Genomic DNA, 55759 nt, shown 5'->3' with positions numbered 1-55759 from the left:
CGAGGAACTGGAGATAACAGAATGGTCATACCTGAACTGACCGATATCTGGCAGAATGGCAATGTGAGGCAATGCTCCACATTGCTGTGTCCGCGCCTTTTGGAAATACATATCCAATGGCACCAACTTTTATAATTGGGGCTTGCAAGGCAAGCCGTTCTTCCTCTTATATACTCATCTTTGACTGTCAAGTCTCCTTTTGTATATATGGTATTTCATATTTCGCAATGGCGACCGGGCTGCTATGTTCAACGAGCACCGGACTTCTTGCCATTGTTTTCTTTGCTTTGATTTCTCCCGTTCTGTCGGTAAGGTAGAACGCGGCTATTCTGATGCTGTTTTCCGCGATCGTCGTGTGCCATTCTGTTCTTCGGATATCCCTTCCATAGCAAAATACTTTTGGCTGTGCAGCGTCATAACTGATTCTGTATTACGGCATCCACATTGAGAGGACATACTTGACCCCTCGCTTCATCCCTCTGCTTCTTTTGGATTTACAGCCGAAGCGTACCTGAAACTTTGTGTCTGCGGACGGATGCTGTCCTTTGTCTGCGAACCTCGCTCACTTGTTTATTCACCAATCCATATCGTTACTGCTTTTGGTCGTGTTATTCCTCATTTTTCCGTTGCAAAGTTAGTATGCAGCCGGGTACGGCTGAAAGCCTTGGTCAATGGTGTAGCTTCACAAATCTTCCTTTATCGGGCCGGAGGTTTTGACGGCTTACGCTGACAAAAATAAAGAGTATTTGATTGCTAACCTTGTCGCAACCCTGTAACTGCACTCACTTATATTGGCAGCGTAAAAATAATTTAATTAACAACTTAAAGCATTGTAACATGAAACAGATTGAGAACAATTTCGCAGTATCAGGATTCGTAGGTAAGGACGCAGAAATCCGTCAGTTCGCAAACGCAAGCGTGGCACGCTTCTCATTGGCAGTAAGCCGTCAGGAGAAGAGTGGCGAGGAAACAAAACGTGTGTCCGCTTTCATCAACGTGGAAGCCTGGCGCAACAACGCAAACACCGATTCGCTTGCCCAAATCACCAAGGGTACCCTGCTCACAGTGGAGGGCTACTTCAAACCCGAAGAATGGATTAACAAGGACGGCGTGAAACACAACCGCATCGTCATGGTCGCTAACAAGTTCTACCAGACTCCCGACAAGGAGGAAACTCCTGCGGAGCCGGAAAAGAAAACGAAAAAAGGCAAGAAATAACTCCTGCCTCGTTCCGACAAACAAAGCGGCTTCGGTCGCTTTTGTTTTTGCTCGTATGTTTACCTGTTATACATCTATGGGTTGCCCATTATAAGTTTTCACCCATCCCGTAAACGGCTTCTTCTATTTTTCTTCGAGAGACTTGCTCGGCTGCGCAATGTTGCACGTTGCTCCTCTTTCGCAAGACACTCTGCCGAAATCGCCCGATACAAAAAGATTTGCCAACCGCTCCAAGACTTCGTTTTATCCCGGCAGTCAAAACATTTTGTTATTTATCGGGCTTGCAGAAGAAACTCGTTTACTGCCCGCCCTTTGCTTGGGTTGATATTTTCGACAAGAGGGAGAATTAAATACTGATTTTTAAGTCCCTCGCTATGCCAGACATGAATGACTGTCATAGGCTGCATTCTGTTGGTTGAATCTTACCTGTCCCGCTGGTAGTCGCTTTTGCTCCAGCCTCCGAATATCACTTTCACGATTTTGATGAACACCCACAATCCCAATACTGTAATGATTACGTCTCCCATATCACTGATTTATTTCTGATTAATACTTGTAAAGATACGAAAAAATCACGACATGGACGAATATATAATGTTAAATATCAATGCAATATGTGGCTATTTCAGTTTCTCCCAATAAGGTTCGAGCTTGGTTTGTAGGAAACCTACAACTTCAGGAAAAGTCAGTTCTTGTTGGAGTTTAAGTTTCTTGACAAACGAGTTCCATCGTGTGTTTAAGTCCGTATTGTTGGCAAAATCATTGCTGAATACAATATGATTGTCCGTATAGACAGTCTTGCGATTTTCAAAAGTGGCGTTAATGGCCTCACTTAATATCTCACTGTCATATTTCCCTCCGTGTAAAATAGTGTATAGGTCGTAAAAATCTTTCATCCTGCTGTTGGCTTCCGCTCTTACAATCACAGTTTGAAACTTTTCGGCGATGACGGTTTCTAATGAATATGCCAAAATGTTAGTTGTCGGGAATCCGTCAATTAAATTTGGATAATCCAGTTCGGAAGGGCATGGAGTTATCACGTCTCCAAATCCGATATCCATTGATACGTCTTGGCGAATGGTATCAATGGAGGCACCCAGCGTGAGCCTTACACCCGGATATCTCTTTTCAACGGCAATGTCTTCGGTTCTCAGAGTTTCTGTATAAAATGTCACCCCGTCTTGTTGGTATGGAATCGCACAAATCTCGGCAAACACCTTTTTAACATTCTCCTTGTCATTGTCAATATGATGCCCCATAAAATCAATATCCAATGTAGGCCTTGCCATAAAGCGTTCATGCGCATACAACAAGGCTCCACCTTTCAGGAAGAAATGGTCGTGGTACTGGCTTATCGACAAACGATAGAGCAAACGCTCCTGGAGGTATCTTGTCACCAACATCTGGTACCCAAGTTTCTCATTCCGTGAGATATTCAACAATTTGGCTTTTACCGAACAGCCGAAATTATGTATTTCTTTTATTGCCATACTTCAAGATATTGATTCAGTGTTTTGCGTATTCTTAACTTTGATGCGTAATCCATCAGCCGTGAGATATTTTTGTCCGGACGTCTTAGATAAGTTTGGAGGATTTCTGCCATTACATCAATGCCGACTTTGTTTCTGTATTTGATTGCATCGCATACAGAACGTTCCATATCAAAGATAGGAATATCGTATCCTTGCACATTTTTTCGGGTTGCCCCGATAGAGAGCAGATTGTCGGATTGATAAACCAGTTGAAATTCCGGATAATCAGGCAGAACGATCTTTCGTGTTCGTTCAATGGCTATATAGTAAGCATTGGGTATCTGTGTCGTCAAATTATAAACAGACCATGCCGACCAAAGGCATAGTATGCCACCGGGGACTATCATCCGTATATCCACCATGGTATTTGCCAAGGCATCAATGTCTGCATATATGCCGTTTTTGAGCCTTACCGCTTCGCCTTTACGGACAGCATCCTGCAACTGTTGTTCTTGCCAGTCGCTCAAATTCTTAGTCGAGACGAAGCCTTCTTCTTTGAGTTTGTCTGTAATACACATATGCCGAACATATTTACCTTGCAAAGATACTGCTTTTTCTCAAATATGCAGTATGTTTTATAGTTTACTTTATTCTTATTTCGGTTTACGTTTTCCCAGCGGGCCGCTGAACTTACCTCGATTGAGCGAAACTCCGTATTTGTTTAGGATGCGGAACACGGAGCTGCGGCTGCTGAATCCGCTTACTTTCCAGATGTCATCTATTGAATGCCCGTTGTTGTACATCGCCACGATAGTTTTCTCCCTTTCCGCCTTGCTGATGTTTTTCTCTTTGGACGGCTGGTTTATGTTCTGCTTTAGTTGGATGATATGCGCTGAAGCCTTTCGCAATGCTGCACACTCCTCCGGAAGCGAACCGAATATCTCCAACACATCCGCAGCCTTGGTTTCAGGGAACAGGTCACCACGACTGTCAACCTTGTCGTGAATGGAGATAATCCGCACCACCTTTACACGGCAGAACTCGATGAATGCCGCCAGTTCACGAGAACCACGCAGGGCGTTGCTGAATTTAGTAAGTACGATTTCGTCTCCCCGTTCCATACTTGCCATAAGCTGTTTCCATTGTGGACGCAGTTTCTCGTGTCCGTTTTCCTCCTCAATCACTTGTACACAACCGTATTGCTTCATCCACTCCACATCAGTGTCGAAGCCGTCATAGCCGGCTGCCTTGAATATGTAACCTACTTTTGCCATAGTGCTGTTCAATGCTAAATGATACCAAGTGCAAAGATACAAAGTTTAATTCGGTTAAAATCATACTCAATAAAATATTTTTCAATTATTATACTTTATATTTTCACTTGTTACGCTCTTGTTTGTTCTGCGGATTATACTCGTAAGTATGAAAAAGAAAATAGATTAAAGTTTTATTTTAGAGTATTATTGTGCTAACTTTTATACTTATCTTTGCCACCATAATTCAACGAAGGAATCATGTTTAAAGGTTTATTTAACGAGAAAATAGGGCTGATAATAAGAAGTGTGAAGTGTAAATCATACTCAAAAACACATGGACAATGTGTCAAACTCCTTGCCGTATGTTTTGCCATTGTCACATTGGCATCATGCGGAGAAAAGACCGGCAACAGTATGTTTCAGTCCGTTAAAAATGCTGCCGATGCTTACAGGTCATACCTGTCCGAGGTGCGAAAGGAAGCAAACCTGCCAACAGACCGTCTGATTGAAAAAATCAACGACTGGCAGTCGCTTCGGGATTCGGTATCTGCCTGTGTCGCCAAAGACACGGCAAACCGTATTCACGCCAATTACGAAAGCGAAATTCGTGGATTGCACGATTCGTTGCGCATTGAATTTACCCGTTTGGCTCTGGAGAAGCCGAGAACTTTTGCGGATGTGTTGCTCATCAGAGGACAGACTTTCCAATACAGGCAAGACACGGAGCTGATGCAGTTGACTGCGGAAGCGGAGCCGTTTTTCAAACCATTGGATTCCGTCCCGACATATAAAGGCAGTGCCGATGCTGTCGTTGAAAAATACCGGATGTTCCTTTCCAAGACCTTGAAATCCGGAATAAGCGGCAAGAGTGAAATGCTTGCTTTCATAAAGGAAGAGGACAGGCTGTTCCGTTCTTTCCTGAGCCATCTTCCGGAGCTTGCCGATGCCGACCTGTCTGCCATTGCCGATGAAACTGAAAAATGCTACCTGTCTGTGTTCCAATCGGCAGAAGACGGCAAAATCTCTTATCGTGATGCCTTGGTATATACAGCCAGGCGAACCAACCGGAGAATCATACTCAACGCTTTGGCTTGCCGTGATGACATCAACCAAGGCAATGTAAAGACCGAAGCGCAGGCAAGGGCTTACGTTTGGATGTTGTTGCAGCCGTATGTTGCTTTGGATGGCTTCAGCGTGGCTGTTCTGTCCGATATGGAAAGGACAACACTTCATGCAGTCGCTGACCGGACACCTCAGATGATAGCCAAACTCAACAAGACTGCCGGAACGGACAATGACCAATGGCAGGTATTGTCCGGAGTACTGATCAAGATAATGCTCACATCCATTTGACGAACCAGAAACAACTAAACACAACAGTTATGCTACAACTTTTTTACGATGACTTTCTCTCCTTTGTGCCGCTCCAGCTTCCGCAGTTGCTGGATGTAACCACAATGGAACAGCCACAGTTCTATGACGATTACGTCCTTCTTTCGTTTCCGCTTGCCGACCCATACGATCTGGAAGAAGTGATGGACATCTTCGAGGACGACATGGAGCTGATAACCCTTTATCATCATATTCCTTCAAGCGCAACGACATTCGGCAGCAGCACCTGTGCCTATTCCAATCCGGCTTTCGGACAGATGTTCAAAATGAACGCGAGAGTTTCTGATACCGGCAAGGTTGACCGCATTGACGTGACCATCTATGAATCCCTGGAGTTCATGTGTTCCGACATCTGTCTTGACTTGAAACTTCATGAAAAGACCGGTCATTTCAAGTACCGCAAGACCAAGGAGGAGTTGCTTGCCGAATTTATATGAGACGGACGATATACCTGCAAATGCTATACATTATCAATATGTACAGGAGTTGGATAGTCGTGGATGACGGATATGGATACAGGCAAAGTGTCGTGTTCAGATGGGGCAAGCCGGTTTCCTGCGTGTGTCGTATGCTCCGGCTCCGTTCCACTTATAAGCACAATGGCTATGAGCGTGGCACGAAATGGAGCATATCCGAATACGAGCTGGACAATGCATTGGCAAGGTATCGTCAAAAGAATCACGAGCTAAAGGCACGGCTTAAAAAGGGGGCGTCATATCTCGAAGCCAAGGATGTGGAAGCCATTATAGAGATTGCCACCTATGGGCTGGTCAAACTTGAGCTGACCGAACTGCCATTATTCAAACAATACTGATTACACAAAGGATTACGATTATGATTTGGATTATCATCGAAATGTTATTTCCGGCATTGCTCATTATACTGCCCATGTCATTGTACAGGAGCAACCGGTTTTTTATGGCAAAGTTTTACCTCAGAATGGCGGATAGCGAGAATGCGAGGAAACTTTATGTGCAGTGTATGCTTATCTTCCTCCTGCTATATCACTATGTCTATGCAGGCGGACACTTCGGAAAGTGGGGAGTTCTGATATCCACCATACCTTGTGCCGTTCTGTTCTCGTTCAGACGTGCCGACAGGTGGATGCGCAGACTCCACGAGGATAAGAAAAGATTCGTTATGGCAGCCTTGATTACATTGGTCATCTGCGCGGTACCACATCTGCACACCACGGCGTTCACGCTTGCCTTTCTTCTTTTGGCCGCCATGTTCTATCCCTCTTGCCGTGTGTTAGCCGAATGGCAGGATGAAGACACGCGCAAGCATTTGAAAGAAAATCCAAAAACAATGTCCGAACATTACTACTGACATCATCACGCGAGACTGCCACGAATAAGTGGATAGTGGCAGGTTAATAGAATCCACATATAGTCAAACAAAAATCAAATGAAATGATGAAAGACAAGAATAGAGCCGCCAATCAGGTATTGGCAGATATGATGTTTTTCGACTACCTCAAAGAGAAAGTCGGTGAACGGAAGACAAAGACCGGTGCTTACTACGACCTGTTGGAGAAAGCAACGGCAGGTTTTATCGCTCCCTTTTTGAAGAACCACGAGTATGTGTTGCAGGCTGACGAGTGTCATGTGACCATTTCAGACCTTGCGGTGGAATGGCACTGGCACAGGGCTACCGTCAGGGCGTTCCTTGACAAACTGGAGGAGATGGGATATATTCGTCGGACAAGGTTCGCAAAGAGTGTGGTCATTACCGTGACTTTTGCGCCATTCTCCAGTGGCGAAACTCCTGCCTCTTATACCGGTCATACAGGGGCCGGACTTGCCGATGATTTGGACAAGGCTTTGTCCGAATGGATAAATGGCAATCTGTCTGACGAAGATATGGGAGAGATTTGTGGACAGTATCATGAAGCCGGACTGAAACGGCTTGCCGATGAATCCGGCAAAGATCATTCGGGCGACAAGCCGGCAATAAAGGCAGGTGCAGAAACGGAGTTTGCCCAAGAGATTGTCGAGCGTGTAGCCGTAGCCGGACTGAAACGCGCCATACGAAACTCACGCTTCGATGACCCGACCGATTTCCTGGAGTTCTTTCACAAGGAACTGGGAGGTGACTGGACTTCACTTTTGGAGGCATCCAAGATAACCGCCAAGATGATTCTGGACGCTGGAAACGACGGCGCAGCCAATAGTTCGAGCGAAACGGATATGCTTGCCACGCTTCGACAGCCGTTCAGGGCGTTATGGGCAAAGTGCCAGGAGCGTGATTTTACCCTTTTATAGACTTCACAACCGGTGTTGTAAGTCAAAAACTATTGTATAACCACGGACGAGCCGTGATGCCCTACATTTGTAGGCTTGCCATTTTAAGCGTGCAGCGGTGCTTGCACGTTGACCAAACAGAGGGAAGCATGGGTAACTCAATACCCCACACGATTACGGTCGGTGGGAGCGGTTGCCGGACAAGCAGCAAGCTGGGGCAAATCGGTTGTCCGATAAAAACGGATGATATGGCTGAAAAATCATGGCAGGTGATGCACATGAACGTGATGAAAGGCATAACCACCGCGCAAAGCAACGAACACCAGCGTAACTGGACGGAAAGCGGCTGGAAACACGCCATAGACAAGGGTAATTATGACCGCCAGAGGGAACGGTTGAATTTCGAGATTGTAAAGGGCGGTAAGGTGCGACCTGTAAACAAGGACAAGTCTATTCCTGAACGCATGGCTGAAAACCTTGCCGGGCGTGGGATAAAAGATCCCAATTCGGATTTGGCAGAACCGAAATTTCGCACGGTCGTGGATTTTATACTGGGCGGATCGAAGTTTCAAATGCGGCAGCTTGCTTTTGGAGACCAGGCTGTTGTGTATGGTTCCGGTAACAATACCGCCAATGCTTCGCTTCAACGAAGACCGGAAATAGAAGAATGGGCAAAGGATATGTACCGGTTCATGAGTGAAAGATTCGGTGAGGAGAACATTGTCGGGTGCTATGTACATCTTGATGAAACGACCCCGCATATGCACCTTACTTTATTGCCAATCCAAGACGGGAAATTTGCGTTCAAAAAGATGTTTGCAGGAAAGGACAAATATGAGTTTTCTGCAAGGATGAAAATGTTACACGATGAACTCTCGCAAGTGAACGAAAAATGGCAACTGGAACGGGGACGTAATGTTTCCGAAACCGGGGCAAGACATCGAAGCACGGAGGAATACCGCCGACACCTTTCGGAAGAATGTACCAATATAGAGGAACAGGTTGTCCAACACAAAAAAGCATTGTCAGACCTTAAAGTGGAAATAAGTCTGGCAGAGCGCAGGGTTAAAGGCTTGACCTCTATGGTGGATAACCTCCGAAAAGCGAAAGCGGAAAAGGAATCCCAACTATCGGCATTGGAACGCACCCTTCAATCCCATCAGGGAGATACGGCTGCCATTATAGCCGAGAGGGAACGGTTGGAAAAAGAACTGGCTTCTATCCAAACGAAACTGGAAGACAAGCAGGATAAGCTACGGACGGCTGACCAACAGCTTGAAGTCCTTAAAAGGGACATGGATGCCATTGGCGAGCGCACGGAGGAACTGAAAGGCGAAGCCTATAAGTACAGTCGTGAAATCCATTCCAACGTGGATGTGCTGCTCAAAGATGTAATGCTGGAAACATTGGTTGGAGAACATTCGGCAAGAGTGGCTGAAATGGGAGCTGCGGAGCAATCCGTCTTTGACGGTTCTTTGTTGCAGAGCCTGACCGAGCAAGGGGCGGAAGTGATGCACTGCGCCACGCTCCTCTTCCTTGGTATGGTCAACGACGCCACTACATTTGCCGAAACGCATGGCGGTGGAGGAAGTAAAAGCAACCTTAAATGGGGAAAGGATGATGACGAGGATAACCGTGCGTGGGCAAGGCGTTGCATGATGATGGCAAGCAGAATGATGCGACCGGCTTCCGGCAAGAAGCAAAAGAGGTAATCGGCAGAATATGTTTTTCTGCAATGAATAACAAAACAAAATAATGCGTTGAATATGACAAAGAAAATATTTTTAATTCTGGCAGTGGCAGGTATGGGCTGTTCACTGCAAATGAAAGCGGCTGTACCACCTGTGATAAAGGACACTGTACAGCTGGAATCGTACACGGATGTCGAACAGATACTCCGGCTTTTGGAGCCGACTTACCGCAAGGGTGTATTCGTGACATCGCCTTGGAACGGTAACTGGTTTGTCAGTCTTCGAGGAGGTGCAAGTGCGTTCATTGGCAAACCTGTTGGTTGTGCCGACTTATTTGACAGGATAAAGCCTACTATTTCCGCATCGCTCGGCAAGTGGTTCACTCCGCAGATCGGAGCAAGAATCGGTTATGGAGGTTGGCAGTTCAAAGATTGCGGACTGGTCACAAATGACTACCATCACTTTCATGCTGACTTGATGTGGAATGTGCTTGGATATCGGTATGGCAAGGTGGAGAATCCTCGTTGGGGAATCATTCCATACATAGGACTTGGATTGATGCACAATCCGCAGAACGGACATAATCCGTTTGCCATTTCATACGGAATACAGGGGCAATACCGTATCTGTAAACGGCTGTCTGCTTTGTTGGAAATTGGCAATGTTTCCACATTCCAGGACTTTGATGGCTATGGTAAATCCAATCGTTTCGGAGATAATATGCTCTCCGTGTCAGTCGGCTTGTCGTTTACGATTGGAAAGACCGGCTGGAAACGTGCCGTTGATGCGAGTCCTTACATCCGGCAGAACGAGTGGCTGATTGGTTACGCCACACAGCTATCGGAGAGTAATCGCAGATACACCGGGCAATATGACAGGGCGATGCAAACGATAAACGAATTGAAGAAGATTCTGGAAATTGAGGGTTTGCTTGATAAATATAGCAGGATGTTTGATGACCGGAAGAGTTTGGGTAATGTCTATCCGAGAAACGATTACAGTGGACTGAACTCGCTCCGGGCAAGATTGAAAAACAGGCATTGGGATGGCAGGTCTCCATTGTCCAATGACAGTTTGTCCAGTAAGTCTGAATTTGCCAATGCCATACCCAATAATGACGGTAGCGTTATAAACGGCTTCTATGTCACAGGTGCCGATTCCCTGCTATCTTCAGATATGAATAATGACAGCATTTCCATTTATAGCCATTCGGATTATCTCACCTTTATAGGTTCCCGTGACGAGTGCATCGGTTCGCCTGTCTATTTCTTCTTTGAACTCAGCACGGATCAATTGACCGATAAATCTCAGTTGGTCAATCTGGATGAACTGGCGCGAGTGACGAAGAAATACGGATTATCCGTGACTGTTGCAGGTGCGGCCGACGCTGCCACTGGAACTGCCGATATAAACAATAAATTGAGCACATCAAGAGCTGATTATATTGCCACGGAGTTGTGTAAGCGCGGAGTGGCTGTTGAAAATATAACAAAGGTCGGTCAAGGAGGTATTTCCAATTATGTACCCACTGAAGCTAACAGACATACCAAAGTCATGCTATATATGAAATAGGAAAGTGTAAGATTCTTTTTGTTCAAATTGATTAGTTGAATGTCAATTCACAAAGAAGAGCCTGCCCGTGACGGGTCGGCTCTTCTGCATTATAAAAATCTCATTATAATAACTTTTGTATTTCGCTCCAATAGAAGAACGCTTCTGCATTCGTCTTCTTTAATTTATTCAATTTGGTTGAGAGTGGAGAGTGTATCGTTACGTTAACCAATAAATTCGCTTCGGACGGATTATAGTGCTTTATCTCATTTATGCCTTTACTGATAAGTTTGGCAAGATAAGCTGCCTTTGAAGCATTTGTAATAGCACTTTCCAAAGTATAGACTTCACTATGAATAAAGCCACGCACTTTTTTTATTCCATCTTGAATCAGGTCAAATTCCTCCTGACTGTCTTGCCCGCGCATTACTATACATTTGGCAGTATCATAAATGTCATCCAAAACTTTTTGAATTGCATCAGGATTCTCACCTCTGTATTGAAGTTCAACCATCGCAAATTTATTGAATGTTTCCGCTGTAACAGATAAGTCTCCAACTATGTCGAAAAGCGATGCAACGTCAAATAACTGTTTACAGATTTCCATTGAACAATTCTTTTCTCCTTTGAAAAATGGGATCCCAGTCGTGTGAGGAGCAAATGCAGTTAATTTATCGCCGAGCAGATCTTCTTTACTTGGCAACTTTACCATTACGGGATTTCCTTCTGTTTTTAACAAGCGGCTCTGAATAGGAAGTTCCACAACATTTGCATAATGAATTTCCTCGAATAATACATCCAACAGAATCTTGTCTTGACGTCCTCCTGCCGGATATGCCACCTGGTAAAAGAATTTGGCATGTTGTTTTGGAATATCTGTACGAGAGATACGTTCTACCAATTTAACCTCTCCAAAACCATATTCTTCGGAATACTTTTCCAGATAATCTTCAATCCTTGTTCCAGGAGGACAAATTATATCAATGTCGATTGAAAGTCGTTTGCCGGTATCAAGATGAAGCATTAAGGAAGACCCTCCCTTGAATAAAAAGGGACAACCGGATCGGGCTAATGCTTCCAACAATGAGAATGCACGGATTGTTTTTTCAACGAGGGCTATATCTTTTATCTTGTTGTCTTTGGCTACTTGTTCTATCCAAGATAATGTCCTGCTATCGGGATGTATCATATATTGATTGTATTGATAATTTGTTCAACTTTTTGTTTTCTGTTACGGCGTGCCGCATATCTCAACAGCCGTGGCATTTTGATTTCATAGTCCGAGAAGGCGTTTGAATATATAGTATATAATTCATTACCTTGAAGATGTTGTAGTTCCTTGTCGGATATGGCATCAACAAGCATTTTCTCTAATGTGGGAACGGGACAGCCATCAATAATATCTATTGGAGCCTCTTTGACAAGAGGACGAACAATAATCATATCACGATTTGTAATATATCGATCTGCATCTTCTTGCTTCGGATTCAAAAAAACAGGGATTGCAAATTCCATGTTTTGTAATGACATAAAAACGGATTCCATTGCCTCCCTTTCAACATCTACCAATGTGGTTCTTACCGCAGGTACATGTAACATCATAGAAGCGAATATAGATGGTTGCCATATACAATAATCTGTGAAAGGGAATTTTTCTTTTATATGTCTGTTGAGTGAAAGCATAAATTCGCTTGGCTTATACAAAAAATCATATTTCAAATCTTCATTTAATTTGTATTTCCCGTATGAAACTCTGATGATTTTGTTCTCTGCAAGCATCCTATTCAAAAGCACAACAAGAGAGCCTTCTGATATGTTTTTCATACCAGAGCGCACCGCATTCAGCAGGTCTTTTCGTGTGAATTGCCCGTCCTGTTTTCTGGCAATATCTATTATCTGATTTACGGCAGTCATTATTGTTCTTCAATTATGTTGCAAAGTTATAACAAATTTGGCAAATACCAATGCGTCTTGCCGATTTTGTTATGCTTTTAATAAGAAAAAAACATGAGCTATATAACAACTCCGTCAAATATCGAAAGGATTTGCCGGAGTTGTTATACTTTTCCTATTTTACAATTCCTGCTATCTATCTGCCAATTATAGCAGTTTTACTTGTCACATATAATGAACACCTCCGGCTCATCTTGCCGGCTCTATTTTCCTTTGCAAAGGTACTGCGTCGAGGGAATGCCAAGTACCGCTATGCAGGTTGTTTCGCTAATTGCTTGGTGAACTTAACAACAACTTTCCGCAATTTCCACCAAGTGTTAATTGGGTATTTCATCAACTCCTCTGCCATTTACTTGTCTTATCCTTCTGTTTCCACAGTCTCTTGGTTGCACGTAAAATTCAGATTCCGACAAGAAAGCCGATAAAGGCTTCAAAATGAGGGAAAATAAAAAGATTATGGCAAATATGGAAACAAATTCAGATGAGAGAAAGATAATAGACAGAGTTTTACATTGTGATATTGTATTCAGATACCAATTGTTAGGTCGTTTACAAGCTGATTGCGAATACTACCTTAATTACGGCAATCGGAATATCAGACGTTTGTGGGCTGGCAATGTAAATCTGCAAATTAAACTGATGGCTGAACTTTATAATAGTTTCAAGGAAGATGAAAAACCGGAATGGATTACAGGTTCATCGCTGAAATTGGCTATCCACAAGCCCTCGCTGCTGTTGCTGCCCTCGGCTTTGCCCTTGTAACTTCCGCTACCGTCCATCTTGGGACGGCCGCGTTCCTCCAGTCCTGCAATCTTGTCCGGCTCTTTGGGAAGTACCAGTGGAAAGACAAGGTTGGCATACGCCAAACCGTCTGAACGGTGTCTGGTAGCCAGGAAGAAATGGTCGGCAAAAGCCCGTTGTGTGAAGATGTCGATGCCACGGTTCTTGAAATAGGGATAAAAACGTTTGTGGGTCTCTCTGTCTTTCACGTCAAAACGGTGGATGTCGTAATCATCCAGCCTGAACGGAGTGTTCTCCCGTCTGGGTTGGATGATGCGCAAAGGTCTGTCATTGATGGGTTGGTTCAACAGCCTGTTGCAGACAAGGTTGACCAACCTGTCTAGAGAGACGCCGTTCCGGTGTTCCGCAAACTTCTCCGGGAATGCCTTGATAAAGGATATGATATTATAGAGCTTTTGCTGTGGTGGCTGGAAACAGCATTTGCCGTTCGGCGTGACGATGAACTTGTCACCCCGGATACGTGTGCCGTTACTGTCCATACGGATATAGGACGGATAACGCAAGCCGTCACGCTTGTTCAGGTGATAGCCTGCGTCCATCAGTATATCCTGAATGTCCAGCCGTTGCAGGAAGTCATCGTATGTCAGTTCTCCGTTTGCCATCTGTGTGTTCCTTTTATTCCTTAAAATCCTCTGCGCATCTCTGCCACCTCCTTGTTCATCTGCGCTTCAAAGTTCCTTGCAGCCACATCCATCGGCGAGTCCACTCCCGGCTTGAAATAAGGACGGGGTGCGGAACTGAAACGCTCTCCGTAAAATTCCGGACAGGGATGGTGCAGCCCGTGGGCGACATCCGACAGCACTACAGCACCTGCGGCAAGTGCGGCGAATATCTTTGTCCCCAATCCGCTGCTCATTTCGGGACGGGTCTTCATATCCACTTCGTTGAATATCTTGGAAAAGAGCTTCATGCGGTGGTAGTCATCGACTGCCAGGAACTTGTCGTACTGTTTCTGGCTGATTTCATGGGTGATGGGTTCTCCGTTGATAATGGCGGTCATCTTGTATTTGCCCTCTGTTTCTGTTGGTTGTACAGCGATGGCTTCCACTTCCACCTCACGTCCGTGTTCTCCTTCCCGGTACCAGCCTTTGTTTTCGTTGATGTATGACAAGTCCCGTCCTTCAATCAAGGCTCCTTCTTGTGGCTCTCTGATGATATGTTCGTCTTCTTGCAGTACCGTCTGTTCGGTAGAGTGCGGTGCAAGGCTGTTATCGGATTCCAATGGCAGGAGCAAGTCCTGTTCCTGCCGGTTCCGCATAGCCAGATCCTGCTCCACTTCGGGGTGCAGGGCAATGCTGATGCGCTCCTTGCTGTTCAGCGATTCCAATGTGACTTTATCGGAATAGTCATTTTGAATGACATTGTTCAGAATCTCCAGGCGTTTCTCAACCGGATGCTCTTCAATGGAATTGGAGGTCAGTGCGGATAATTCCTCTTCGGTCAGGTCATAGACCATATCGGCACTGACTTTCTCCGACTGGACGGTCAGAGTCCCGGCTTCCGTATCCACGATGATGCCGTGTGAGGACAGGCATTCCTGCCACTTCTCATTGGAGAAATAGACGGGTGAGGTAATCAGCTCCTTGTAGGGCTTTGCAGGTTCTTCGCTTCTTGGCTTGTTTACCATCGAGGTGATGACTGCCTGCAAATCCTGCAAGACATCCTGTCGGACTGGCTGTACCGGCTTTTGTGGCTGCCGATGCCCTTTGTAGTAGAATCCGTAACCGCCGGATTGCATCTCACCGGGTTTCATTCGTCCGTCCGGGCGTTCTGCCATCATAGGTGTATCTGCATAGAAAAGCCGGCCGCCGACCCTGCGCAAGTGATAGCCTTCCTGCTGTCTGGGAGTCCATCCGAGGAAAGGGGGCGGCATACCGTACCTGCCGACCCTGCCATACTCACCGATGCCGATACGGTAGCCGTGAAGTCCCATTGCCACCCTGCCGTTGGCATTACGGGCATGGACAAAGTTGCGTGGCAGCTCAAAGTCATTCTTTACTATCTCCGTAAAGGTGTTGTATGCCTTTTTGTTGGCATGGTTTGTCCCCCAGTCGGTAAGAGCTAAAAACTGCTGCTTGCTGATGGGGTATCGCAAGAGCGGAGAGTCGTGCCCCTGTACTACCAACTGGTAGCTGTCACCCACAGGTACGACATGGGCTTGCATACCGTTGCGCATCAAAAGAGCGTACATTTCGGGTTGCAAGTCCGGTCTCATCGGGTTTGTGTTGGTTCGTATTGCCATAGTCCGTGTTTATGCTTCACCGCTTTCCATAGCGGCTTCTAATTGTTCACTCTTGTAGTGGACGAATTGCTCGGCTGCCGCATCATCAATCGTGAGCGAGTGCGCTTTGCAGTATTCCACCAGTTCTTCCTGCCATTCGGCAGAAAAGTGGTTGACGTAATCCAGCCAGCCGTATTCTCCGCGCTCCATCTTCTCGATGAGCACTTCTTCGGGATAATAGGTGTTTTGTGCCATAATTACAGTGTTTGAAAGGTTTTACTTGTGAAGTCCTGCACCCATATTGCGTTGGGCACTCTTTTTCTGTTCGTTCCAGAGTTCTTCCGTGTATTGCTCTTCCGGGATATAGTCGAGATTGCCGTTATCGTCCATCATCCAGCAACCGTAACAGCCGAAGGTGTATTTATCCCATTCTCTTTTGGTCTTCTCGCTCCATTTCTTGGCGTCTCCCTGACAGAAGTGGATGCCGTCCTTCTCGTACAGGCTGATTCCGACCGTTACAGGTTCGTCTTGCATTACAAAGGTCAGCGGTTCGCCCTGTTGCATCACCTTGATTTCGGCATTGCTGAGTTTCAGTTCTTCTGCCATCACCTGTAGGTTCCGGGCGATGACCTGCGTGGGGACGGACATGACCTGATTGGTCTCGGTATCGATCTGCACGAATGCCTTTGTCTTTCGCCCGTCAGCCGTTACCGTGTCGGCAAGAATGACTTTACCGGAACAGAGCTGCTTCTGTTGTTCCTCACTGTATTTCTCCAAGGAGAATTTCTTCAGCACCGGATAGAACACGACATCGGCTTCTCCGTTCTCCTTGCGCACGAAAGCGAATCGGCTACGGTCGGTGACCGTGTTCCCGTTCTCATCGTTTACCGTTTCTAACAACGACATGATTGACGAATTCTTGAAGAAAGAGATGGGTGATATAAAAAATGCCCGAAAGTCGAAGAAACCTGACATTGACATGATATCTGGCAAGCAGGGCTTTATAGCAGGCTACAATGTCGAGATCAATAAAGGAATATACAGTAAGGATGGAGAGCATAAGACGCTTACTGACAAATAAGTCTGATGAAATGAACACCTATCACACTGAACCCCGACCTGGATGCAGGAAATTCGCTCCCTGCGGTAAAATATCCCTCCATAAATGCCGCAAGTACAAAGGCAAGTTGGAAGAATGCAAGGGATGCACGTTAGTTAAACGCAAGGCAAAGACCATAACATATGTTCAGATTGGTCAGAAAGTATGTCCACACTGTGGGAGGTCATTGCCTTTACATCGGTTCTATACTCGAATTATCAAACATAACGATAAGGAATATCACTGCCTCACATCATGGTGTAAGATGTGCATGAGTGAAGCGGCAAAAATTAGAAACCAAATAAAAATAAGAAATAGCTATGAAGAAAATAGTTCAATTGGATGAATACGAATATAACAAGTTGGCGGAACTTGCTAAACTCAATGAAGAACAGATAAACCAGAAAGCTGCCGATTTGTGGGAGAAAAAAGGAGTCGCAGAGATTGAGATAAATATAGAGACCGGCCATGATACCCGCCATGTTTTTCGCATAGATTTCAGACCGTATATCAAGTATCGGTCTGAAAGGTTCTTTATTCCCGACAAGTTGAGAGAAAGATTCAGAAAGATAGTCAAGAGTGAGTTGAATAATTCCGTTGAACAGAAGTTCGGCAAGGCTGTAGATATGATCAATATATGCAACAACAAAATTGATTCCGTGAATAAAACGCGATTTTTATGGATGCTTGTTGCAGCATCCGGATGGGCAGTGGCCGCTGTTACACTGCTATGGTATTTTACGAAGTAAGGCAACCTACAAATTATGGATACTAATCTTACCATTGAGCAAATCCACCTTGCCCTCCGGAACAGTGGGTCCCGCTTAATTGGAGAAGTATCATCTGACCCCGAATCTTTATTTCCCTTTTGGGGTTGTATAACTATCTGGCTTATAATTAGTATCTTTACATTGTTTCAAAGAGGAAACTTAATCAGGAACCTACTAAAAAACTTATGGACATAAAGACAATAGAACGTGAAGCTGTATCTTCAGCAGTGATTGATTTCGGAATCTTTAATTCCGAGAAGAACGATTATTATATCAAAGGATTCCTAACCGGTGCCCTCTGGCGCATCAACTCAGTTTGGCATGAACCGTTCGAACATCCGGCAGACGGCCAGTATTTGACTATCCTAAGACAGGGAGATCAGATACTTTCGGAAATCGCTCCTTGGAAAGACGGTAAATATCATGGCAAGGTACACTCACAGATCTCCAGCAAAGGATACGAGGTGATTAAATATGCAGACGTATGCGATCTGATTCCGGAAATGAAGGGTATCGATTTGAATATGTCTGACAGATCCGCAGAGTCTGATTCGAATGGCAAAGAGAAAATGGTAGAGAAAAAGATTCATAGAATCCTGATATGTCAGATAAATGAAGAGGTGAATCTGAACGAAACGCTGCTTAACCAAGGATTCGACAGTCTGGATGTCGTGGAAATCTGTATGAAAATAGAGAATGAATTTGATACCTCTTTCGACTTCAACTGGGTCAACGACGAAACGACAGGTTCGGAGATTATCAATTATGTGAATCAAACATTAGCCAACAAATAAATGGAATATGGAAAGATTTGAAATAGATAAAGAATCAGCAAAATATGCTGAACATAAAACCACTTTCAGAAAAGAGGTATTGAAGGAGGTCAACAATGATGACTACGAGCGCCGGCGTTCTGATTGTAGAGAGGATTTCAAAGCTGGTGCTGAATGGGCAATTAAATCCTTGCGTAAAAGTCTTTAAAAGAAAAAGAGATTTAGAAACTAATAAAGGGGAAAGATGGATATGGAAAAGCTGAAAGTTTATTACGGGTGGTCTAAGATAAATGCAGTACGCAAGAAACGCTCACTTTCTGTCATGTTTGAAAATGACCTCTCATGTCGCAGGGAGAGAGGACAGCGCGTGCTGTCTGCAACTCAGGATACGGTGTTTGTGAGATATCAGGATGAAGAAGAAATGACGGACGCCAAAGCCCAGAACCGCATTTTCACCGGATACGACTTGTTTCTGGATGAGAAACCGTTTAACGGCAGTCTGGAGCTTTTATTGGAGTCAAACAGCGAAGCGGATAAGAACCACGTATCCAAGAACATGCGCGAGCGTATCACCGAAGCTCTTCGGAAAGCGTTCATGCTAGCCAATCCTGACTATAGAGAACCTGGCGGCCAGTTAAGCCTGAAATTCGGTGAATGACAATTTTGTTGTTCACTTGTGGGCACCCTGCCCGGAAGCCAACACCGGCTTCCTATGTAGTTTAATATATAATCCTATAAGAATTAAAATTGATAGAAATGGGGAAATTAGCTTACCGCTGCAAACGGCCACACAACAAACCATTATGGCTTTTGCGCATTCAGTGTGACATATCTGTGGATTTTATCAATGAAGAGTATTCGGAAGAAGTTCTGCCGGAACTTAAACAGTATATTGATAAAAAGATTCTGGATTTGGTTTAAGCAGGAGGAATCAAACGGAGTTTTGTCACTACTATGCTGAAAAAGGAGGGACAGAAAACCGTGTTGTGGATTGTCCGTAATGATATTCCACTCCAGCAATATTATATAGAGGGAGTAACTCCCTAAAAATGGTGTCCGCTTCAATGGTAAAGTAGGGTTGTAAGTTAAAATCAAACCTCTTTACTCATTATGTAAGTGTCTGAAAAAGAATTAGTATCTTTACATCAGTAAAGAAAATCAAAGACAATATGGAAGAATTTAATATTCACGAAGTAGCAGAGGAAAACAATCTGGATGTGATTAGTACCACAACCGGGAAAAATGGATATCCCCAGTCGGTTAAATATGCAATCACCGGTTTCCCTAATTTTTCAGAGGCAGAGAAATTGGCCGAGAAATACGGATTGCGTATCACTACTTTCTGGAAAAAAGCAGGTTGGCAACTCTATGTCAGAGACCGCAATACGACATTCGAGCCGATGCGCATTTCAGCCGAAAATTATGGCGATGATTACATGGCATTCGACTCAAGCAGTGTGGAATCGTTTTATGAAGACGAAGTAAAGCCATTACTGGATGATATCAACAGTCTTGAAGACTTGGAGAAATTTGTGTCTGCCCGCAAAGAATTGCTTGACGAGATCAAGAGTATCGACGAAACCCAATTGGTAATAGCCTGCCATGGCCATTATTATGAGACGATAGATAAGGAAACAATGGAATGGTCGTTCGATTCGAATACTTATGTTATCGGAGTTATCAAAGACTAATAATTAAGCGTATGAAAACATATAGTGTATATTTTACAGAGCCTGTCACCCGCCACTACAAAGGGGACAAGTTCAACCAAAAGACCAAACAGTGGGAACATGACGTAGATTGCGAAGAAACCAAAGACACCTTCACTTTCTACTCTCTCCCTCCGGCCAAGAAGCTTATTAAGGCAAACATGGACAAATACAAGGGTTCAAGTATCACAAAAACATGGGCCAACGGTGATTGGGAAAACCTTGGTGAAATCAAGCTTACCGGGAACAACAAGACCTTCGTGGCAAATTCCCGCCAGAAGAAAGCCGGATATTGATTACCAAAACATTAAAGACGAAGATTATGAAATTAAACAATAGTGACTGTTACGATTCAATCATGGTGACCCTGGCTCCGGACAAGTATCCTACTGCATTCGCCAATAAGGTGGACGAACTGATAGAACAGAATCAGTTCAAGACTAGGGAAGAAGCCGAAGCGTATGTTTCCGGCACTCCCATTGAGTTGGAACTGTATTACGAGAAAGGGACCGGATTGTTTGCAGTGGAAGCGGAAGCCGTCGAATCCGGAACAATCTACTCCCCTTATACCAAGGAACTGCTGGAAGATGCAGATTGCGATTGTTAAATCACTCACTTTAACCATTAAAAAACAAGACCTATGAAACGTATTACTTCAAACGATATTATCCCGGGATTCCAGTTTATGCATGCGGGTATCCCTGCAACCGTGAAACATGTATCGGACGGCTTTGCCCGTTTCATCTCTGACGATGGATCAGAAGCCGGTTCCATCGCCGTAATCGCATTGGTCAATATGGCCAACCGTACTATCTAAAAACTGAAATTATGAGTCGTATATTAGAATCACTGAATGACAGACAGCGTGAGGCTGTCCAGGCTACAGAAGGCTACTTCCGTATCATTGCCGGAGCAGGCAGTGGCAAAACTAAGACTTTGACACATCGCTTTGCCTATCTGGTGCAGGAAATCGGTGTTCCTTCCAACCGAATCCTCTGTGTTACCTTCACCAACAAGGCGGCAGCTGAAATGCGTGGCAGAGTAAAGCAGCTTTTGGGCGAGAACATCACTGACGAATACATCTGTACTTTCCACAGTTTCTGTGTGAAGGTTCTCAGACGCGAGATCCAGCGATTGGGATACCAGCAGACATTCAGCATCCTGGATATGACTGACCAGAAATCATTGATCAAAGAGGTATTCGAAGAAATGGGTCTTTCATCCAATGACGGCATTACAGCCAAGGATGCCCTGAAACACATAGAGATGTGCAAGACCGGAGAGGGATGGGAACATGTTGTCAAGCTGCTTGTCGCTCCCAATGACCCTGTCATCCCGGCAGAAGCAGAAGTGAAAGACAGGATCCTGCTGAATTACCTGACCCTGCAGCGCAAGAACTTGTCCTTGGATTTCAATGACCTGATTTCCTTTACGCTGTATCTTCTTCAGACAAACCATCAGGTGCTTGACACTTGGTCAAACGCTTTCAGCTATATCATGGTTGACGAGACACAGGACAACTCCAGACGTCAATGGGCCATGCTGGAATTGTTGGCTAAAGCTTGCCGGAACTTGTTTGTCGTAGGAGATCCTGACCAGGCCATCTATTCTTTTAGAGGGGCACGTCCCGAGGGGTTGGTCAAGTTTGACAAGGTGTTCTCCCCATGCACCACGATAGTGCTGGACCAAAATTACCGTTCAACACCTACTATCCTTGGAGCGGCCAACGACATCATTGTACACAACCGTTTACGTGTGAAGAAGGAATTATACACCGACAACGTTGATCCGGGCAGCCCGATTGAATGGATTCATGCCGATAATGACAAGAACGAGTCACTATATGTGGCATCCAAGGTACAGAGTTTACTTGAAAATGGAGCCAAGTCTGATGACATCGCCGTATTGTTCCGTGTGTCTGCCCTCTCCCGTTCCGTCGAACAGGCGTTCATCCAAAATGGTATCAAGTATCAGGTGTTTGGTGGTATGCGGTTCTTCGAACGCAAGGAGATTAAGGATGTCATGGCTTATCTGACCATGGCCGAGACTCCCGACAATGACATGGCTTTCCTTCGGACATACAACTATCCGTCCCGTAAGTTGGGAAAGGCTTTTATCAACCGGATTAAGGAACTGGCCAAAGCGGACGGAAGCTCATACTTTGCCGCCCTGCTCAAGCATTATGGTTCTGTCAAGGAGGTCACCCGCTCCGGTGCTGCCGAATACATCAAACTGGCCAATCAGATTCAGGGACTAAAAGGCGGCTCAATTTCTGACTTGGCAACATATATTTTGGACCAGACCGGTATCATGAAAGAATTACGGGAATCTGAGGATACCGAAAGGCTGGACAACGTAGTAGAGCTTCAGAACTCCATCCTGTCTTATGAAAACGAGCATAAGGATGATGAAGATTTTTCATTGAAGACATACCTTCAGGACATTTCCTTGTACACCAACGTGGATGCCAAGGATAAAGAAGACAGCATCAAACTGATGACCATACACCAGTCCAAGGGACTGGAATTTCCCTATGTGTTCCTTATCGGATGCAACGAGGGTGTCATGCCCAACCAGCGGTGTGTGTCTGAGACCCGTCGTGAAGGGTTGGAAGAGGAACGCCGGTTAGCGTACGTGGCCGTAACCCGTGCCAAACTGCAACTGTTTATCACCGAGAACGAAGGACAATTCTACGGTGGCGGCAACAGGGTGCCGTCCAGGTTTATCTTTGAGATAGACAGCAAACGCATCCAACGTAATGGGTATGTGCCCGAATACCTGGCAGAGATGACCCGGAAAATCATCCAAAATGAAGGACTGGAATTTGATTCCAATGGAGATTATGATGTGCTGACAATCGGAACACGTGTCAAACATCCGGCATTTGGTGACGGTACCATTGAAAAGGTGGAAAGTTCCCGTAATGAGTATCTTATCCGGATGGACCGTACTGACAGCCTGATGCATATCCGTATGGACTATAAGGGACTCACAGTGATTACAGACGCTCCCAAAGACGATAATACGACTGACTGTTTACCTGCCGATGAACCGGAATCCCAACCAACGGAAGAGGTGGTTGAACCCACTGCCCCGGCTCTCATGTGGAAAGCCGGAGACGAAGTAATACACCCGCTTTTCGGTCTGGGAAAAATCATGGAGGTGAACCCAGACAGCAGGGAGTATTCTATCTATGTGAACCAAGGTGGGTTTACCATCTCCGTAGATTTCAATTTTGACGGGCTGAGAGCCAAATCTTGAAAAATTAGTTTCTTTCGGTTTATTTTTAACAATAGAATTATGAATCGAAAAGAAGTATTTCTCAAGTGCCAGCAATGTATCAATGACATTCAAACGGCAGCAAACTCAAAGACTTTTATCAAATACCGCAAAGAACAAATTACTTTGCGGTATTTTTTTGTCCGTAACAGACAAATGCTGTCCGTTATACAGACAGATGCAGATATGGTTCCCGTCCTTCACTTTGTCTTTCTGACGAATGACATAAGGGCTGTGCCGGTCTATATGTACCAACTGCTACCCGGTGATTTCCCGTTTACAGTCCCCCCCTACCCTTCCCTTCATCGTTCTCTGGAGATTGCCAGTACGTTCATCCGGTGGCACGAGCTGTCCGCAAATTTCCAGTTTGACATCAGATGGTATGACTGATACGCCATAGGAGCCGACACCGGCTCCTTCCTCCTACTCCGAACAATAAATGGCCTGCATGAAAAAGTTCGAACTCAGGTGCACACAGACATTCAACAACAATATAATAGCTTGCTACACAAATAAAAAGTATTTTTGTATAAATCAAAAGTTTAGATTATGAAAAAGAGCAAGAAAAGGCGTAATGCCCCATCCACCCCTCTGGCAGCATTTCACAAAGGTAGCCGGGATGCGGAGATACAGGCTTTCGGCAAACCGGTACCACGGCACAATGTAGTCACCTCAAAGAAGGTGTATCGTCGGAATCGCCGGGTAGATTTCGATTGACACGGTTGTCTTCCTTCTTCCACCCGGAGAACCATACTGTCCTCCTATAGATCGTTATTGATAGCTTGAATGAAAGAGTTTCACTCCCCTATCCTAAATGCTAATATTCTGTATAGGTTAGGAAAACTTATATAAATATACTATATTTGTGATTATTAATGAATTAGAATATTAACCATCAAACTTTAAGAATATGAACATTAACGTAGAGATCTTCAAGAGATACTCCCCGAAGAAGAAAATAGAAATCATCAACAAGCTTACTCCAGCCGAGCTTTCCATGGTGGAATATGCGACCTTGGTAAGAGTCGTGAAGGAAGCCGGTTATGGCAGAGACAAGTCAAGAAGTAAAGATTTGAATATTCATCCCGACAGAAGAAAAGGCAATAATTGGGACAGCTTAGTCGAAAGGCTGTCATGGTGCAACGGGAAATTATATGTAGATGTGTATTTTCAATATGAGAACACAGACACAACGGTGTGTGTGATAGCCCAAGAGTTTTTCAGCCGAGGGGAATATAAAGGCAGGGTGAAACGTCTGAATCACCATTGTGACGAACAGACTTATTACTTCAATTATTCGGAGGAAGAGAAAAGAGAGGTAATGAGAAGTATCCTTCTCGAATATGTCTATAAAAAGTACAAGGACAAACTATCCGAAGGGGAAGAATAGTCTATATTGGAATCCGGACAAGGCAGGCTGACACAGCTTTCCTTGTTCGGCAACAACTCACACAGAGGGGTATCGGCATGTTTTCTTGCCAACGCAGACCGACCACGGTCTGCTGAAATATGGGTGAAATATCGCCGATCGTGGGGTATTTATGGTATCCGCAATAATGGAAAAGTCCGACCTGATACTACTCTTTCCCTTTTGTTTTCCGGAACTATGAAGACTCCCTATATTTCTGTATATTTGCATCATAATCAATGAGATAAAAGATGATAAACTTCAAGAAACTTAAAAGCCAGATTAAGCCCTTCAAACCGGAGGCCAAACATAAGGGTTACATCTTCATCGCAACAGATGAACAGATTGCCAACGGTGGATTTACCGTAGCTAAAGTAGGCTCAAAACGGAGCCTGATAGATTGTATGGCATTCTACATCAAGAAAGAACCGGATGTATGGGCAGATTTGATACTCTAAAAACAATAACTATGGGACAGTTTAGCTGGTTTACACAAGACACCAAGCGTAGAATCCGGAACGGAGTTCCGTTTACGGTATATATGACGGATGATAAGGGCAACAAGTACAAAGAGACTTGTTACGGAGGTTATGGTGTGTTCGGTGGCAAGGATTATTATGAATTGCTTGCAGAGATGAACGGTATCGTGGATAGAAATAAAGAGTATCTTCGTCAGATAGGCATCGAACTGGCTTTCAAGAACTCTCCACAGGGATACAACCCGGAAGTGAAGCACCCCTCACTGACCGAGAATGGTTCCTATTACCAAGGGGTAGCACCGATTTCAGACCCGGACCAAGGTTTTCCATTAGATTACCACTTGGCCGGGGTACCTTCTCATGTCCTTACAGAAGGTATGGAGGTTCTATTGCCAAAGGATGCGACCTTTATTGACGTGAATGGCGTTAGTATGTTCTTGCCGACATTGAATCTCTATGAAACTATCACTGTAGATGATATGTATCCGTTCGGGAATTGTCTGGTGCAGTCAATCAGGGAGGACAAATCAATCATGCTGAAAGACCTTACTTCCGGACTTGAATTTCGGTATTCTGGAAATGTGTTGATTCGGTCAAACGAGATTGTTCATTCCTACATGGGAAACAATAATAAAGGTGATCTGGTATTGTGTAACGATTGTGAGACCCTTTTGTTGGTTCCCATGGGTACAGACATCTGTCCGGATTGCCACTCCGATGGCTGTCTGACTTACCCGGATGATCGTACCGATCACGTTCACGCCACGCAATCAGAATTAAGAGAACAAGGCAACATTGTCATAACCCATGATCGTCCGACAGACGAAATGCTATATTCTTGAATTATGGAAAAGGTTCACATTTTAATTAATTCCGGATACGGTCGGTTATCCGGACATTCGGACAACCAACATAGGGCGTTCGTACAAGAGGTTACCGCCATATTTGAGTCATTAGGTTGGCAGGTGCCCCAACAGAAGCAAACACCGTTGGCAAAGTCAGGATATAACAGGTTTTTCCTGCATCCCTGTTTCTTTACCGGCTACATCAATGACAAGAAGATTGTGCAAACCATTATGGATGCAGCCAAAAATGCCAAGACCTTTAGCATATACGGGGTCGAATACAATTATACCGGAAATATATCTGGTCTCTATTTCCCATCTCTGACTCTCAATTAACTGCTAGGGTGATCCGGTCATTCGGAACACCCTACTCCCCTATTTGCAGAACCTGACCATCAGGTTCTTATCTGCCAGTAATATGGAGTGGCTTTAATGGAAATGTTTCAACCATATAGGGTGAAAGAGCTTTCTTAATTTCTATTTCATAAACACATTGAATTTAAGTAACTTTGTGTATATCAAATAGATAGATATAATAAAGAACATAATTAAATAGTTATGAAAAAGATAATATTCTCCACCGAAATCACAGATGAAGATCTGAAATGCGCAGAAGAATGGTTACAGGAACAAGGCTATCCATCCAGTGAAATGGCTATTTGTGAAGAAGCCGCTGAACAAAAGCGGAATTGGCAGGATGACGAAATAAGCAATCTCGATATGTTTTTGGAAGGAAACATCCTTCTGATAGCGGATTTAGGCTTGTGGAACGGACGAAAATCGGGATACCGGATAATTGACAATAATGTTGGCAATATATTGTCTTCACTATCTGAAGGTGAAATAGAATACTTTGCAGACACTCAGACCAAACAGGTGAAAGCAGTCCAACATCATCATGACGGAACAAACTATATTACATTCCGGGAGATTAAGCCAGGTGTGAACATAGATAACCTGACAGAAAAGATTTACAACGGTACATACACACAAAAGGATATTTCTCGATACACCCGGAGCTTGTACCCTCATGTTGCCAAGGTTTATGGATGGTAACGCATTCCAGCCGCTTTTTAGCGGCTGCAGTATAAAAGTCTGGTGGAGGAGCCAAAAAAATAAAGCCGGAACACTCGTACAGGGACGGGGAAAAGTCGAAGCAAGGCACTAAGAAAGAACCTGTCCCACAAACAACACACACGCCAAAACGACACAAACGGCTGAATAAAACAGGACCTGAAATTGTAATGCGCATTACAAAAGCATAAAAACAGATTTCCTGCTTGTACTTCCGGAATAATAGCCTTTCTTTTTATGTGTACCAACTTTGGTACACATAAAAAGAAAAGAACAGTATGCTACAAGTAACATCAAGGGAATTTAGGGACAAGCAAGCCTCTTGGGTTGACATGGCAGATCAAGGCTAACAAATTGTTATCAGACGCAGAGGCAAACGCTCCTACATGCTGACACCCGTCTACGACAGTGATATTACAACCACCCACAAATTTGAACAGAAGATAGAGGAAGCACGTAGGCAATACAAAAACCGGGAAACAATCGTCTGCAATACCAAAGAAGAACTTCACGACTTATTGGATACGTTATGATGTACAAGATTGAATTTTCAAAGGGTGCGACAAAACCACACCCAAATACAAAAAGTCCAATCTTGTACTCTACAAAAAACTGGTGAGTCTTCTTGAAGAAATCATGGCCCCCGTACAGGGACCGGACACCCGGAACCTTTAAAGGCAGGAAACTCTGTCAGCTATTCAAGACGGACAACGGCACATGACAGGTTGATATATGACATCTATGATGAAACCGTTACCGTCATGGTTATTGAAATAGAAGGACACTATAAAGATAAGTAAATGGGAATGATAAAGACACAATTCCCCTGCGGTATGTTATGGCTAAGTGAAACTGATACCATCTGCGGCCATGACGGAAAGATTTGCGGTGCTGTTAAATACCAAGATGAACAGTTCAAAATCATCCAGCCGGAAGAATGCATGGGGCACAAAAGGGACATAATGAAGGAATTAAAAGAAGCTTTGCAACAGGTCAAAGATCACCTAGACGGTAAAATACAACTCAAATCGATAGAAGCCTTGTTAGATGAACTTTGAGTTTGTTTCATCTGATTTATTCGACCCATTTAATTTGCCCTTTCGGGAACGCGCTCACGTTCCCTATCAAGTATTTTTACCAAAGTAAATGGATTGGCTTCAATGAGAGAGTCACGACCTACTTGCTTGATATTATAATCCGTTTGGTTTTCTTTTATGTCCAATGTTTTTTATATTTTTGCATAGAATAAAACAATGATTATGGACACCTTAACACTCAAAGAAAGATATTTCTCTGCCATTCATAGCATGAGAGAAGCACTTAAATATTACGTTTCCGAGAATGGAAACGATTATTCGGATTCTCCCGAATATTACGCAAACGAGTTCGGCATTTATCCGGACAAAAAGGAACGACCATCTAAAATGTTGGAACTAAATTGTACTTATGCCCATTATGTAGAGGGCAAAGGAGTAGAATCTGTCCAAATCCAACTATTATATACGGTTGCTGATGACGAAGGTAATGAGGAACTGATGTATTATGGCTTCTATAACGGTAGAGAAGAAATCGAAGATGATTGTGAACCTATTCACGCTAAAGCCATAACTTTAGCAGATGAAGAACTGATGAATATAATAAAGGGTATCGACAATCCTGCCAACTGAGATACCCCCTTCGGGGGGGGTATGATATAAATTTGTCCTGTAGAACAAGCAAATAGCACTAATAATGAACCGATTGAAATACAATAATAATAATTGGCACGAAAGAGACAACCACATCTTTTTCGATGAAGAACCGCATATTTATACCCATGACAGACTAGGTAAGATGGATAGCTGGACGGAAATCATTGCGTCCTATTTTGCTCCTTTCGATAAGGAACGGGTAGCCTCATTTGTAGCCCAGAGACGGGGTTGCTCACCGGAGGAACTGATTGCCGAATGGGAACACCAGACCCATTTGGGCACCAAGCTCCATGCCAATATCGAAAACTATTTGCTTTCTTTGCCGCATGACGAGTCAGATGTTTTCTGGCAGTTCAAGAATTTCATCACAGAGCATCCGATGGTTCCTTATCGTACCGAGTGGACTATCTATGACGAAGAAAGCCGAGTGGCAGGTACAATTGATTCATTGGATTTCCATGTATGTAACCTGATGTTGGACTGGAAGCGGAGCAAGAACCTGATAGACCAGGATGGGAACGTCATCCGGGATTCCTACAATCATACTATGGGATTGGGAGTACTCTCACACCTCCCGGATTGTTCCTACTATCACTATGCCATGCAACAGTCCGGGTACCGGTATATTCTCAAGAAGAATTACGGCATCGAAATCGAAGCCTGTTGGCTGGCAGTGTTCCATCCGACACTCCTTAACTACAAATTGATAAGACTCCCCTATCTGGAGGAAGAAGTAAAAGCAGTACTGGCTGAACGTGCTGCCAGATTTAGATAAGCTAATATGAATTACTACAACTCAAAAGTTGTAATAATAAAAGTCAAATGCCTATCCCTTTCATCCCCTTTGAGAATACATTATGCCAAGACAACTCTGCTCACGGCAGTTTTCCAGTACGCTTTATTTGTTCTCCCGGGGACGTACTCACGTCCCCTATGATCCCCCTCCTTATAAAGTAGATGCAGGCATTGTGACTGCTCTGCTTATATGAGAATGTATGAACCTGAACATTCACCGGAGGCATTTCATTATCTATATCATTATAATACAGCATTTTAGTATCTTTGAATATGAAAGATAACCAAAATTAGTCATGGGAATAGGAAGAGAAAAAATAGACTGGGATGATTTCTTACTAAATGAAATTTTCAGCCCTCATTGAGGGAGCGATGATGTAAGACCGGAAGATAACAGCGAGTATTCTTGCACTACAGCTAAGTATGTATGCAATTTTTGTGAAACAGAATTTTTTAAAGAACATTGATATGGGAAACATGGAAATAAAGAACTTGGATGAAGCACGTAGAATTCAAGAAGGGGTATTGAATTATTATATTGGAGTCATTTGCTCCGGACTCTACCCGCAGAACAACTTGCCACACCTGATTTTCTTTGAAGACGTGGACGATAAGGGTGAACCTGTGTTCCGCAAAGCCGAGGTTATCGAAATCCTTGGTGCAACTAAAGAAGTTGTCATTAAGTACAAGAATGGAGAAAAGGAAACGATCAATCTTTCAGCCATCAATATTGACTGGCTTCAGGACTTGGCAAACTACCAGTTCCGAATGTACGATTTACTGGAACAAGGAGAGCCAGACACTTTACCGGGATGCATAACATATCAGATTATCCTTTCTGAATTCATCGACAAATATGGATGTGATGACCATGAAGGAAGAGTCTTAATCGGCAATAAAACCAATGGAGAGATTATAACGCTCATGAAAGAGCTGGATGATCTTAGCATCGACAACCAGTCTGACATTACATTTGAATGTGGATCATTCCGGGTATTGGAATATTCCCAAGGTGATGCGCACTATAAACTATCCGAAGAGAGTTTAAGCCAGAAACTGATTGATCCTGGGATCAGCGAGCCATACAACAAAAAATGTACAGCGTTGGATGATGAATTCCAATTCTACGTTGGCAATGATTTTTGGGAGAAATCCACCTTGCAGAAAAAGCTGTTCATCCTTCAAGAAATATTCGATGTAAAGCTGTGATTTTTTATATATACGGTTGTTCCATACAAAGTACGGTGCAACCAGTTTCACTCTGCATTCCAATTCTGGCGAAACTTGAACCCAAGTTTCTTTCAGTGTCCCCTATTTCCCTTTTGCTTATATGGAATAGTAGAACCCTGCCACAGAGTTCTGATATGGTGATATATATTGGGTAATGTGCTGGGATTTCTGTAACTTTACAATGTTGAAAGACAAAGAATTATGAAATATTACATCGTTGTATCATCGGCAGGAGACACAAAGGTTGTCGTTTTGCCAGCAAACTGGGACAATGGCAGTTTGAACGTCTGCCTGTCAAGATTAAAGACAGATGCCCAAGGCGAATTCAGAGGTGGGATGAAAATTTTCACAGAGATAAATCAAGACGAGTACCGTAAGGTAACAGGTGATTCCTATCTGAGTAGTAATTATGCAAGCCATCCAAATTTTTTTAGAGGGGATATCTTGCCAGAAGACTGGAGAGAACAGGCGATGGCTGTCCTGACATCAGGCGGTTGGATTGACCAGTTAGGCTGGGAGGATGACCTTGCCAAGCTGGTGGACGAACAGATTGATTCAGCCCCAAATGTTCGACCTCATGCAGGCACACATGACAGGACTGGATCCCGTTTTGGAACTGGAGGCATACGACAGGTGGTTATATGGAGAGGCTCTGGCAGCCCAAAGAAAAGAGACCGAACAATCAGTTTCAAAGGAAGAACAATCCGTCTTCACCTTCTTGGTCGATTGCCAGTACAAGGTGTGGGAACGCCATACCGTTACCGTAAATGCCGACACCTATGAAGAAGCCAAGCAACGAGTAATCAACTTGGCAAAGAATCACCCTGTAAGTATGGATGACGGCGAGCCTGGACTGGAAATGACCTTTGAGACTCTTTACGAAACAGAAGAACTGATTGAACCCGAAAATGGTAAAGAAGCAACAGTTCAAGTAATGAACTATGCACCATTCAGTGAGAGAAAGGTCTTATACGAGAACGCCAAATAACTATTCTTCAAATGAGATAAAGGGGGTCAACGGTGTGCGAACATAGTTGACCGCACAAACACTACAAAGTGTTTGGTATTTAGTTAATTGTGAAATGGACTGCCTGTATGTGAATATGGGCAGTTTTTTCTTTTTGACTTAGGTATATCCCCGGAGTCCCACAACGGACTCCTATTGTTACCACCTATGGGGATAAAGATTGAGATCCTTTAAGAGGGAGAACTTAAGCATTTGGTTTTGCTTAAATGAGAATGTTTTCATCGCCCACCATTAGATCTTTCTTATTGATGTCATTATTTAATAGAACCATATTTATGTATCTTTGTATCAAACGATTAACAATAAACACATGAGACATTTAACATTAAATCAAGAATACCAAAACCAGACAGCGCAACTTATGTTTTCCTTTGGAGAGGAACAGCAATATGATATACCAGTTAGACAGGTTACTACCTGTTCAAAGACTGATACAAAATTATCTACCGTACCAGAGTACCTTAATAATCTGAGCAAGGACTGTTTTTCTTTAGAAGAGTTGCTTGGCAAAATAAATGCAGATACGGTATATTTTGGTCGTAACAAACGTGGACAAATTGCCAATGTTAATGGAAATGTTATTTTTGCGGGCGGTATGGCAAGCCGAATATTGCCCAATGCCCTTTTACGGTCAGTTCCTAATGCTCTGGCTCAAGGCGAGGGATATTTGGAATTTGACACATTTGTGGTTACTCTTGGCTATTTTGATGATTGTGCAAGATTGTGGAATGCAAAATTAAATATTGTACTTGACAAAAAAATGAAATTGAGTTCATTCTATAGTTCCACTTACCCTTATAATTGCACTGAGTTTTCATTGGGGAAATGGTCAATGGTAAAGAAGCAAAAATTTACAATATACCACTATTTCATTCAGTCCAAAGAGGAACTTACAGGAATTCTTGAAAAGAACGCTCCCTATACTGCGAAATGGGCAGCAGAAAAAGGTGCTGATGTACGTTGTATGCTCCTTGCTCCTCAAATAGAAATACTTAGCAAAGCCGGATATTTGTTTGCTGACTCATTCATTGAATATGACTCTATTTCCGAAGAAAATTGTGTAATTTTCAACAGGCTCTGCCAACAGGGGACAAAACCAAAGGATATATTTAAAACCAGCAAAATGGTGTATTCTATATTAAAGGGGGAATTGGATCTTGAAATTTGGGATTGCTATCGTAAACTGGCTAAGCTCGGAAAGATTGACGCAGACCATATCCAACAGGCTTACGACCAAAATTTCAAAAAGGCAGATTTAGAGGGGTTAAACTCCATTCTTAGCAAACAATATGACGGAAAACCAGTGTTTACTTGGAATAGTCTGATGCAGTATTTAGTTAGACTTGACACCTTTGAAGCAATAGAGAAAAAGGAAGCTTTCATGTTGCTTAATGATTATTTGTCCATGTGCAACCAACTCAAAATGCAGCCCCGCATCAACGGAGATAGTCTGAAAAGGGAACACGACATTGCAGCACGTAACTGCCGTAACCGAAAAAACAAAATCATGGCTGAACGTATGCAGAACAACTGCGAGAAAATGAAGAAATACGACTACACAGAGGGAGTCTATTTTGTTCGGGGCATCCGAAGTCACGATGATCTTTTGGACGAAGCCAACCAGCAACATAACTGCGTGGCAGCGTATGGATCAAGAATTGCCAACGGCTCTTCATACATCTACGTGCTGAGAGAAGTCGCCAAACCGGACAAGAGCTTAATCACCATAGAGCTTTCTCCGGACGGACGGAACATCAGACAAAAGTACCTTGCCTACAACCAGCCTGTCCGGAACAGGTCGCAAAGTGAGTTCATAGACCGCTGGATGAAACACAACAGACTGGTAGGTTAACGAATAAGGTTCCTGCCCAATTCGGGCAGGTTTCTTTATGTCCGTATGCCGTGTTCGGAGCCCCACCATTGGGCTCCTTTTAGCTTATAAAAGGATAGGAAAGCTTAAATGAAAGAGTAGGTATCATCCCCTATCCTACTATTCCCTTTGGCTATATTTCGTTATGAGAGACCATTTATATATCTTTGTATCAAAGAATTAAATCAAACAAATATGGAATATAAAGAATTAGTGGAGCAGGAAAGCCAGCTAAAAAAGAGCCAAGTCTTGTACATCAAAGAGGTTCTCGCCCAAAACAACGGACGGGTGGAAATGAAATACAAGCCCCAAGAAGAGTTTGAGGACGAAAGTGACAATGAAACAGACTGTTTCTACGATCAGTTCCCGGTCATGATTGCCGTTCCGGGTAGACACGGTACGTTCAATCTCCATGTAACTGCGGTTTATGAGGATCATAACGGAAGCCTTCGTTGCGAAGGTATCAACGACAATACCGACTCTTTGGAAAAGAAGATATACTTCTGCGACGAATCCTATTCCTCCATCGCATATTTTCTGCATCAAATAACAAACAAATAATCCTTATTGTATGAACAAGAAAGAGATTTTACCACAGCAAGTTGTTCCTGGAAAGACCTATTCATTTTCCGGTGACATCAAGAACGGATGCTATGCCGACGGTACACCACGTATCTCTCATGAAGAGGTCACCAGAGAGGTGTCCTATGTAAAAGATAACCTGATTGTCTGCGTGTGCGGACGCCAATTTATCATTAACGAGAACTTGAAAATCCAAAAGTTCCCTTATTAAAATCCAAGACAAACAAATAAGCATAAGTATGAATATCGAGAATTTGAGAAATAGAGTGGATGCTCTTCAAAAGACAGAAAATACACTCTTAGTTCTGGCAATGCACAAAGCGGGATTGAAAAATGTGAATTGTTCCGACAAACAACTGAATCTTTGTGCCGTTCTTGCAGGGAATCCTGTCATCTTCAAAGTCAAGGAATTTTGGATGGAGGGTGATTCTGGTAAGGAAACAGTATTCTTTTTAGGATGTTGCGACCCGATTGAACATATCACCCTCAAATGCGAGGATATTCTTCCCGGAATGGTATCTAATATTCTGGAACACATACCCAATGTGAATGTTTCCGATTTGTCTGTGTTGCCACAGGGTACAGATGATGATATTGACGAAGCATTAGTATCATCGTTAGAGTATTTGGAGCAAGAAAGAGACTGCATTTGTGACACGGAATTATACGAAAGATGCTGTAAATTAGAAAAGTCCAGACAGCATTTCTGGGACTGATTACCTTATTCGATTTAACCAATCCTTCCTGTCCGGATTTCCTGGACAGGAATCAAACATATCTATAGCATGAACATAAATGTACTCACGATCCGGAGAACATCTACACAGGTGTGATGGTTTCGGATGAATCTCTCATTCAGGATTATATCGAAACAAACGAATATACCGAGACTGCCGAGCATATCATGCGTCTCCAGAAAGCACAGGCCGTTGCTTTCATTGCAGACGCATGGGAACTGACACTTGTTCCTTGCGTCTGATCTTCATCGACCGGGAACGCACACCCGTTCCCTATCCCCTAATCTGGTGACATTTGGAAATAAGCATAACGAACACAGAAAGAACGCAACCTGAAACTTTGCGATTTAGTTATACCGGGAGTAACTCCCTAAAAATGGTGTCCGCTTCAATGGTAAAGTAGGGTTGTAAGTTAAAATCTAACCTCTTTACTCATTATGTAAGTATCTGAAAAAGAATTAGTATCTTTACATCAGTAAAGAAAATCAAAGACAATATGGAAGAATTTAATATTTACGAAGTAGCAGAGGAAAACAATCTGGATGTGATTAGTACCACAACCGGGAAAAATGGATATCCACAGTCGGTTAGATATGCAATCACCGGTTTCCCTAATTTTTCAGAGGCAGAGAAATTGGCCGAGAAATACGGATTGCGTATCACTACTTTCTGGAAAAAAGCAGGTTGGCAACTCTATGTCAGAGACCGCAATACGACATTCGAGCCGATGGGCATTTCAGCCGAAAATTATGGCGATGATTACATGGCATTCGATTCAAGCAGTGCGGAATCGTTTTATGAAGACGAAGTGAAACCATTGCTGGATGACATCAATAGCCTTGAAGACTTGGAGAAATTTGTGTCTGGCCGCAAAGAATTGCTTGACGAGATCAAGAGTATCGACGAAACCCAATTGGTAATAGCCTGCCATGGGCATTACTATGAAACGGTAGATAGGGAAACAATGGAATGGTCGTTCGATTCGAAAACATATGTTATCGGAGTTATCAAAGACTAATAATTAAGCATATGAAAACATATCAGACATCGTGTATGTGGCGATGTCATAAAACCACTATAATATGGAGTTACCTAAAAAAGCAGCCAAACTTTTTGCAGATAATGCCAAATTACAAAAAATGGCATACAACATGATGGTCGAAATTTGTAAAGGACACGGTGGAAAGTTTAGATTTTCATCTGATCTTTGCATTGATTTAGACTATGGGGTTATCGGAGTAACGACCTGTAACTTGAAAGGAATGTATCTTAAAGATGATTATCTTTTGGTTGAAAGCACTACTACTGACGGTGGATGTAGCAAAGATGTACATGTACTCAACAAGCAAAGCCTTGAGATTCTTGAAATTTTACAGGATGCAACCATCTTAGGTAATGAAGAGGTATTTTTAAAGGAACATCCCAGCCCGGAGACAGTAACGGATGATGATATAGAAAGTGCATGGGTGATGCTGGCAGATGTACCTGTCAATTCAAAAGGAAAAATTGACCGGGATTTCCTATATTGGGAAAAGGGAACAGATCGGAAAGTTATCTGGAACTGGTTTGACCAAAATCACAGCCTGGGAATTGGATTTCATATAGACAACTATGGATAAGACAGCAGCAGAAGTATTAGGACAGGCAATGAACCGGAAGCCCTCAAACGGTAAAAGTGTTTGGTGTACTATGGTGTTGAGACTCATGGACACCGAAGAGTATAGCAATAATTATTGCCGTTCATTGGCACTGGTTCTTGAACTCTTTCCTGAGGTAAACAGGAAAGAATTGGAAAAGGAACTGGATAAATACATCTAAAAATAAGGCTATGGGAAAGACAGTAAACATAAAGGATTTAAGAGAAAAAGGGGATATTGTTCTTGTGGTGTTCAAAGAGCACACACTGGGCTATATCAACCTTGAACGACCGGGCACGCTGGCAGTATTACGTGCTTGCGTATGGAAAGGGGCAGACTGGAGCAGTTCACCTACAGTTCCGTTACCGCCCGCAGAATATAAGGTAAGGATTGCTACCCCAAAAGACTTTGACGATTATAATGTAGCCTTTGTGGGATACAACAATGACCCGGTATATAAGTATATCTATAATTCTGGTAATGAGCCAGTGTATGCTGAGTACAAGGTAAAATAACAGAAATGTGATGCTAAAAAACCAAATAAACTATAGAGTTACCACAAACAATGAAAAATCTTTTCATCAAAAATGAAAAGTTACAGGAGGAAGCATATAATACCCTTCTTGAATTATGTAAGAACAACGGCAATAAATTAAAAATTTCGTTTTCCACCTGCAATCTAAAAGGACTGTATATCTAAGATAACAGCCCCTTTGTGGAATGCTTTAGTATCTGTGGAGGAAACTCTAAAGACGTGCCCGTAAACAAATACCAGAGCCTCGAAATTCTTGATATTTTGCAGGATGCAGTTATAGAGTGATAGAAACTGGTTTTCCTGCGCCCACTTCCTGTTGAAGTCCGGGCACGGGAAGATCTGAAAACGGAATAACGAATAATTTTGCCGAAAGCCGCCCCCGGTTTTCTTTAGGCTCCACAAAAATGGCATTTTGCTTATATGGAAAAGTTGTGGCTTGTTTTGCTTATTCAATTATATATCAGCATATTATGCAACAGAATAATAAATGATTATCTTTGTATAAACCAAAAAGATGAAGACATGAAAAAACTTTCAGTTGAGATATTGAAGAAATTGATCCTAGAGGCAATCAATGCCGGATACCACCATACTGGTGATATTATACAGGTTTGCGAAGCCGAGATCTCTTACCACAATTTCTGCCAAGCCATTGCGGGGCTTAAGCCTGTCATCATAGAGGACAACATCACTTACCGGTTGCGGTTTGGGGTATATCCGGACGAAAACGGTGAAAACAAATGGTTGGCAGGTTATCTGTCTGAGAAGCCGTACAATCAGTACCTGACCATCGGCGAGGGTAAGACCTTGTTTCAAGCAGCGTTCCACCTGAAACGATTGCTCAAAATTAAAGATTAAAGATATGAACAAACAGATAGACCTCAATGACGTCGTTCACGCTATACTCCGTGGAATGATGGATCAACACCCCAGCGAAATCACGATAGGTGACTTCAAACTGAACTGCTTCTACATCGCTTCGGCTGCAGGAAAGAAACATCTTGCCCCTACGTTCCAGCAGGCTACCCTTAAGCTTGCTGAATGGATCGAGATGTATGGTCTCGACCACCTATCCTTTTCCCTTTGGTCTATTGACGAGGAAGGGCAACCAGCCAAATGGACAGATTTGTCATCCAACGAAATATTCTACCTGTCTGTTTACAACTATCTGTTGAAATCACGGACGCCATTCGAAAGCAAAGGAGTGGTGAAGTTCATTGATGACAAAATTATACCTGCCGTAATGATCGATAATTACGAAGAGGTGTACAAGGACGAGATTCTTTTCCGGTTCTTTATGGATGCTCCGGCTATGCTGTGCCAAGACGGGATTATCCGTTCCCGCCGTGAACTTTTAGAACAGTATGAGTTTGAAGAAGATGATGAAATCTATGAGAGACTAATGAGTTCTAGGGCTAGTTATACCGCTGCATTATAACACAACCTTTGACAAATAAACAATCAAATACCTCTAGCTATGATATTACCCAACATGAGTTACCAGGAGATAGCGACACACCTTTCTTCCGACATGGATGAAGCGTTGGCTTTCTCAAAAAAAATAAAGTTTGCCCGGTACCGGAGCGAAGCTATTAAGCTGAAACGATACCCGCTGTTTTTTAAGCCGGTAGGATTTACGTCCTCTCAGCATAACAAGTGGTTTATCTTTCCACATGTGAGAAACCGCGCTGACTTGGTCAGTATCCCTTTTTATGTAGGATGCACATTCACCAAGTACAATCGTCTCTGCCTTTTTATCCAAATGGATCTGGAAGGGGAAAACTCCTCACTCAAATTCATATTCACAAACAGGTTCTTCGAGAGATATGCCGACCGAAAAGGCATAACTGGTTCTTTAACTCAAGAAGAGATTGTCTATTCTTTCATCAAAGAGCTTGGACAACTCGGACTTAGGAATATGGAAAACAAAGATCCGCTTCATGCAATTCTATTCTATGAGACCGGAATGGCATTGGGACATTACGATTCGGTTGACCGGAACCTGGTGGTATTCCATTCTTATGTGTCGGTTCTAAACGGGCCGAATGATCTGAAGAAAATGCACCACGATTGGCTCTTATTCAGATCCGTATTCAACTAATAACTATAAACATTTAATGAAATGACAAATAACCTAATTATATTCAGTTCTTTCATTCATTCAGACTTGAAAGAGAAAATGGATAGATTTCATTCAATCTACAAGGCGATGGATCAGTCAACCAACGGAAACATCATCTCGTTCCTAATGGATGACAACGGGGAGATTATCGGATATAACTTGCACGGAAACAAATTGAACAGTCTCTTTTTCGGTCCCTCCCACCCTTGCGTCTGGCATTTCGAGAACAAGGATGTCGTTTCAGTGGAACACCTGCCTGACGGTCGGGTGATTCGTCGCCTGTTCCGCAGATTACATCCTAGAAAGAAATGCGACAGGTTCCTGACCGCAATTCTGAATGGCACATCCATATCGGAGAAGAGCATCAATTACTATACAGCATCATTGTATGATAGCGTCTCACAATTTGTAGAAGAACAGGAAATGGATGCAAATTGAGATAATTTTTCGAATATTTTCAGCTGTTAGTTTGCTGATTTACAAAAACAAACTTATCTTTACGCAATTATTAACCGACCGGATAACCGGTCACCAAAACCAAATAACATGAAAGAGCAACATCTTTACATCGGTCGCTTGGTCAAAGACGCTGACCAACGTGAAATCGGCGAGAACGTAGTATTTAACTTTACCATTGCAGTCGATTGTGGCTATACCGACAAGCAAGGACAATGGGTAGACCAAGCCAAATTTATTGAATGTGCTTTCTGGAGAAGCAAAAAATCCACTTCCGGTATCCGCTACAGTTCAGAAAGACTGGTAAAAGGCAATCTGGTGCAAATAACATCCCACAGCATGTCAGCACGTGCCTATCAGGAACGCGAGAATGACCAACTTAAATATGACAACAATGGTGATCCCGTATTGCGCACTGTCCAGACAGCAAAAGTGTCTGAAATTGAGTTTCTAATCGTAGACAAGAGTCGTCTCAGCCAGCAGAATACACAACAGCCTGCACACTCCAATCAGTCACCAGTCGTTGTGGCACAGTCCGAGACAGCAGACAATATCAAGGATGACTTGCCATTCTAAAAATCAGGATTACTGAAAAAGTTGTTTTGTTGTTCATAAAGAGAAAGAGGAAAGTTGGTTGTGAAACCAGTTTCCTCTTTATCATTAATCACTCATTCATTTATAGTAAGTCCCCTTACTTTCATCGTACTTATAGCCCATCCTTTTGGCAAACTTGCCTACAGTATTGATTTCACCAGGTACATTACTACCATAAGCATTTACATAGGCAATCCATTTTTGTTTCATCTGGTCGAAATTCAGTTCCTCTCTCTCAGCCGGTGGCATATCCCGCAAAATGTCTTCCGGTTTGATGTCAAATGCCATCTTATCAAAGAGATTCGCCATGTACTCAGCTTCTTCTTTGACTTTGGCATGATTTCTTTTGACACAATCAATTTCAGCATGCTTTTTAGTCTTATTGGCAGGAGATGGAATGCTGATAATGTTGATTTCACTGGGTTGTTCCACGTAATTTTCCTTCATTTTGACATCAAATGCCAGACCGACATATTTTCGGCACTTACGTTTGGCCCATACAGCTACAGTGATATCGGTAAGCTCATTGATGTAGTTGATGGATTTAGAGCTGACCTGGTTATTGTTAATGATCTCCATTTCAACATAGGTAACATCTATTTTCACAAATGTTCTCCCTTTTGGTTTTTTCCGAATTCCCAAGACTTTGTTAAAGAATCGGGTTACCGCATTTGGATATTGCGTTTCGTCATAGGTTTTGTCGGTGGCTTTGACTAACTGGGCCTTCAGTTCGTCCACGCTGACTTCCATCATTGTTTTCAGGTTTGCAGCTGACTTTAACCATGGATAGAGCCATGCCTGTACCTCATTATTCAACAAGTTGGCTATGGTGGGAGTAACCTTATTGTACCGTTGGAGAGAAGTGATAAAAGGCTTGGCTGATTCAGTCAGCTTATACATGATGTAGTCAGTCTCGGCATTGTATCCAAAGTACTCAAACCAATAGATATTCATAAAACTGACACCTTTGGGGCCTTGCTTCACAATCTTAAAGTAAGGCATGCAGGTCTTTATTTCTTCTTCCAGCTCCTTTATCAGATTATAGTTTATCTTTGTGGTCGTCAGTCCCAGATACTTGATAAGGTCTTTGCGTTTTATAGCATAGTCACTGTATTTAAATAGTTCCGGATTGCTTTCTTGTAGAGTAACATTTTGGCTGATTGTAATCAGCAAGCGGAAGTACCGGATGTTCCTGATCTCAAATTTGACATTTTTGAAATCATAAAGGGCATCTGGAATCCTTGCTGGCTTTTTGCCGTCGTATCTCTCTATGCAGAATGTTTCCTTAGGCAAATCAGTTTTGGTTTCTTTATTTGACATAAGTTTTTTTATAATGAATGAGTTACGATTACTAAATTACTCCAATAATTTTAAATCAACAAAAAAGCAGTCAAAAAACGGGGATAATTTTGCACGTTTTAACAAAGCTGTCCTCACAGGACGTGAAATTCCACCGTTTTTCCACTACAGGTGAGATTTCCACCTGTGACCACTTTTTCATTTATAGTAACCACTAATAGGGCGAATAAGCTGTATTTTACCACATAATCGGGAACATTTCACGTTGATCCGGATATTTTCGGGCAATTATAACCATTCATGAGGTAATTGTGCTAGTCCGGGAACGCGATAATATGCCGCTGGCATCAGATGATAACCTATCGTAATATAAGCAGCTGTGGGGTAAATTAACCGATACCATCCCCCCCACCCCATAAATAGGTACATTTCGTGAAGATTGCGATAGTATACACTTAATATACACAGTTGTAGGGATATAGACATAATTTGAATATACTGATAATCTGACAATTATAAAATATGGGAGAATGTATTGTAACAACTTGAAGATGATATAATTTACCCCACAACTGAGTACATTACGAATCTCACAAAATGGCATTCAATCAAATATAACCTATCATAGGGCATAATATTCCCCACTAGAAATGTTCATCAGTCATGAGGAAAACCTCAAAAATTGTGGATATTTCCCCATTTATGCAAATATCTCTGGCTTTTCAGACTGTTTTTGTCCCAAAAATAATCACCTATGGGGATTTCCGAGTGATTGGTAGCATTAAAGAATGAAATATGATGATACTTTGAGGGGTTTATAATGTAACCACCTATGGGGTAAAATGGGTAATTTCCGTTATACAGCCCACAGCTGGTGACATTTCAGCGCTCATTTTCTCTGTTTTTTCCATATATAACCACTGATAAGGATAAAAGACTAAGAATCATAACAAACGGAAACTTTGATATTTAAGTCAATATATTGGAAAGATTTACAATCATATTGTACTCAATCATGGGGATTAGGAATGTGAAAAGGATTTTTACAAATTACCATGGATGACGCCATTCTAAGGATACTGATAACAACAGGCAAATATCACCGATTGTGGGGAAAAATATGCAATTTGGGGTTATTTTTCCCCATTACCGGTTACATTACATCCATATTGCCGATGCCGTTAAGTGTTAAGCGGAAGTAAATGCAATTTTGCATAATACTATATTTCAGAAATTTACAAAATACAATGGTTCCAATTTACCCCACAGCTGATGATATTACAGGCCGAAAACCGATGATATTAAAAGGTTCGTAATATATTATTACAAATCGTAACCCCACAATTGGGTACATTACGACCCCACAGTTGAGTACTTTTTATCCCCATAGGTGGTTATATCTTAAGCAAATTTACCCCATAGGTGATGACATAATATCCCCACAGGTGGTGATATTATATATATTGTACATATTGATTATTAGACACTTACAACACCCTATACATATAGACATTTTTATAGACACTAATAAGACAATAATAGACATACCGGTAGGAGAGAGTTCATTTTAAAATTTTCAAGAGCCTTCGGCACAAAATGTTATTTTAGTGTAAATTAGATTGATTTACACTTGCGAATCATAATGAAAATTGATATCTTTGCAAGAAACTAATAATCAATCTTATGAACCAAAACGAAATAGATTTACTGTTTGGCAGAATTTGTTCTGCTTCTGAAAAACTTCATTATCTTAGAAACAAACTGTATCAATTCATAAAAGTAACCGATGATGGGGAGTTAACCCAATTGACGGTTCCTTTGACTGTCGTTCCACAGCACAGCCAGGTGGACATTTCAAATGTTCGCATAATTGTTACGCACGCATACAAAAGCCAAGCCGAATTGCTGAATCTGGTACATGACGATTTTCAAGTTAATGCAAACCTGGTTCCTCTGGAATGTCTCGTTTCCATTTCGGATGATCTTAAACTTGAATTGCAGAAAATCAAAGAGAACATCTACGACGTTGCCAAATCCCTTCTCGAGAAACAAAAGGAGACAGTATATTTTGATTTGACGAATGATTCCTCAGAGTGTCTTCGTACCAACGGCACTTACTTTAAAGTTTTTAATCTTACCTTGATCAATGACACACTCATATTGGGAGGTGCCGTTGAAAATGATACGCCAGAAGTCTGTCCTGCCGATGATGTCTTCATTGAGGATTTCTGTGGTCTGTTGATGGCTCATTGTTCAGATCTCAAACCGTAAATTATGAAATTCATAAATAATCTTCGTAATCTGCTGTCACTTGACCGCATGCAGCAACAGCGTCAGCTTCGTCTTTGCGAAAGAATGATCGACGAAGCTGAAAATTGTTCTTCGTTCAAAGAACTGCTTGCTTGCCATCAGCATATATTCAGCGAAGGGATTCATATACCCAATCTGGATTACCAGCCTACAGGCATGTTCCGTGCAGCTGCCGCCCAGCTGACTCTTGAGAAAGTCTATCTAGGAAACATTTGCGGATTATTCATAAAGAATGCAAGATACTGGGAGTCTTCCAAGGATTATATTGCCCGGGATATCTGTCTGAGGCAATGGCAAAATGCACTCATAGCCAATCTAACCGATTATTCCCGATCACTCACTCAAAAGAGATAACGCTTTAATGGAATAGTTCCTTCTCGTCTTATTTTTTTAATATATATCTATTTATCAACTTGTTACATATCGTTTTCGTATCTTTGTATTAGAAAATAATCAGAGATATGGAAGCGATATTAGTGAACAACAAGACCGGACAAAGACGGGTCGAAGATCTGTCCTTGGAAGAGTATTATTACTTTGGTTCCAAAGAGGAACATCTCACTCCCGGACACCCTGAAATTTTCCGGAAGGAGATTGAAGATGTACTGAAACACCTGATATGGGGCGTTATTCATTCCTTCCCGTCAGACTACCCGAAAACAGATTTGAATATTTCCAATGAAACCGTAAAACAAGATGCCGCAAAAATAGCATTGGAAAGATTGAGAGACAAAATTGATAAAATACTAAAAGACAAGAAATATGAAGGTTTATTTATTTAACCAAGACTTTACGAAAAGTAAAGTCGCAAAATTCACAAAAAAACAATGCGAGAGAAACTGCATAGACAGTAAGCCTGTGCAGTGGCTGGAGAATTATATCAACACCGATGCTATCGGTTTGGATTTATACATCAGAATTATCTAATACTATGAATACAATATTATTAAATGCTGAAGATATTAAAATTGGATTCCGCTGTTTAGCGGAACTCCTTTTGGAAGGAATGAAAGAACTCGATGAAAACCAATGGTTTGAACTGGGAGTGAATTATGGCGATGAAATAGGTACGAAGACACTTTTGAGCAGCAACGAAAAGGAAGACTTAATTAGACTGGTTTTAACAGACCAATGCAGTCAGGAAGAAATTTTGAAGGTCGGATTTGACCATGTTTTCCTGGAATTGTGGGGAGAGAATTCAAAGGGGAATCCAGAACCTATTTATTCATCCCAACCGAATGCCTTCACCCTGTTCGGCAAATTGTGTGAAGCTATTCCGGAAGGACATTACATCTCCGAAGGCTCACTCAAACAGGAAAAAGGGAACTATATCATTGAAAAGGAATATCAGGGTGAAGGATTCCATTTCAAAAATGAAATAGGCTATGTATTCTTTACAGATTTTCCTGCCTATGCCGGAGAATATGCCGAACCTGACGAATACGAGACTAGAAAAGATTTTGAGAGGCGTGAGAACCTTCCAAGCTTAGGGGATGATACTGCCATTCGTATATTCCAAGAGGTTGAATGGACTTGTTCCGACACGTTATATAACGAGCTGCAATATTCAGAATAAAAAGATTCGGGTACTATTTGCATGAATGGTACCCGTTATCCCCCACCCTGACCGGGAACGCACCCACGTTCCCTATGTTTATGTCTGTAACTTTCCAAATGGCTATCAGCTTAGATGAAGAAGTGGAACTCTCCCCCTACCCTACACAGAATCATTCCGGCATTTCTTTAAGCCCCGAATCTTTTGTACTTTTGTAGTAGAAAAACAAACCAAGGAATATGAACCTAATGAATCAGACACCCATATTTACCCCAGCATCATTGTTGACTTGCTATAATTCAGCATTGAAGGTTGCAGTGGAAGCTTATCCTATTACCGTTCAAGGGATATACCGTCCGGATCGGATGAACAAACTGTATGGCGGTGTATTCTATGACCGCCTGATTCAAGAATCCGGCAAGGAGGAACTGGTCATCAAGGTTCGTCCCGCCCAACGGGAGCAACTGTCAGGTAAGGCTGAAAAGCTGATTACCATTTACGGATTTGTAAACCGTAAGGTAAGACCGGACAGCGTAATCGGCGTTTCCTTGGATCTTGAATCTGTCCTCAATGTGGAAGAAAGCAAGGTATCTGAGGACGAGAAGCAATTCTGGAACTTACAGAGAGAAAAAGCACAATCCGGCAAGAAGGATGTGTCCTTGTTGTTCAAGAACCGCCTTTTCAGCAACGAGAAACCACGTGTTGCTCTTTTGTGGGCCACATCCTCATGTACACGGACAGAGTTCAACAACGCGGCTGGAAATGCCGCACAGAGCATCGAATTTGTACAGCTGGACACTACTTTCGCAAATATTGCCCAAACTGTCCGGACACTCAAAGAGGTGGACGGGAAATATGATGCCGTGGCTTTGGTGCGTGGCGGTGGTTCCGGTCTCGAAGTATTTAATAACAATGATCTTCTTGGCACAATAGTCCGGATGAAGTCGGCTGTAATCTCGGCAGTAGGTCATGCCGAGGAAAAACATAACCTCAAATTGCTTGCGGATCTGGTCATCGACACTCCGACAGGTTTGGGTAAGTTTTTCTCTGACATCACGGAATCCGTCACTTCCGAAAAGGCAAAATCCAAGGCTGCTTTGGTCGCAGAAGTACGCAAACAGTTTGCCGAACAAATTGAGACACAGAATAAGACCAATGCAAAACTACAGGAGCAATTGAAAGCAGCCACAGAAGCACAAAAGAAAGCGGACGAACAACATGCCATTCAGGTGAAAGGCCTCCAAAATCAACTGGAGCAAATATCCAAATCGAATCAAGTAAAGGATAAGACAAATCAGGAACAAGTCAAGAACCTTACAGATCAGATTGCAAAGCTGAACTCAACACATAAGGAGCAGACCGAAGCTGCCAACAAACAGATTCAGGAACTTCAAAAGCAGTTGGGCGAGGCCAATGAAAAATCTGCCATACAAATGGGAAAACTATCCCAAGGTTTTCAGGCACAACAGAAATCATTTACCGAACAAGTTGCGTCGTTGCAAAGGGACGCAGAACTTCGTCTTAAAGAAATCTCAACCAAAAACATTGAGATTGAGAATCTGAGAGCGAATCAAAGCAAAGGTGTGTCAACCACTATGCTGGCAGTCGCTTGTGCCGCTTCCACAGTCATAGGATTTATTCTTTCCTTTCTGTTTTAATTGGGCATACGGTATTTGAGAGATACTATTTTCTTTTTAAATCCGGTTTGAAGGGATTCCCTAAGTTGGGCAAGGTATTTTGATTCAATCATATCATAGACAAACTTTGAAGGCACTTCGAGAGTGAGATCGTAACCGCCTTCTACTTTGTCTATCTTGACAAAGCGCACAGGAGTAAACCAAGTTATATATGCTTCCTCTCCTACATTCTTCTTCATTGCCTTTCTGAATGCTTCAATTTCCTTAGCGAATATACGTTCATCGCCAAACTCTTCTTCTTTAGGTGTGTCAGGAACGATTTCTGCTTCTGGAGTATTTTTCAACAGAAATCTTTGACAAGAAGTGAAAGCATAGGCGCCAACATCAGTAATAGTACTATTTTCTGATTCAATTTTTGCTCCTAATTCGATAAGAAAGTCCGAAAAAAGATGTATGTTATCCTGATTAATCATTCTCAGCAATTGTTCTCTTTGTCTTTTGACCTTTATTTTGAAATCCACACGCAGACTTTCATCTGTCCGGATTTTTAAACTGGTATAGGTCAGATTCTTCATGTTTTCCTTCTCTTGCTTGGAAACAAAGATCTTAAAGTGCAAATAATCAGGGGTTCCGTTTTTTTGACCCTTCTTATAGACAGGAGAGGCTTCAAAATAACACTCACTTAAACCAGCTTCGAATTTTTCTATCAATTCTTTTTCTGCAGTTTTTATTACACTATTATAAAATGCGTTCCAACGAAGATACTTATTTTCTAGACGCAACATAGAACGTAATTTTTCTACCTGAATTTTGGTTTCTCCCTGCGATTTCCATGAAGTCACAAAAAAATATAAGCGCTGTGTATATTTGTTTTTTGTCTTAGTGATAACCTGCTTCAGATACTTCTGATATCCATACACCTTTGCATCTATCAGGGATAGTGCAACATCCTTTTTAATCTTGACTATAACCGTGCGCACATATTTTTCGTCCGGCATATATACTTCACACAATCCTGCATACCGGATATAATTACGACCTTCTTCATCTTTGACTGGCATTTCGAAAGGTGTTGTTGCAAGTTTGATAAGAGACTGCTTGATTTCAGGATATCTTCTAGGGTCTATACCCAAAGACTTCAATGGTATCTTCATTGTCAATTCATTATCATTATTTCCATCTGAGAATAATGGTAACTGTTCTACATTGTTAGTGATGGACTTTTTAATGGATTCCTGCATACATTCTATCATCGCCACCAAAAATTTGGTCTGAGTGGGGTCATAATCAAATTTGGAGACCGTCACTGTGATAGGTTGTACCAGCCATGTCATCTCGTTGACCGGTAAAACTGATTTGATTAGTTTTTCTTTGTTGCCTTTTGTCATTGTCAAGATATTTTGTGCCAAAAATACTCTTTTAAGAGAATAAAAAGTATTAAGATGTGTATATTTTTTTCATGTTAATGTTTTTTAAGGACAAAATAAGCTCGTTACATCTATTTCGGAACTTTTTGTCGTAATTTATCTTAATTATTTTTCTGTCTCCCATTATTTCAGACAGTTATGATTATAGCTATTCATTAGAAGGATGAAAAGTATCCCAAATGTTCCGAAATACGTGTAATGACAAATATAAATATTGAGATTAACCCCACTGTTAAGTTTTGCAAATTTCGTTTTCAAAAGTTCCGAAATTGGTGTAAGTAAAAAATGATATATGATAATCCGAAAGAAAAAATGAAGCTTGCTTCTCATGGTAATTTTATTAATATAAGAAGAAAAAGAAATATTGATAATATATAGATGCTTGTAAACTGCTGTATTTTAATATGATATAAATCATCCTTACATCTGATTCGGAACTTCAATACTTCTAAATCGGAACTTTACTCCCAATAGTCTGCATCCAAATCGGAACTTTTATTACATCTAAAACGGAAGTTTTGAAAAACTGAAAGTTCCGAAATAGATGTAACGGCATATTTATGATCTGTATATTAGGATGTTAAGCTTTATATGGATCTGTGGGAATCAGAGTTTCATAAGTAATCTAGTCAAAAGTTCCGAAATACGTGCAATGCTTTATGTAATATTCAGTATATCTGCACTTTTGTTAGCTCGATAGTCAAGTCAGCTATAATATAAACCTGATAAAAAAGTTCCGAAATACGTGTAACGACAGGCTGGCTACATCTATTTCGGAACTTTTGTAAACGGACTACCTGGAACATCTATGAGGAGTAGATAGTACATTGAAAAGTTCCGAAATAGATGCAATGGATTTGCAAAATATTGTATATCAGCGTAATATGAAACCTACGAAGTATTGATCGTGTGGAATATATTGGATAAAAAAGTTCCGAAATACGTGTAAGCAACCCGTTGTTGCATCGATTTCGGAACTTTTGCCTGCATGTTGTATAGACTGTAAATATACTGAGAAAAGTTCCGAAATAGATGTAACGGCATTGCGAATGGTACTATTTTTCAATTTACAGTCAGTTATTATGTATGTATAAAGCACTGTAAATAACCAGTATATATAGAAATGTGATTATTACTGGCAAATTTAAACTGCTTTGATGAACTTGGAATTAATGTTTCCTTTTACGTGTAAACAAGCCGTCGTTGCACGAGTTTCGGAACTTTTAGCTCATACGAACGGAATATCTCAATATAGTGAACCATGTCCTGAAAAGTTCCGGAATAGATGTAATGGTGTTGGTATTATATTGTATATCTGACTTCTACGTGATGGCTGATTCTCGATAAAGGTTCAATGAAAGTTCCGAAACAGGTGCAAACAGGCAACCGTTACACGTATTTCGGAACTTTTTGAGCGGACCAAACACACTATCACAGCAAGATAGGCTGTATTCATTAAAAGTTCCGAAACAGATGCAACGATATATATAACCTTCTATATATCTTAGAAATATGAAACCATGGAATTATTGACTGTGTGAAATATATTGGATAAAAAAGTTCCGATTTACGTGTAAACAGCCCGTTGTTGCATCGATTTCGGAACTTTTGTCTTCGTGTTGTATAGACCGGAGGTAAACTGAAGAAAGTTCCGAAGTAGATGTAAGCCAATTTGAAATTAACTGTGTATCATTTGGTTGTATATGCACAAATTTCACTCTAATAAGTATGACATTCTTGATAATTATGTTACCTTTTACTTGTGAACTGCCAAACATTGCACGTATTTCGGAACTTTTGCCTTAATACAGTTTGAAGTATCACTCTATAATATATACAACCATGAAATGTTCCGAAACAGGTGTAGCCAAATATATATTTTATTGTTTTACTGGCTTCTATAGAATTTCGGTGATACTATATTCTATGATAATCACTTGATAAAAAAGTTCCGAAATACGTGTAAACCGTCAGATATTGCACGTGTTTCGGAACTTTCTAAATTTTGAAGTTCCGAAACACGTGTTGCAAACTACCGATCTTGATGTTAACATCGGAATTAAAAGTTCCGATTTAGATGCATCAAAGTTCCGAATCAGGTGTAATATCCTTAATTCCCCTTTTGACTTTCAGATAGTTATGAAATACTATAATTCAATATTCTCTTTGTTATATATTTAAAACATTGATCTGAGAAGCTTCGCTTCCGGGTTGTTCTACATTTTTTTGAGCGGTATATTGCGGTAGAACGCTCAAAAATGAGCGGAAATGTTCGCGGAGTTCGACAACCGATCACCTTGATTGGTACTCATTATGGCCCTACCTTGAAATACCTTAGGAAGAATTCTGAGTACAAATTGAATGGTGCTTAAATGAAGAAGTAAAGTTCGTTTGCCTTTTGCTGTAATGTTATCTAATATTCTGTGATATAGTCTATTATGACTATATTTGTAATAGAGAAAAGAAAGAGATAATAATCATAATAAGAACCGGAGGCACCGGTATAAAAACTGTCATTAGTTATGTCAACTATTAAAGGTTTCGTGCAGAATGAGAGAATTGAGATTCGTGAAAATAACGGTAGATCAGTTTGTAATTTTGACATTTGCGTTTCTGAGGGTGCGCAGTATAAGGACACCGAGGGTAATTACAAGCCCCGTACTGGCTGGAGGGCTCTTTTTGTGAAGGTTGAGATGTGGGGTCAGAAAGACAAGGTGCAGCCTATGGTCGAGAAATTGAAGAAAGGATCATTAGTTGCCGTAACTGGTGACCTGGGTATGAAGTCTCATGAGTACAATGGTCAGACCTACACAAATGTGTCGATGATGGCTTATAAAGTAGAGCCTCTTGTAAAAGGGTAATGCTTGGTTTGAGACTTTTTACCATCTGGAATTGAATTGATGCCATAATTGAGGATTCGCTGTGAAGTGCGTCCTCTCTTCGTTTTGCGGAGTCTGACACCAGACTCCTGATTTATTTCTCCCGAGAAAGCGGATCTGCTTAATTGGGAAAGTTCCTTTAGATGATGTAAATGGCTGAATATCCGGTTGTTGAAAAGTAAATGAGACCCTTTTTGTATCTTTGTATTAGAGATAATTACCCCGATTACCAAACCATTTAAATTTATCAATTATGAAAAGAAAGAAAATTGGACTATTTGTTTTGTTGTCTGTAATCCTGTTTGGATATGCCGGTACAGTTGACTATACGGAAGCTGTTGTCTACAATATGCCGCAGGTTATCTATGATGGGATTGTGGAAGAACATCCCGATTTCTCTCAAAAACAGATAGCAGACTATTATGTTGAAAACCAAGAAGAGTTGAATCTCTTCTATAAATTTGCTATGAATGAGTAAAGTAAAGTACTTGCCATCCTCTGTTGGGGAACGGTTTAATCTTAGCCGTTTCCCTAACTTTCACAAGTCTGGTTCTGTTTCTGGAATGAAAAAGTTGTATTATGGTAAAGACGCCTTGCTGGTACGGTGTGGAAATTATATCTATAATGTCAGTTCAGAACCTGACATCTATCATTCGATATAGATTTTGCATTTAGTTTTGTATATTGGAGAGGATTCGCTGTGAAGCGCGTCCTTTCTCGCGTTTCACGAAGCCTGATTAACAGGCTTCTTTTTCATAAGAACCGGTTTGCTAAAATGGGAATGTAGAGTTAGGATAACAGATGAGCGCTAATCTTCCCTTTTGTTGTTATTGGATAGTTATATTACTAAATTTGTGATAGTTAAGATATAAAATAATAATGAATGGGTATCCCCTACCCTATTAAAATAAAAGGACGATGAAGGAGAAAATATTCCGATTTAACAATGGATTTATAGGTACTATGAATGAATTCTGCCTGAAATTTGGTACATCTAAAGAAAAGAATTATCGCAATGCTCTTAAGTGGGTTGGACGTCGGTATAATGTGATGACCGCCCTCGAGCAAGAGGCATACGAACGTAAACGTAAATATGCCAGGCCGGATTATCGGGTTTATACTGGGACAAACTGCTTCTACAGTATAACTAAGTCGCTCTTTGAAAAACTGGACCTTCCGGTTTCCAAACCTGAAATCAGACATGATGTATTTGTACTACCTGAAAAAAATCTCCTTTTTTTCAGGTATATTTCTAATGAATGGTCAGGAGACAGGTATTGGGAGGATGCCATGGCGCAATATGCCAAGGATGCTAGCGAACAGACATTTCGTTTGTTGGTAGGTGCCGGATGGATTCACACAGGGAACTTTGATTCAGAAAAGATAATCGAGACGATTATCAGCCATACCGATGTAGATGTGAGGATTCAGGTGAAAGGTGAAAACCGGAGTTTTCAGTTTCAATATTCCAGTGTGCTTAGGGATAGAGGCGTTGATTATTGTCGTCTGTCCTATGCGGATATGACAGAAGCCGGTAAAATTATCCGGATCTTGAATAATCAGCAGCATTATTATAATTTCAACACATTGGTTGATAGAATGACAGATTGTCCAGATACAAAGCGGGCTGATTTGATTTATTTAGATTGATATTTTCCGGCTCATGAGGTTAGGGTGCTGGCAGTGCCCTTTCTTCAGTCGGTATTTTCGAAAGCCGACCAACGACTTTCTGTTTAAGTTCTCCCCTCTCCTACTCCTAGCTATGTATAAGAGCTTTAATGGAAAAATTTGATTGTGTGTCCATTTTAGAGATATCAGCTTCAGATCTGTGTAGGTCCCTGATTTATTTCTATCTTTGTGTACGATAAATGATTAAGACTATGATATACGTTTTTCACCATAATGATATTGACGGTCATGCAAGTGCAGCACTCGTAAGACTGGCTCACACCGGAAAGGAGTTTTCCTTTGTAGAATGTGACTATTCCTTTTCTTTGATTCCTTTCATTCAGGAAATCCAACAGGACGATATGGTATATGTCGTTGATTATTCGTTCAAGGAGAATACCTTGCACGAGTTGAAAGCTCTAATGCATGCTACCGATAATCTCGTGTGGATTGATCATCATGTATGTTCTGTCCAGCTTGTTGAGCAGCACCTGGAGCTGGTGTCAGTGAAAGGAGTATTGGATATGAGATATTCAGCGGCAGCATTGGTTTATACATGGTTCCATAAGGGTGCTGCCCGTATCCCGTACTGGATACAGCTGGTATCTGATTATGACACATGGGCGAAGCAGTTGGTCGATACGGACGCTTTCAATTATGGAATGTTGGCCTCTGACTGGTCTGTAGAATCAGACTTGTGGGAATCGCTTACTGATGACGTTACCATGAACATCGTGCGCAAAGGAGAGTCTGTACTGGAGTATATCAAACAGAGGTCTAAGTCACATCTGAAATCCTATGGATTTGTGACTGAATTCGCTGGTTACAAATGTTTGGCAGTAAACAGCCGATACGAGTCAAGCATGATCTTCGACAGTGTGCGTAACCAATATCCGGTATGTGTCATGTTTGAGTTTACTGGGCGATGCTGGAAATATTCTCTCTATACGAATGGCAGACTGAACGCTTCCCAAATCGCTTCCATCTATGGAGGTGGTGGACATGCCGGTGCAGCCGGATTTACAACAGATACTCTCCTACCCTGTTTTACCAAAGAAATATCAGAATAATAAGAAGAGACTACTATGAATGCTAAGACAATGAGTGATAGAACTATCCAAAAAAAGAAAAGAATGATTGTAACCGGTGAGATGAAGCATTTTCTGGATCTAGTAGAGAATACATCTCAATGTATTTTTCTCACTGGTAAGGCTGGTACCGGCAAATCATCTCTACTGAGAATGCTACTTGCCAGGACATCAAAACAAATCGTGGTGGCCGCCCCTACCGGTGTTGCAGCTGTCAATGTGGGCGGTGTTACCCTGCATTCATTGTTTCAGTTGCCTTTTGGTCCATTCATTCCAAACATCGACCTGTTGGGATACACGCATGACGCTCTGCCTGCCTATAAATTTAGTTCAGAAAAGGCAGAGGTTCTTCAAAATATGGAGGTGCTTGTGATTGATGAAGTCTCTATGCTGAGAGCTGATGTACTGGATGCCATTAATGACGTGCTTTGCCATGTCCGTAATAATCCTCTTCCTTTTGGTGGTGTGCAGGTGGTGTTCATCGGCGATCTTTACCAGTTGCCGCCTGTAGTGAATAAAACGGAGTGGAAATTGCTCTCTTCTGTTTACCAAACTCCTTTTTTCTTCTCTTCAAAGGCTTTGGTGTTGACAGAATTGAGATTAGTCTGTCTGACTCACATTTTCCGTCAGACAGATGACAACTTCATTTCCCTTCTGAATGATGTTCGATGCGGTAAATTGTCAGATTCTTCACGTCGGTTACTGAACGCTTTGTATAAGCCTGGGATTGATGCATCTGAGTTGGAGGATGGTTTTGTAATGCTGACAACGCATAATGCCAAGGCAGACAAAGTGAATCAGGATAAACTGGATGAACTCTCTACACAACAGCAGGTGTTTACTGCCAGTGTCAAGGGAAATTTCAGCGCATCTGCAATGCCGGCTGAGTTCGAGCTGTGTCTGAAGATTGGAGCCAAAGTTATGTTTTTGGCAAATGATAACGAGGCACATCTCTATCATAATGGAAGCACAGGAGTCGTTGTCTCTTTCAAGAAGAATTCAGTATACGTGCGTCTTGATAGCAATGGTATTGAAATTGAAGTACTGCGCCACAAATGGGTCAACAACAAGTACGAGTATAATTCAACCTCAAAGATGATGGAGTCTGTTGAATGCGGATCATTCTCCCAGTTGCCCTTACGATTGGCGTGGGCAGTAACCATTCACAAGTCCCAAGGAATGACTTTTGACAAGCTTGTGGTAGATGCCAAGGCTTCATTTTCTCCGGGGCAGGTGTATGTGGCATTGTCCCGGGCTACAGGGACCAAGAACCTTACTCTTTCGTCCCCTATCCTACCCGAGACCCTTTCAGTTGACCCACAAATCTTAAACTTCTTTAATTCATATAGTTATGATGAACAGACAATGGATTAAATGGTGTAACTT

The 55759-nt window shown here is 42.1% G+C and carries 68 protein-coding genes and 3 pseudogenes (1 of these 71 running past the window's edge); 59 read left to right on the top strand and 12 right to left on the bottom strand.

Annotated elements, in window-relative coordinates:
* On the top strand, positions 1–40 hold the final stretch of the coding sequence (locus BQ9893_RS09000; protein ID WP_075965727.1) for an LPD28 domain-containing protein. Its footprint begins 248 nt before the window's first position; the window shows 40 of its 288 coding nt (coding positions 249–288); its start codon lies off the left edge, out of view; the stop codon is at positions 38–40.
* A 797-nt stretch (positions 41–837) separates the two neighbouring features.
* The gene (locus BQ9893_RS08990) at positions 838–1218 is read left to right on the top strand and encodes a single-stranded DNA-binding protein (protein ID WP_075965726.1); all 381 of its coding nucleotides are present in this window, start codon (positions 838–840) and stop codon (positions 1216–1218) included.
* A 620-nt stretch (positions 1219–1838) separates the two neighbouring features.
* On the opposite strand, the gene BQ9893_RS08985 is transcribed toward BQ9893_RS08990, so the two are convergent.
* From BQ9893_RS08985 to BQ9893_RS08975, 3 genes are all read right to left on the bottom strand, one after another.
* Positions 1839–2708, bottom strand: coding sequence for a nucleotidyl transferase AbiEii/AbiGii toxin family protein (locus BQ9893_RS08985; RefSeq protein WP_075965725.1), 870 nt, complete (start codon positions 2706–2708; stop codon positions 1839–1841).
* Positions 2699–3268 (bottom strand): type IV toxin-antitoxin system AbiEi family antitoxin domain-containing protein, encoded by a 570-nt coding sequence (locus BQ9893_RS08980; protein WP_008781715.1) that lies wholly within the window; start codon positions 3266–3268, stop codon positions 2699–2701. Before BQ9893_RS08980 ends, BQ9893_RS08985 begins: the two co-directional genes overlap by 10 nt.
* A gap of 75 nt (positions 3269–3343) precedes the next feature.
* Positions 3344–3964: a recombinase family protein gene (locus BQ9893_RS08975; RefSeq protein ID WP_075965724.1), complete on the bottom strand. Its 621-nt coding sequence runs from the start codon at positions 3962–3964 to the stop codon at positions 3344–3346.
* Between the two features lie 396 nt (positions 3965–4360).
* On the opposite strand from BQ9893_RS08975, the gene BQ9893_RS08970 reads away from it, so the two are divergent.
* The 7 genes from BQ9893_RS08970 (at position 4361) to BQ9893_RS08940 (ending at position 10844) form a co-directional block, all read left to right on the top strand.
* Complete coding sequence (locus BQ9893_RS08970; RefSeq protein WP_244155096.1) at positions 4361–5299, top strand: hypothetical protein; 939 nt, start codon at positions 4361–4363, stop codon at positions 5297–5299.
* 29 nt (positions 5300–5328) lie between these two features.
* The gene (locus BQ9893_RS08965) at positions 5329–5775 is read left to right on the top strand and encodes a hypothetical protein (protein ID WP_075965722.1); all 447 of its coding nucleotides are present in this window, start codon (positions 5329–5331) and stop codon (positions 5773–5775) included.
* Positions 5772–6152, top strand: coding sequence for a hypothetical protein (locus BQ9893_RS08960; protein ID WP_075965721.1), 381 nt, complete (start codon positions 5772–5774; stop codon positions 6150–6152). The genes BQ9893_RS08965 and BQ9893_RS08960 overlap by 4 nt, the downstream gene beginning before the upstream one ends.
* Positions 6153–6256: 104 nt before the next feature.
* Positions 6257–6667, top strand: coding sequence for a hypothetical protein (locus BQ9893_RS08955; protein WP_244155095.1), 411 nt, complete (start codon positions 6257–6259; stop codon positions 6665–6667).
* Positions 6668–6750: 83 nt separating this feature from the next.
* Positions 6751–7602, top strand: coding sequence for a helix-turn-helix domain-containing protein (locus tag BQ9893_RS08950; protein WP_081415416.1), 852 nt, complete (start codon positions 6751–6753; stop codon positions 7600–7602).
* Between the two features lie 227 nt (positions 7603–7829).
* On the top strand, positions 7830–9293 hold the full coding sequence (gene mobV, locus BQ9893_RS08945; RefSeq protein ID WP_075966089.1) for a MobV family relaxase: 1464 nt from the start codon (positions 7830–7832) through the stop codon (positions 9291–9293).
* Between the two features lie 54 nt (positions 9294–9347).
* On the top strand, positions 9348–10844 hold the full coding sequence (locus BQ9893_RS08940; protein WP_075965719.1) for an OmpA family protein: 1497 nt from the start codon (positions 9348–9350) through the stop codon (positions 10842–10844).
* Positions 10845–10947: 103 nt separating this feature from the next.
* Here the strand turns inward: BQ9893_RS08940 and BQ9893_RS08935 are convergent, their stop codons facing one another.
* Both BQ9893_RS08935 and BQ9893_RS08930 read right to left on the bottom strand, forming a co-directional pair.
* Positions 10948–12012: a nucleotidyl transferase AbiEii/AbiGii toxin family protein gene (locus BQ9893_RS08935; RefSeq protein ID WP_075965718.1), complete on the bottom strand. Its 1065-nt coding sequence runs from the start codon at positions 12010–12012 to the stop codon at positions 10948–10950.
* Entirely contained in the window at positions 12009–12737 is a 729-nt protein-coding gene (locus tag BQ9893_RS08930) for a type IV toxin-antitoxin system AbiEi family antitoxin domain-containing protein (RefSeq protein ID WP_075965717.1), read from the bottom strand. Before BQ9893_RS08930 ends, BQ9893_RS08935 begins: the two co-directional genes overlap by 4 nt.
* 495 nt (positions 12738–13232) lie before the next feature.
* On the opposite strand from BQ9893_RS08930, the gene BQ9893_RS08920 reads away from it, so the two are divergent.
* A complete protein-coding gene (locus BQ9893_RS08920) occupies positions 13233–13538 on the top strand; it encodes an LPD11 domain-containing protein (RefSeq protein ID WP_075965716.1) in 306 nt (101 codons plus the stop codon).
* Here BQ9893_RS08920 and BQ9893_RS08915 read toward each other — a convergent pair.
* The 4 genes and pseudogenes from BQ9893_RS08915 to BQ9893_RS08900 form a co-directional block, all read right to left on the bottom strand.
* Positions 13466–14179, bottom strand: a pseudogene (locus BQ9893_RS08915) (toprim domain-containing protein); the annotation flags it as partial. The gene BQ9893_RS08920 and the pseudogene BQ9893_RS08915 overlap by 73 nt on opposite strands.
* A gap of 20 nt (positions 14180–14199) precedes the next feature.
* On the bottom strand, positions 14200–15819 hold the full coding sequence (locus BQ9893_RS08910; protein ID WP_075965715.1) for a hypothetical protein: 1620 nt from the start codon (positions 15817–15819) through the stop codon (positions 14200–14202).
* Between the two features lie 9 nt (positions 15820–15828).
* Positions 15829–16053, bottom strand: coding sequence for a hypothetical protein (locus BQ9893_RS08905; protein ID WP_075965714.1), 225 nt, complete (start codon positions 16051–16053; stop codon positions 15829–15831).
* Between the two features lie 21 nt (positions 16054–16074).
* Positions 16075–16686, bottom strand: a pseudogene (locus BQ9893_RS08900) (DUF4099 domain-containing protein); the annotation flags it as partial.
* A 16-nt stretch (positions 16687–16702) separates the two neighbouring features.
* Between BQ9893_RS08900 and BQ9893_RS21685 the strand changes: the two are divergent.
* The 20 genes and pseudogenes from BQ9893_RS21685 (at position 16703) to BQ9893_RS08810 (ending at position 28292) form a co-directional block, all read left to right on the top strand.
* Positions 16703–16879, top strand: a complete 177-nt coding sequence (locus BQ9893_RS21685) for a hypothetical protein (RefSeq protein WP_167369849.1) — start codon at positions 16703–16705, stop codon at positions 16877–16879.
* 338 nt (positions 16880–17217) lie between these two features.
* Entirely contained in the window at positions 17218–17646 is a 429-nt protein-coding gene (locus BQ9893_RS08890; protein ID WP_075965711.1) for a hypothetical protein, read from the top strand.
* A gap of 206 nt (positions 17647–17852) precedes the next feature.
* Positions 17853–18461 carry an acyl carrier protein gene (locus BQ9893_RS08885; protein WP_075965710.1) on the top strand — a complete coding sequence of 203 codons (609 nt, stop codon included), beginning with the start codon at positions 17853–17855 and terminating at the stop codon, positions 18459–18461.
* Between the two features lie 7 nt (positions 18462–18468).
* Positions 18469–18648: a hypothetical protein gene (locus BQ9893_RS08880; RefSeq protein WP_075965709.1), complete on the top strand. Its 180-nt coding sequence runs from the start codon at positions 18469–18471 to the stop codon at positions 18646–18648.
* 42 nt (positions 18649–18690) lie between these two features.
* Positions 18691–19098: a hypothetical protein gene (locus BQ9893_RS08875; protein WP_139322589.1), complete on the top strand. Its 408-nt coding sequence runs from the start codon at positions 18691–18693 to the stop codon at positions 19096–19098.
* Between the two features lie 98 nt (positions 19099–19196).
* Entirely contained in the window at positions 19197–19361 is a 165-nt protein-coding gene (locus tag BQ9893_RS21680; RefSeq protein ID WP_167369861.1) for a hypothetical protein, read from the top strand.
* A 248-nt stretch (positions 19362–19609) separates the two neighbouring features.
* A complete protein-coding gene (locus tag BQ9893_RS08870; protein WP_075965707.1) occupies positions 19610–20131 on the top strand; it encodes a hypothetical protein in 522 nt (173 codons plus the stop codon).
* A gap of 11 nt (positions 20132–20142) precedes the next feature.
* Positions 20143–20445, top strand: coding sequence for a hypothetical protein (locus BQ9893_RS21890; RefSeq protein ID WP_081415415.1), 303 nt, complete (start codon positions 20143–20145; stop codon positions 20443–20445).
* A 26-nt stretch (positions 20446–20471) separates the two neighbouring features.
* On the top strand, positions 20472–20756 hold the full coding sequence (locus BQ9893_RS08860) for a hypothetical protein (protein WP_075965706.1): 285 nt from the start codon (positions 20472–20474) through the stop codon (positions 20754–20756).
* A 33-nt stretch (positions 20757–20789) separates the two neighbouring features.
* Positions 20790–20966: a hypothetical protein gene (locus BQ9893_RS21675; protein WP_167369860.1), complete on the top strand. Its 177-nt coding sequence runs from the start codon at positions 20790–20792 to the stop codon at positions 20964–20966.
* 11 nt (positions 20967–20977) lie between these two features.
* The gene (locus tag BQ9893_RS08855) at positions 20978–23410 is read left to right on the top strand and encodes an ATP-dependent helicase (RefSeq protein WP_075965705.1); all 2433 of its coding nucleotides are present in this window, start codon (positions 20978–20980) and stop codon (positions 23408–23410) included.
* Positions 23411–23449: 39 nt separating this feature from the next.
* Positions 23450–23818: a hypothetical protein gene (locus BQ9893_RS08850; protein WP_075965704.1), complete on the top strand. Its 369-nt coding sequence runs from the start codon at positions 23450–23452 to the stop codon at positions 23816–23818.
* A gap of 159 nt (positions 23819–23977) precedes the next feature.
* On the top strand, positions 23978–24145 hold the full coding sequence (locus tag BQ9893_RS21670; RefSeq protein WP_167369859.1) for a hypothetical protein: 168 nt from the start codon (positions 23978–23980) through the stop codon (positions 24143–24145).
* A gap of 193 nt (positions 24146–24338) precedes the next feature.
* Positions 24339–24818: a hypothetical protein gene (locus BQ9893_RS08845; RefSeq protein ID WP_075965703.1), complete on the top strand. Its 480-nt coding sequence runs from the start codon at positions 24339–24341 to the stop codon at positions 24816–24818.
* A 269-nt stretch (positions 24819–25087) separates the two neighbouring features.
* Positions 25088–25294 carry a hypothetical protein gene (locus BQ9893_RS08840; protein ID WP_075965702.1) on the top strand — a complete coding sequence of 69 codons (207 nt, stop codon included), beginning with the start codon at positions 25088–25090 and terminating at the stop codon, positions 25292–25294.
* An 11-nt stretch (positions 25295–25305) separates the two neighbouring features.
* Positions 25306–26157: a hypothetical protein gene (locus BQ9893_RS08835; protein ID WP_075965701.1), complete on the top strand. Its 852-nt coding sequence runs from the start codon at positions 25306–25308 to the stop codon at positions 26155–26157.
* A 3-nt stretch (positions 26158–26160) separates the two neighbouring features.
* Positions 26161–26496: a hypothetical protein gene (locus BQ9893_RS08830; RefSeq protein ID WP_075965700.1), complete on the top strand. Its 336-nt coding sequence runs from the start codon at positions 26161–26163 to the stop codon at positions 26494–26496.
* A 222-nt stretch (positions 26497–26718) separates the two neighbouring features.
* Entirely contained in the window at positions 26719–27216 is a 498-nt protein-coding gene (locus BQ9893_RS08825; RefSeq protein ID WP_075965699.1) for a hypothetical protein, read from the top strand.
* A gap of 719 nt (positions 27217–27935) precedes the next feature.
* Positions 27936–28034, top strand: a pseudogene (locus BQ9893_RS22100) (type II toxin-antitoxin system mRNA interferase toxin, RelE/StbE family); the annotation flags it as partial.
* Positions 28035–28292: a hypothetical protein gene (locus BQ9893_RS08810; RefSeq protein ID WP_075965698.1), complete on the top strand. Its 258-nt coding sequence runs from the start codon at positions 28035–28037 to the stop codon at positions 28290–28292.
* A gap of 29 nt (positions 28293–28321) precedes the next feature.
* Here the strand turns inward: BQ9893_RS08810 and BQ9893_RS22345 are convergent, their stop codons facing one another.
* On the bottom strand, positions 28322–28456 hold the full coding sequence (locus BQ9893_RS22345; protein WP_256304525.1) for a hypothetical protein: 135 nt from the start codon (positions 28454–28456) through the stop codon (positions 28322–28324).
* Positions 28457–28493: 37 nt separating this feature from the next.
* On the opposite strand from BQ9893_RS22345, the gene BQ9893_RS08805 reads away from it, so the two are divergent.
* The 18 genes from BQ9893_RS08805 to BQ9893_RS08720 all read left to right on the top strand — a co-directional run bounded on the left by BQ9893_RS08805 (position 28494) and on the right by BQ9893_RS08720 (position 40492).
* The gene (locus tag BQ9893_RS08805) at positions 28494–28901 is read left to right on the top strand and encodes a hypothetical protein (RefSeq protein ID WP_075965697.1); all 408 of its coding nucleotides are present in this window, start codon (positions 28494–28496) and stop codon (positions 28899–28901) included.
* 64 nt (positions 28902–28965) lie between these two features.
* On the top strand, positions 28966–29700 hold the full coding sequence (locus BQ9893_RS08800) for a hypothetical protein (protein WP_075965696.1): 735 nt from the start codon (positions 28966–28968) through the stop codon (positions 29698–29700).
* A gap of 488 nt (positions 29701–30188) precedes the next feature.
* On the top strand, positions 30189–30929 hold the full coding sequence (locus BQ9893_RS08795; protein ID WP_139322588.1) for a hypothetical protein: 741 nt from the start codon (positions 30189–30191) through the stop codon (positions 30927–30929).
* Positions 30930–31515: 586 nt separating this feature from the next.
* A complete protein-coding gene (locus BQ9893_RS08790; RefSeq protein WP_122334184.1) occupies positions 31516–31938 on the top strand; it encodes a hypothetical protein in 423 nt (140 codons plus the stop codon).
* A 349-nt stretch (positions 31939–32287) separates the two neighbouring features.
* Positions 32288–33829 (top strand): PcfJ domain-containing protein, encoded by a 1542-nt coding sequence (locus BQ9893_RS08785; protein ID WP_075965693.1) that lies wholly within the window; start codon positions 32288–32290, stop codon positions 33827–33829.
* A gap of 213 nt (positions 33830–34042) precedes the next feature.
* Positions 34043–34408 carry a hypothetical protein gene (locus BQ9893_RS08780; RefSeq protein ID WP_075965692.1) on the top strand — a complete coding sequence of 122 codons (366 nt, stop codon included), beginning with the start codon at positions 34043–34045 and terminating at the stop codon, positions 34406–34408.
* Between the two features lie 10 nt (positions 34409–34418).
* Entirely contained in the window at positions 34419–34640 is a 222-nt protein-coding gene (locus BQ9893_RS08775; protein ID WP_075965691.1) for a hypothetical protein, read from the top strand.
* Between the two features lie 28 nt (positions 34641–34668).
* The gene (locus BQ9893_RS08770) at positions 34669–35145 is read left to right on the top strand and encodes a hypothetical protein (protein WP_075965690.1); all 477 of its coding nucleotides are present in this window, start codon (positions 34669–34671) and stop codon (positions 35143–35145) included.
* Between the two features lie 113 nt (positions 35146–35258).
* Positions 35259–35408 (top strand): hypothetical protein, encoded by a 150-nt coding sequence (locus tag BQ9893_RS21665; protein WP_167369858.1) that lies wholly within the window; start codon positions 35259–35261, stop codon positions 35406–35408.
* Between the two features lie 254 nt (positions 35409–35662).
* A complete protein-coding gene (locus BQ9893_RS08765) occupies positions 35663–36184 on the top strand; it encodes a hypothetical protein (protein ID WP_075965689.1) in 522 nt (173 codons plus the stop codon).
* 64 nt (positions 36185–36248) lie between these two features.
* Entirely contained in the window at positions 36249–36785 is a 537-nt protein-coding gene (locus BQ9893_RS08760) for a hypothetical protein (RefSeq protein WP_075965688.1), read from the top strand.
* Positions 36778–36984, top strand: coding sequence for a hypothetical protein (locus tag BQ9893_RS08755; protein WP_075965687.1), 207 nt, complete (start codon positions 36778–36780; stop codon positions 36982–36984). Before BQ9893_RS08760 ends, BQ9893_RS08755 begins: the two co-directional genes overlap by 8 nt.
* Before the next feature lie 10 nt (positions 36985–36994).
* The gene (locus BQ9893_RS08750) at positions 36995–37318 is read left to right on the top strand and encodes a hypothetical protein (RefSeq protein WP_075965686.1); all 324 of its coding nucleotides are present in this window, start codon (positions 36995–36997) and stop codon (positions 37316–37318) included.
* A gap of 542 nt (positions 37319–37860) precedes the next feature.
* Positions 37861–38196, top strand: a complete 336-nt coding sequence (locus BQ9893_RS08740; protein ID WP_139322586.1) for a hypothetical protein — start codon at positions 37861–37863, stop codon at positions 38194–38196.
* 4 nt (positions 38197–38200) lie between these two features.
* Positions 38201–38776 (top strand): hypothetical protein, encoded by a 576-nt coding sequence (locus BQ9893_RS08735; RefSeq protein ID WP_075965683.1) that lies wholly within the window; start codon positions 38201–38203, stop codon positions 38774–38776.
* A 39-nt stretch (positions 38777–38815) separates the two neighbouring features.
* A complete protein-coding gene (locus tag BQ9893_RS08730) occupies positions 38816–39439 on the top strand; it encodes a hypothetical protein (RefSeq protein WP_139322585.1) in 624 nt (207 codons plus the stop codon).
* Between the two features lie 21 nt (positions 39440–39460).
* Positions 39461–39898 (top strand): hypothetical protein, encoded by a 438-nt coding sequence (locus BQ9893_RS08725; RefSeq protein ID WP_075965681.1) that lies wholly within the window; start codon positions 39461–39463, stop codon positions 39896–39898.
* Positions 39899–40006: 108 nt separating this feature from the next.
* Positions 40007–40492: a single-stranded DNA-binding protein gene (locus BQ9893_RS08720; protein ID WP_075965680.1), complete on the top strand. Its 486-nt coding sequence runs from the start codon at positions 40007–40009 to the stop codon at positions 40490–40492.
* Positions 40493–40588: 96 nt separating this feature from the next.
* On the opposite strand, the gene BQ9893_RS08715 is transcribed toward BQ9893_RS08720, so the two are convergent.
* Complete coding sequence (locus BQ9893_RS08715) at positions 40589–41830, bottom strand: RepB family plasmid replication initiator protein (protein ID WP_075965679.1); 1242 nt, start codon at positions 41828–41830, stop codon at positions 40589–40591.
* A 1662-nt stretch (positions 41831–43492) separates the two neighbouring features.
* On the opposite strand from BQ9893_RS08715, the gene BQ9893_RS08710 reads away from it, so the two are divergent.
* From BQ9893_RS08710 to BQ9893_RS08690, 5 genes are all read left to right on the top strand, one after another.
* Entirely contained in the window at positions 43493–44080 is a 588-nt protein-coding gene (locus BQ9893_RS08710) for a hypothetical protein (protein ID WP_075965678.1), read from the top strand.
* A 3-nt stretch (positions 44081–44083) separates the two neighbouring features.
* Positions 44084–44473 carry a hypothetical protein gene (locus BQ9893_RS08705; protein WP_139322584.1) on the top strand — a complete coding sequence of 130 codons (390 nt, stop codon included), beginning with the start codon at positions 44084–44086 and terminating at the stop codon, positions 44471–44473.
* Between the two features lie 107 nt (positions 44474–44580).
* Complete coding sequence (locus BQ9893_RS08700; RefSeq protein WP_075965676.1) at positions 44581–44901, top strand: hypothetical protein; 321 nt, start codon at positions 44581–44583, stop codon at positions 44899–44901.
* Between the two features lie 149 nt (positions 44902–45050).
* The gene (locus tag BQ9893_RS08695; RefSeq protein WP_075965675.1) at positions 45051–45695 is read left to right on the top strand and encodes a hypothetical protein; all 645 of its coding nucleotides are present in this window, start codon (positions 45051–45053) and stop codon (positions 45693–45695) included.
* 218 nt (positions 45696–45913) lie between these two features.
* On the top strand, positions 45914–47332 hold the full coding sequence (locus BQ9893_RS08690) for an exodeoxyribonuclease VII large subunit (protein ID WP_081415414.1): 1419 nt from the start codon (positions 45914–45916) through the stop codon (positions 47330–47332).
* On the opposite strand, the gene BQ9893_RS08685 is transcribed toward BQ9893_RS08690, so the two are convergent.
* Positions 47329–48699 (bottom strand): DnaA N-terminal domain-containing protein, encoded by a 1371-nt coding sequence (locus BQ9893_RS08685; RefSeq protein ID WP_075965673.1) that lies wholly within the window; start codon positions 48697–48699, stop codon positions 47329–47331. The two genes, BQ9893_RS08690 and BQ9893_RS08685, sit on opposite strands and share 4 nt — an antisense overlap.
* Positions 48700–51260: 2561 nt before the next feature.
* Between BQ9893_RS08685 and BQ9893_RS08680 the strand changes: the two genes are divergently transcribed.
* The 6 genes from BQ9893_RS08680 (at position 51261) to BQ9893_RS22440 (ending at position 55747) form a co-directional block, all read left to right on the top strand.
* Positions 51261–51599: a single-stranded DNA-binding protein gene (locus tag BQ9893_RS08680; protein WP_075965672.1), complete on the top strand. Its 339-nt coding sequence runs from the start codon at positions 51261–51263 to the stop codon at positions 51597–51599.
* 271 nt (positions 51600–51870) lie between these two features.
* A complete protein-coding gene (locus BQ9893_RS08675; RefSeq protein ID WP_075965671.1) occupies positions 51871–52095 on the top strand; it encodes a hypothetical protein in 225 nt (74 codons plus the stop codon).
* Positions 52088–52279 (top strand): hypothetical protein, encoded by a 192-nt coding sequence (locus tag BQ9893_RS22095; RefSeq protein ID WP_075965670.1) that lies wholly within the window; start codon positions 52088–52090, stop codon positions 52277–52279. The genes BQ9893_RS08675 and BQ9893_RS22095 overlap by 8 nt, the downstream gene beginning before the upstream one ends.
* 256 nt (positions 52280–52535) lie before the next feature.
* Positions 52536–53267 carry a hypothetical protein gene (locus BQ9893_RS08665; RefSeq protein ID WP_075965669.1) on the top strand — a complete coding sequence of 244 codons (732 nt, stop codon included), beginning with the start codon at positions 52536–52538 and terminating at the stop codon, positions 53265–53267.
* Positions 53268–53497: 230 nt separating this feature from the next.
* On the top strand, positions 53498–54355 hold the full coding sequence (locus tag BQ9893_RS08660) for a DHHA1 domain-containing protein (RefSeq protein ID WP_075965668.1): 858 nt from the start codon (positions 53498–53500) through the stop codon (positions 54353–54355).
* 15 nt (positions 54356–54370) lie between these two features.
* Entirely contained in the window at positions 54371–55747 is a 1377-nt protein-coding gene (locus tag BQ9893_RS22440; RefSeq protein WP_075965667.1) for an ATP-dependent DNA helicase, read from the top strand.
* Positions 55748–55759: the final 12 nt, after the last annotated feature.

This window comes from Parabacteroides massiliensis (genome assembly GCF_900155425.1).
GTDB lineage: Bacteria > Bacteroidota > Bacteroidia > Bacteroidales > Tannerellaceae > Parabacteroides > Parabacteroides massiliensis.
Note: the sequence above shows the minus strand (reverse complement) of the source record. Positions and strands in the feature narration are given on the sequence as shown.

Bases quoted from the DNA above. Each gene is read 5' to 3' on its own strand.
- BQ9893_RS08980 (WP_008781715.1), bottom strand. From the start codon at position 3,268: ATGTGTATTACAGACAAACTCAAAGAAGAAGGCTTCGTCTCGACTAAG.
- BQ9893_RS08955 (WP_244155095.1), top strand. From the start codon at position 6,257: ATGGCAAAGTTTTACCTCAGAATGGCGGATAGCGAGAATGCGAGGAAA.
- BQ9893_RS21680 (WP_167369861.1), top strand. From the start codon at position 19,197: ATGGGGAAATTAGCTTACCGCTGCAAACGGCCACACAACAAACCATTA.
- mobV (WP_075966089.1), top strand. From the start codon at position 7,830: ATGGCTGAAAAATCATGGCAGGTGATGCACATGAACGTGATGAAAGGC.
- BQ9893_RS08880 (WP_075965709.1), top strand. From the start codon at position 18,469: ATGGAAAGATTTGAAATAGATAAAGAATCAGCAAAATATGCTGAACAT.
- BQ9893_RS08810 (WP_075965698.1), top strand. From the start codon at position 28,035: ATGGGAATGATAAAGACACAATTCCCCTGCGGTATGTTATGGCTAAGT.
- BQ9893_RS08800 (WP_075965696.1), top strand. From the start codon at position 28,966: ATGAACCGATTGAAATACAATAATAATAATTGGCACGAAAGAGACAAC.
- BQ9893_RS08780 (WP_075965692.1), top strand. From the start codon at position 34,043: ATGGAATATAAAGAATTAGTGGAGCAGGAAAGCCAGCTAAAAAAGAGC.
- BQ9893_RS08950 (WP_081415416.1), top strand. From the start codon at position 6,751: ATGATGAAAGACAAGAATAGAGCCGCCAATCAGGTATTGGCAGATATG.
- BQ9893_RS08760 (WP_075965688.1), top strand. From the start codon at position 36,249: ATGGAGTTACCTAAAAAAGCAGCCAAACTTTTTGCAGATAATGCCAAA.
- BQ9893_RS08885 (WP_075965710.1), top strand. From the start codon at position 17,853: ATGGACATAAAGACAATAGAACGTGAAGCTGTATCTTCAGCAGTGATT.
- BQ9893_RS08835 (WP_075965701.1), top strand. From the start codon at position 25,306: ATGGGACAGTTTAGCTGGTTTACACAAGACACCAAGCGTAGAATCCGG.
- BQ9893_RS08700 (WP_075965676.1), top strand. From the start codon at position 44,581: ATGGAAGCGATATTAGTGAACAACAAGACCGGACAAAGACGGGTCGAA.
- BQ9893_RS08830 (WP_075965700.1), top strand. From the start codon at position 26,161: ATGGAAAAGGTTCACATTTTAATTAATTCCGGATACGGTCGGTTATCC.
- BQ9893_RS08975 (WP_075965724.1), bottom strand. From the start codon at position 3,964: ATGGCAAAAGTAGGTTACATATTCAAGGCAGCCGGCTATGACGGCTTC.
- BQ9893_RS08825 (WP_075965699.1), top strand. From the start codon at position 26,719: ATGAAAAAGATAATATTCTCCACCGAAATCACAGATGAAGATCTGAAA.
- BQ9893_RS08985 (WP_075965725.1), bottom strand. From the start codon at position 2,708: ATGGCAATAAAAGAAATACATAATTTCGGCTGTTCGGTAAAAGCCAAA.
- BQ9893_RS08740 (WP_139322586.1), top strand. From the start codon at position 37,861: ATGAAAAAACTTTCAGTTGAGATATTGAAGAAATTGATCCTAGAGGCA.
- BQ9893_RS08765 (WP_075965689.1), top strand. From the start codon at position 35,663: ATGGAAGAATTTAATATTTACGAAGTAGCAGAGGAAAACAATCTGGAT.
- BQ9893_RS08675 (WP_075965671.1), top strand. From the start codon at position 51,871: ATGAAAAGAAAGAAAATTGGACTATTTGTTTTGTTGTCTGTAATCCTG.
- BQ9893_RS08730 (WP_139322585.1), top strand. From the start codon at position 38,816: ATGATATTACCCAACATGAGTTACCAGGAGATAGCGACACACCTTTCT.
- BQ9893_RS08870 (WP_075965707.1), top strand. From the start codon at position 19,610: ATGGAAGAATTTAATATTCACGAAGTAGCAGAGGAAAACAATCTGGAT.
- BQ9893_RS08660 (WP_075965668.1), top strand. From the start codon at position 53,498: ATGATATACGTTTTTCACCATAATGATATTGACGGTCATGCAAGTGCA.
- BQ9893_RS08775 (WP_075965691.1), top strand. From the start codon at position 34,419: ATGAACAAGAAAGAGATTTTACCACAGCAAGTTGTTCCTGGAAAGACC.
- BQ9893_RS08920 (WP_075965716.1), top strand. From the start codon at position 13,233: ATGGCAAATATGGAAACAAATTCAGATGAGAGAAAGATAATAGACAGA.
- BQ9893_RS08665 (WP_075965669.1), top strand. From the start codon at position 52,536: ATGAAGGAGAAAATATTCCGATTTAACAATGGATTTATAGGTACTATG.
- BQ9893_RS22095 (WP_075965670.1), top strand. From the start codon at position 52,088: ATGAGTAAAGTAAAGTACTTGCCATCCTCTGTTGGGGAACGGTTTAAT.
- BQ9893_RS08965 (WP_075965722.1), top strand. From the start codon at position 5,329: ATGCTACAACTTTTTTACGATGACTTTCTCTCCTTTGTGCCGCTCCAG.
- BQ9893_RS08715 (WP_075965679.1), bottom strand. From the start codon at position 41,830: ATGTCAAATAAAGAAACCAAAACTGATTTGCCTAAGGAAACATTCTGC.
- BQ9893_RS21685 (WP_167369849.1), top strand. From the start codon at position 16,703: ATGATTGACGAATTCTTGAAGAAAGAGATGGGTGATATAAAAAATGCC.
- BQ9893_RS21675 (WP_167369860.1), top strand. From the start codon at position 20,790: ATGAAACGTATTACTTCAAACGATATTATCCCGGGATTCCAGTTTATG.
- BQ9893_RS08690 (WP_081415414.1), top strand. From the start codon at position 45,914: ATGAACCTAATGAATCAGACACCCATATTTACCCCAGCATCATTGTTG.
- BQ9893_RS08755 (WP_075965687.1), top strand. From the start codon at position 36,778: ATGGATAAGACAGCAGCAGAAGTATTAGGACAGGCAATGAACCGGAAG.
- BQ9893_RS08705 (WP_139322584.1), top strand. From the start codon at position 44,084: ATGAAATTCATAAATAATCTTCGTAATCTGCTGTCACTTGACCGCATG.
- BQ9893_RS08930 (WP_075965717.1), bottom strand. From the start codon at position 12,737: ATGACTGCCGTAAATCAGATAATAGATATTGCCAGAAAACAGGACGGG.
- BQ9893_RS22440 (WP_075965667.1), top strand. From the start codon at position 54,371: ATGAATGCTAAGACAATGAGTGATAGAACTATCCAAAAAAAGAAAAGA.
- BQ9893_RS08855 (WP_075965705.1), top strand. From the start codon at position 20,978: ATGAGTCGTATATTAGAATCACTGAATGACAGACAGCGTGAGGCTGTC.
- BQ9893_RS08940 (WP_075965719.1), top strand. From the start codon at position 9,348: ATGACAAAGAAAATATTTTTAATTCTGGCAGTGGCAGGTATGGGCTGT.
- BQ9893_RS08770 (WP_075965690.1), top strand. From the start codon at position 34,669: ATGAATATCGAGAATTTGAGAAATAGAGTGGATGCTCTTCAAAAGACA.
- BQ9893_RS08725 (WP_075965681.1), top strand. From the start codon at position 39,461: ATGACAAATAACCTAATTATATTCAGTTCTTTCATTCATTCAGACTTG.
- BQ9893_RS08990 (WP_075965726.1), top strand. From the start codon at position 838: ATGAAACAGATTGAGAACAATTTCGCAGTATCAGGATTCGTAGGTAAG.
- BQ9893_RS08840 (WP_075965702.1), top strand. From the start codon at position 25,088: ATGATAAACTTCAAGAAACTTAAAAGCCAGATTAAGCCCTTCAAACCG.
- BQ9893_RS08735 (WP_075965683.1), top strand. From the start codon at position 38,201: ATGAACAAACAGATAGACCTCAATGACGTCGTTCACGCTATACTCCGT.
- BQ9893_RS08790 (WP_122334184.1), top strand. From the start codon at position 31,516: ATGTTCGACCTCATGCAGGCACACATGACAGGACTGGATCCCGTTTTG.
- BQ9893_RS21890 (WP_081415415.1), top strand. From the start codon at position 20,143: ATGAAAACATATAGTGTATATTTTACAGAGCCTGTCACCCGCCACTAC.
- BQ9893_RS08910 (WP_075965715.1), bottom strand. From the start codon at position 15,819: ATGGCAATACGAACCAACACAAACCCGATGAGACCGGACTTGCAACCC.
- BQ9893_RS08750 (WP_075965686.1), top strand. From the start codon at position 36,995: ATGGGAAAGACAGTAAACATAAAGGATTTAAGAGAAAAAGGGGATATT.
- BQ9893_RS08935 (WP_075965718.1), bottom strand. From the start codon at position 12,012: ATGATACATCCCGATAGCAGGACATTATCTTGGATAGAACAAGTAGCC.
- BQ9893_RS08845 (WP_075965703.1), top strand. From the start codon at position 24,339: ATGAACATTAACGTAGAGATCTTCAAGAGATACTCCCCGAAGAAGAAA.
- BQ9893_RS08695 (WP_075965675.1), top strand. From the start codon at position 45,051: ATGAATACAATATTATTAAATGCTGAAGATATTAAAATTGGATTCCGC.
- BQ9893_RS08970 (WP_244155096.1), top strand. From the start codon at position 4,361: ATGTTTCAGTCCGTTAAAAATGCTGCCGATGCTTACAGGTCATACCTG.
- BQ9893_RS08890 (WP_075965711.1), top strand. From the start codon at position 17,218: ATGAAGAAAATAGTTCAATTGGATGAATACGAATATAACAAGTTGGCG.
- BQ9893_RS08795 (WP_139322588.1), top strand. From the start codon at position 30,189: ATGGGAAACATGGAAATAAAGAACTTGGATGAAGCACGTAGAATTCAA.
- BQ9893_RS08720 (WP_075965680.1), top strand. From the start codon at position 40,007: ATGAAAGAGCAACATCTTTACATCGGTCGCTTGGTCAAAGACGCTGAC.
- BQ9893_RS08850 (WP_075965704.1), top strand. From the start codon at position 23,450: ATGAATCGAAAAGAAGTATTTCTCAAGTGCCAGCAATGTATCAATGAC.
- BQ9893_RS08875 (WP_139322589.1), top strand. From the start codon at position 18,691: ATGGAAAAGCTGAAAGTTTATTACGGGTGGTCTAAGATAAATGCAGTA.
- BQ9893_RS08785 (WP_075965693.1), top strand. From the start codon at position 32,288: ATGAGACATTTAACATTAAATCAAGAATACCAAAACCAGACAGCGCAA.
- BQ9893_RS21670 (WP_167369859.1), top strand. From the start codon at position 23,978: ATGAAAAAGAGCAAGAAAAGGCGTAATGCCCCATCCACCCCTCTGGCA.
- BQ9893_RS08960 (WP_075965721.1), top strand. From the start codon at position 5,772: ATGAGACGGACGATATACCTGCAAATGCTATACATTATCAATATGTAC.
- BQ9893_RS08710 (WP_075965678.1), top strand. From the start codon at position 43,493: ATGAACCAAAACGAAATAGATTTACTGTTTGGCAGAATTTGTTCTGCT.
- BQ9893_RS08680 (WP_075965672.1), top strand. From the start codon at position 51,261: ATGTCAACTATTAAAGGTTTCGTGCAGAATGAGAGAATTGAGATTCGT.
- BQ9893_RS08860 (WP_075965706.1), top strand. From the start codon at position 20,472: ATGAAATTAAACAATAGTGACTGTTACGATTCAATCATGGTGACCCTG.
- BQ9893_RS08905 (WP_075965714.1), bottom strand. From the start codon at position 16,053: ATGGCACAAAACACCTATTATCCCGAAGAAGTGCTCATCGAGAAGATG.
- BQ9893_RS08805 (WP_075965697.1), top strand. From the start codon at position 28,494: ATGGACACCTTAACACTCAAAGAAAGATATTTCTCTGCCATTCATAGC.
- BQ9893_RS08685 (WP_075965673.1), bottom strand. From the start codon at position 48,699: ATGACAAAAGGCAACAAAGAAAAACTAATCAAATCAGTTTTACCGGTC.